Raw genomic sequence first — 57,125 nt, 5'->3', positions numbered from 1 at the left:
AGCTTTGCGAGCTCGACATAGGCGATCAGCTCGTTGAGCACCGTCTTGGTCCCCATCAGGCTGCCGGCGGTGACGGCTTCCGACCACGGCAGTCCCATCAGCCAGCACACCGGCGCCATGACCAGGCCGAGCAGCCGCTGCAGCGAAATGGCGGCGCCACCGACCGCGGGAAGCAGCGACAGGATCGCGTTGGCGAGATGCACCAGCGCGACCAGTACCAGCAGCAGCGCGACGATGTTCATCAAGAGCTCGAGCCCGGCGCTGGTGCCCTTGACGATGGCGTCCATCGTCGAGGAGGCCTGCATCTCGGGATCGCCGAGCGCGCCGCCGGTGAGCTGCTTGCCGGTCTCCGGCACCATGATCAGGCTGACCAGGATCGCCGCCGGTGCGCCGAGCACCGAGGCGATCACGAAATGGGCGGCGGCATCCGGAATCAGCGGAGCAAGGAGCGTCGCGTACAGCACCAGCACGGTGCCAGCGATGCCGGCCATGCCGCCGGTCATGACGAGGAAGAGCTCGCTGCGCGTCATCTGCGCCAGATAGGGACGGATAAACAGCGGCGCCTCAACCATGCCGAGGAAGACGTTCGCCGCGGTCGAAAGGCCCACCGCGCCGCCGACGCCGAGCGTGCGCTCGAGCAGCCAGGCCATGCCGCGCACCAGCGGCGGCAGCACGCGCCAATAGAACAACAGCGTTGTCAGCACGCTCATGACCAGCACGATCGGCAGCGCCTGAAAGGCGAGCACGAAATCGGCGCCGGGCGCCTTGAGGTCGAACGGCAGGGCGCCACCGCCGACATAGCCGAACACGAACGACGTGCCGGAGCGCGAGGCCTGTGAGATCGCGCCGACCGCATCGTTGAAGGCGCCGAAGGCGCGCGCCACCGTCGGCACCTTGAGCAGCACCACCGCCGTCAGCAGCGTCACCACCAGCCCCAGCGCGGCCTGTTTCAGTGAGACCGCGCGCCGGTTTTCGCCGAGCGCCCATGCGATCGCCAGCAGTGCCACGATCCCGAATGCCGATTGCAGCTGAAGCATCACGTCCCCCCGAACCCCGGCGCGATTATGAGCGCAGGGTCCAGCCCCGCGCAATGCCGTGCGGCCATGCGCAGCGCTGCGATTGACAAGCATCTGGCCCTGCGTCACCAGGGCGCCATCATGTCGACCACCGCCCCGATCGGCGCGCGCGATCTGCTCAAGCAAAGCGCGTTCCTGCTGTTCTTGTCGTCACGCAGCCTGTCACGCTTCGCGAGCCAGATTGCCGCCGTGGCGATCGGCTGGCAGATCTACGATCTCACCGGGCGCGCCTTCGATCTGGGGCTGGTCGGGCTGATCCAGTTCCTGCCGACGGCGCTGCTGGTGTTCGTGGCCGGCAGCGCCGCCGATCGATTTCCGCGCAAACGTGTGGTGCAGCTCTGCCAGCTCACGGAGGCGCTCACCGCTCTCTATCTGTGCTGGGGCGCGTATGCAGGCCAGCTCGGTGAATTCCAGCTGTTCGGGGCGACCTTCGTGCTCGGCATCACCGGCGCGTTCGAGAGCCCGGCGACTGCAGCGCTGCTGCCGCTGATCGCCCCGTCGGGCACGCTGCAGCGGGCGAGCGCGCTGTCGAGCGGGGCGGCGCAGCTCGCCACCATTGCGGGTCCCGCGATCGGCGGCTTCGCCTACGCGGTCGCGCCCGGACTGCCGTATGGCATCATGATGCTGTTCTGGCTCGGCGGCATGGTGCTGACCGGACTGATGCAGGTGCCCGACGACGTGCCGGCGGAGCGCGTCGATGGCAGCAAGGACGATCTGTTCGCCGGCGTCCGCTTCATCCGCGCCCATCCGGCGATCCTCGGCACCATCTCGCTCGATCTGTTCGCGGTGCTGCTCGGCGGCGTCACGGCGCTGCTGCCGATCTATGCGCGCGACGTTCTCGACACCGGGCCGTTCGGGCTCGGCGTGCTGCGCGCGGCGCCCGCGGTCGGTGCGCTGGCGATGACCGCGGTGCTGGCGCGCACCACGATCACGCGCCGCGTCGGACTGCGCATGTTCCAGGCGGTGATCGTGTTCGGCGCGGCCACCGTGGTGTTTGCGGTCTCGCACGTGATGTGGGTCTCGGTTGCGGCGCTCGCCATCCTGGGCGCTGCCGATACGATCAGCGTGGTGATCCGCTTCTCGCTGGTGCAATTGGCGACGCCCAACGAGATGCGCGGCCGCGTCGGTGCCGTGAACTTCCTGTTCATCAACGCCTCCAACCAGCTCGGCCAATTCGAGAGCGGCCTGACCGCGGCGCTGTTCGGCGCGATGCCGGCGGCCGTGCTCGGCGGCGTCGGAACGATCGCGATCGCGCTGCTGTGGATGAAGCTGTTTCCGGAACTGCGCAAGGTCGAGCGGCTGGAGTAGGGCGCGCGCTAGACTAACCCGCCGCCCCGAGTGCCGCCGTCCGTCGCGCCGGCGCGAGCAGGTGCCAACCGAGATAGAGTGCAAACGCAGGTGGAATCAGGCCGGCGCCGGGCAGCTGGACGTTGCCGAGCAGCAGCTGCAGCGCCGGCAGCCAGAACACCAGTTGCACCAGCCTGCGGCCGACATCGTCCAGGCCTCCAGCGGCGAGCAGCGCGATGGCGGCGCAGGTCAGCGGCAGCACGTCATACGTGCCCATATAGGGCGACACGCAGATCGTGCTGGCGAACAGGAAGGCCCGCAGCCGTGCCGGATCGGCATCCTTGCGCAGGCGGTACACGACGAACACGCCGATGACCGCCGCCACCGCCGCGATCAGCTGGATCGCGTCGGCGGCGCGATCGCCGAGCAGGCCGCGGAAGCTCATGAACAGCGTGGCGTGATAGGGCACGGCGATGCCAGTGGGATCACGCAGCACTTCGCTGAGCATCGGAGCGGCCTTGGTGACGTAGTCGTGCCAAGCCTGCACGCCCCCGATCGCGACGCTGGCGCCGAACAGCGCTGTCGTCGCCAGCGTCGCCCAGGCGATGACGCGCCAGCGGCCGGAGGCGACCAGCATCACCGGAAGCAACAGGCCGAGCTGCGGCTTGGCGGTGAGCAACCCGATCAGCAGTCCCGCGAGCGCCGGCCGGCGGTCCATCAGCGCGAGGCTTCCGAACAGCGCGGCCGTCGTCAGGAACGAGCTCTGGCCTGACAGCAGGCACATCAGCGCGGCGGGAGACACGGCCACGAGCAGCAGTGCCCGCCGGTCGGCGAAGGCATCGCGGCAGGCCAAGTCAAGCGCGAGCGCGCTGAGAACGGCCCAGGCGGCGAGCGCCGGGAAGTAGTCGAGCAACCCGAACGGCGCCATCACCACCAGCGCATTGGGCGGATTGGGCCAGTTCTGGATCGGATAGTTCGGGCCGAGCATGGCCGCCAACTCGTGGTTGTAGGCCACGAGATCGTAGAAGCGAGTGGGATCGTCGCCGAACGCGGCGCGGCCGAACATCCAGAGGTTCAGAAAGTCGCGGCCGATCACCAGCGTCGTCTTGTCCCGCGGAAACGGCCAGGTCCAATGCGCGGTCGCGACATAGGTCGCCAGCGTCAGCACGAACAGCAGGCCACCCAGGATGAGCAGGCTGCGCAGCATTTCGCTGTCGGCAGGATCAGCCGCCGCCGGCGTCACGACCTCGAGCAGTCGTGCCGGCCCTCTCGTCCGTATGGTGCGTGTCACGGAAGGCGGCATGGAGCTGGCTCGGTTGGCGATCCCCGAACGGTGGCGGGCGAAAATGATGACCCCCGCAAATTATCGGGGCCGCCTTAAGATACCGTTTAATCCTGCCGGGCCATATTACCTAAGGTTGCGCGACGGCTATTCGACCGTTCAGCAGAAGGCAGCGCAGCAGGGGGCTCGTCATGGATGCGGCTATGATCGCCGTGGTCATTCCTGCGTTTCGGGCGGCGGATACCATCCTGCCGGTCATCGCCGCGATCGGGCCGGAGGTCGGCCTGATCGTAGTGGTCGACGATTGCTGTCCCGACGGTACCGCGCTCCTGGTCGCGAATCTTTGCTCGGATCAACGGGTGGTTGTACTGCGACACGATGCCAATCGCGGCGTCGGCGGTGCTTTTCTCACCGGGCTACAATTCGCGATCCGCCGCGGCGCCGAGATCATCGTCAAGATCGACGCCGACGGCCAGATGGATCCGGCGCTGGTGCCGGCGCTGGTCCAGCCGATCGAGAGCGGACAGGCCGACTACGTCAAGGGCGACCGCTTCTTCTTCCTCAACAACGCCGCCGCGATGCCGCCGGTACGCCTGTTTGGCAACCTCGCTTTGTCGTTCATGGCCAAGCTGTCGACCGGCTATTGGACCATCATGGATCCGACCAACGGCTTCTTTGCCGTGCATGCGCGGATCGCCGAGCTGCTCGACGTCGACCGCATCGCCAACCGCTACTTCTTCGAGACCGATCTGCTGTTCCATCTCGGCCTGCTGCGCGCCAAGGTGGTCGAGTTTCCGATGCGCGCCCGCTACGGCGGCGAGATTTCGAACCTGCGTGTCTCCGAGCAGTTCGGACCGTTCCTCGCTGGGCATCTGCGCAATCTGAGCCGCCGCGTGCTCTATCGCTACTTCTTCCGCGACCTGTCGCTGGCTTCGCTGCAGCTGCTTGCCGGCGTGGCGCTGCTCGGCTTCGGTCTGGTGTTCGGCGGATATCACTGGCTGGCGGCGCCGCCGGACCAGCTGGTGCCGACCGGAACCATCATGGTCGCGGCGCTGACCTTGCTGATGGGCTTCCAGCTGCTGCTGTCGTTCCTCAACTACGACATGAGCGCGAGCCCGCGGGAGCCGCTGCATCCCTCGCTGCACAAATGTCGGAAGTTCATTGTCGGCCTGAGCCAGGCGGAGCAGGGCGTCTCGATCGTGCCGCGCGAGGAGCGCGAGCCGTTGCGGCGGCGCACGGCCTGAGCCGCGCGCCGCAATCGATCAGCCGCGGCCGACGAACGGCATCTTGGTCGCCATGACAGTGATGAACAGGACGTTGGCGGACAGCGGCAGGCCGGCCATGTAAGCGACGGCGTCGCCGACCGCCTTCACGTCCATGCGCGGCTCCGGCATCATGCGGCCGTCCGGCTGCAGCACGCCGCCGACCATGCGCTCGGTCATCGGCGTCTCGGCATTGCCGATGTCGATCTGGCCGACGGCGATATCGTAGGCGCGGCCGTCGAGATTCGATGCCCGGGTGAGCCCGGTGATCGCATGCTTGGTGGAAGTGTAGGGCGAGGAGAACGGCCGCGGCGCGTGTGCCGAGATCGAGCCGTTGTTGATGATGCGGCCGCCGCGCGGGTTCTGGTCCTTCATGATGCGGAAGGCGTGCTGCGTGCACAGGAACGGCGCGGTGAGGTTGGTCGCCACCACCGACTGCCATTGCTGCATCGTGAGGTCCTCGAACGGCACCGGCGGCGCGCCCATGCCGGCATTGTTGAACAGCAGGTCGAGCCGGCCGTAGGTCGACTTGACGGTGTCGAACAGTGCCGCGATCGAGGCGGGGTCCATCATGTCGGCTGCGACGGGGAGGCTCATGCCGGCCGGGCCGAGCTTGGCCGTCTCCTCCAGCATCTCCTTGCGGCGTCCGACCAGCACGACCGTGAAGCCTGCATCCATCAGCGCCAGCGATGCGGCGCGGCCGACACCCGTGCCTGCGCCCGTCACCACTGCGATCTTCTTTGCCGCTTCAGCCATGTTTCCTCGCCTTCAGTTTCAAGTGTTTTTGCAGTTTCGAGTTCTGCGTTTCAGTGCTTCGATTCGCTTTGCGTCTTGTAGGGCGGCCGTGGAATGTTGTTGTGCGCGGCACGCAGGGCGGCCGACCAGCGCGAGCGGAGGTCGTGGAAATACGGCTCGCCGGCCTCGATGCGGTGGTTGAGGTCGGCCTCGCAAGCCTCCGCGCGCACCACCAGCACGTCGATCGGCATGCCGACGCCGAGGTTCGAGCGCATCGTCGAATCCATCGAGATCAGACCCGTCTTCAGGGCATCATAGAGCTCGACGTCGTAGTGCATCGCGCGATCGAGCACCGGCTTGCCGTATTTGTGCTCGCCGATCTGCAAATAGGGCGTGTCCGTCGTGCATTCGATGAAGTTGCCGGCGGTGTAGACCATGAACAGCCGCATCCGCGAGCCCTTGATCTGGCCGCCGAACAGGAACGAGACGTCGAACGAGATGTCCTCGGCCTTCAGCGCCGGGCCCTCGGTGGCGTGCACCGTGCGGATCGCCTTGCCGATGCGCTGCGCCGCCTGGAACATGGTCGGCGCGTTCATCAGCGTCTCGACCTCGCCCGTGTCGGGATCTTCCATGCCCTCGGTCAAGGTCGACAGCACAGACTGGCTGATGGCGAGATTGCCGGCGCTGGCGATGGCGAGGATGCGCTCGCCGGGATTGGAGAAGATGTGCAGCTTGCGGAACGTGGAAACGTTGTCGAGACCGGCATTGGTCCTGGTGTCGGCGATCATGACGAGTCCGTCACGCACCAGAATTCCGCAGCAATAGGTCATCGTCGTCCCCTCGAGCCAGAGCGAAAATTACTAGCGAAATTCGGCGGCGCGTCCAACCCCGCTGTGCCGAAGACCCCCGCCGTCGCTACAACAGAGGTCGTCATTCCGGGGCGGCGCGAAGCGACGAGCCCGGAATCCATCTTTCGGCACGTTCTGCGGGGTGATGGATTCCGGGTTCGCGCTTGCGCGCGCCCGGGAATGACATCGAGGGTGGGGTTACGGGCGCGGGCCCGAATTCAGGACTGGCGCTGCGACTGCGATTGCGACTGGCCGCCGCGGCCGACCTGCTCGACCTTGACCTTGACGGTGAGGGTCTCGGCTCCGCCGCCGTAGCGCGTGCCGCGCACCGGCGCCGCGCCGAGATAATCGAGCCCGAGCGCTACCCGCACATGCGCGTCCGTCGTGCAGATGCAGTTGGCGGCGTCGAACCCGACCCAGCCGAGGTCGGGGATGAAGGCTTCAGCCCAGGCATGGCCCGCTTCCTGGTGCACTGCACCATCGGAACGCAGGAAGTGCCCCGACACGAAGCGCGCCGCGATGCCGGCGGCGCGTGCGCAGGCAATGAAGATGTGGGCATAATCCTGGCAGACGCCGCGCCGCAGACCGAACGCCTCCGCGGCCGAGGTGCCGCTGTGGGTCGGACTCTCGTCGAAGGTCATGTGCTCGTAGATCTGAGTCATCAGCGTGTGCAGGAAGCCGAGCACGTCGGTTTCCGACTCCGCGCGCAGGTCGCGCACGATCCCGGCCATCGCCGCGTTGGCGGTCGTGAGCGGGGTCTGGCGCAGGAAGAAACTCGGTGGAAACCGCTCGTCCGCTCCCTTCAGCACGCCGCCGGTGTCGTGCGTCTCGACCAGGCCTTCGGCGGTGATCGTGAGATCCTCGAGCGGCCCATGGGTGATCACATGGGTCACGTTGCCGAACGCGTCCTCGTGCATGTCGAGCCGCGAATCGGTCGAGACGTCGATCTGCCATTCCGCCACATACTGGCCGTCATGGCTGCCGGGCGTCATGCGGATGATCTGGATGACGCCGGTCGCCGCCGGCTCGTAGCGGTAGGTGGTGGAATGGGAGATACGCAGGCGCATGGCGGTCGACCAGTCTTCGTCAGATGTGCTGTCCGCGGTAGCTCGTTTCACCTTCGGCCGAAAGGGCGGGCCGGGCCTTTGGCTGGATCGACGACCGAATCGGGGCTCCGGGCGTGGTCTTGCGGCCACAGTCCGGCGCGCCGCCGTCGTCAGATCAGATATTGCTTGGTGATGATCTCTCCCAGCCGCGAATTGTCGGCGATGAACTCCTGGATGAACTCGTGGACGCCGTGCTGGAAGATGTCGTCCATGTTGGAATGCTCGAGCCGGTTGCGGACGCCGCGCGCGTGCCGCTGCGACGGACCCTGGCGGCCATAGGCGACGCCGATCTGGTCGAGATTGCGGACGAGGTTGCCGTAGCAACTGGCCAGCGAGCGCGGCAGCGTGTCGTTGAGGATGAGGAGATCGGCGATCAGCCAGGGTTTCAGCGTCTCGCGATACACCCAGTGATAGGCCGTCAGCGCCGACACCGAGCGCAGGATCGAGGTCCACTGGTAGTAGTCGAGCGGGCCGCCGACATGCTCCTCCTCGGGCAGCAGCAGGTGATATTTCACGTCGAGAATGCGCGCGGTGTTGTCGGCGCGTTCGAGATGCAGGCCGAGCCGCGAGAACCAATAGGCGTCGTTGCGGAGCATGGTCCGATAGGCCGAGCCGTCGAAGCGCAGCGAGGTCTCCTGCACGAAGCGCAGGAAGCGCGCCAGCTCCTCGCGCGTCTTGGTGCCCTTGCTCCAGACTTCCTGCAACTCGATCCAGGAGCCGTTGAGGGTGTCCCACATCTCCGAGGTCAGCGCCGTCCGCACTGAGCGCGCGTTGAGGCGGGCGGCCTCGATGCAGTTCTTGATCGAGGACGGGTTCGATGGGTTGAAGGAGAGATACTCGATGACGTTCTGCTCGTTGGCCTCGGAATAGTGCTCGTAGAAGCTGGCACTGACGCCGGCAGTCAGCAGCGCCGATTCCCACTCGTTGGTCTTGCCGATATAGGCCGCGGGAAGGGCAGTGACGCGCAACGTCGCGTCGATGGTGCGGGCGAGATACTCGGCGCGCTCCACATAGCGGGCGAGCCAGTACAGGTTTTCGGCGGTGCGCGACAGCATGGGCAATCTACAATGTGCGGAGGAGACGGTGCGCTCCCTCTCCCCGTTCTTCACGGGGAGAGGGCTGGGGTGAGGGGCAGCCGCGCGGGTGGTGCGAGTTGATTGACCTGTACCCCCTCACTCGGATTGCATCTGGCGATGCAATCCGACCTCTCAGCACGAGCGAAGCTCGTCGCGCCCCCGCAAGCGGGGAGGGGTGACCGAGCCGCGAGATATGTGCGTACCCTCTACTCATCCAGCACCCATGTGTCCTTGGTGCCGCCGCCCTGGCTGGAATTCACCACCAGCGAGCCCTCCTTCAGCGCAACGCGGGTGAGGCCGCCGGGGACGATGGTGGTGCGGTCGCGCCCGGTCAGCACGAACGGCCGGAGATCGACATGGCGCGGCGCCAGCCCCGAGGTCACGCAGGTCGGGCAGGTCGACAGCGCCAGCGTCGGCTGGGCGATGAAGCCCTCCGGCTCGCGCTTCAGCTTGTCGCGGAACGCCTCGATGGTCGCCTTCGTCGCCGCCGGGCCGATCAGCATGCCGTAGCCGCCGGAGCCGTGCACCTCCTTGACGACGAGCTCGCCGAGATGGTCGAGCACGTAGGACAGGTCGGCTGGTTCGCGGCAGCGCCAGGTCTGCACGTTCTTCAGGATCGGCTCCTCGCCCAGATAGAACTTCACGACGTCGGGCATGTAGGAGTAGATCGCCTTGTCGTCGGCGATGCCGGTGCCCACAGCGTTGGCGAGCGTGATGTTGCCCGCGACATAGGCCGACATCAGCCCGGGCACGCCGAGCGCCGAATCCGGCCGGAAGGTGAGGGGGTCGAGGAAGTCGTCGTCGACGCGGCGATAGATCACGTCGACCCGCTTCAACCCCTCGGTGGTACGCATGAACACCTCGTCATTCTTGACGATGAGGTCGCGGCCCTCCACCAGCTCGATGCCGAGCTTGTCGGCCAGGAACGAGTGCTCGTAATAGGCGGAATTGTAGATGCCGGGCGTCATCAGCGCGACCGTCGGCTCGGCCGAGGCGCTGAGCGGCGCTACCGAGCGCAAGCACGACAGCAGCTCGTCCGGATAGCGCTCCACCGGCGCGACGCGGTGGCGCGCGAACAGGTCCGGAAACAGCCGCATCATGATCTCGCGGTTTTCCAGCATGTACGACACGCCCGACGGCGTGCGCGCATTGTCCTCGAGCACGATGAAGTCGTTGGCGTCGACGCGGACGATGTCGATGCCGGCGATGTGGACGTAGACGTCGTGCGGCACGTCCTGCCCGTTCATCTCCGGGCGGAACACCGGGTTCTGGAAGATCAGGTCATCCGGCACCACGTTGGCGCGCAGGATGTCGCGGCCGTGATAGATGTCGCGCAGGAACATGTTCAGCGCCTTGACGCGCTGCTTCAGCCCCTTCTCCAGCAAGGTCCATTCCTTGCCCGAGAGGATGCGCGGGATGACGTCGAACGGGATCAGCCGCTCCTGCGCCTCCGCCTCGCCATACACCGCGAAGGTGATGCCGATTCGCCGGAACAGGAGCTCCGCCTCGTGACGGCGATACTCCAGCGCCTCCGGCGGCGTTTCCTTCAGCCACCGCGACAGCTCTTGATAAGCCTGGCGGACGTCGCCGCCCGGCTGGTTCATTTCGTCGAACGCGACTGCCATAGATGCCCGTGTGTCCCAGCCTCGTCATACATTGCATGACTCCTGAGGATGGTAGCAAGGCCCGGGCCAGCGCGATATGCATTCCTCGGCGGCATTTCGCAGGGGTTGCGGAAAGCGTGCCTGAAAAACCGGCTGCATGATGCTCAAATCCACGGCATAAGTTCAGACGTTCCGGATGACATTGGCGCCGCGGCGGGCCAAAAGAGACGGGAGATGCGAGGAGATACCATGAGCGAGATCGTCACCGCGGGGTTGCTGGTCATCGGCGACGAGATCCTGTCCGGCCGGACCAAGGACAAGAACATCGGCTTCATCGCCGAATACCTGACCAATCTCGGCATCGACCTCAAGGAGGTCCGGGTGGTCTCGGACGACGAGCCGGACATCATCGCGGCGCTGGATGCACTGCGGCACCGCTACACCTATGTGTTCACGACAGGCGGCATCGGGCCGACCCATGACGACATCACCGCGGATGCGATCGCCAAGGCGTTCGGCGTCGGCATCGACCATCATCCCGAGGTCGTGGCGCGCTTCCGCGAGCGCTGGAGCGAGCAGGAGCTCAACGAGGCCCGGCTGCGCATGGCGCGCATCCCCGACGGCGCCGAATTGATCCAGAGCGCGACCATCCTGGCGCCGGGCTTCAAGCTCGGCAACGTCATCGTCATGGCCGGGGTGCCCTCGATCATGCAGGCGATGATGGACATCGTAGCGCCGAAGCTGAAATCCGGCGTCCGCATGCTGTCGGAGACCGTGCGTGCCAATTCCCGCGAGGGTGACATCGGCGGACCGCTGCGCGAGATCGCCAAGGCGCACCCGGACACCATCATCGGCAGCTATCCGTTCATCGACGAGGACCAGAAGCCGAACACGCATCTCGTGGTGCGCTCGCGCGACCAGGACAAGCTGTCGGCGGCGATGGCGGCGGTCAAGGAGATGCTCGCCGGGCTGAATGTGACGCGCTAAAGCAGGTTCAGGTTTCGAGAACGCACGGACGAGATGAAATGCCAGACAAGACCTTGAGTGCTGAGGAGCGAGCGGGCCGGGCCTTCCCGGTGTCCTGGGACCAGTTTCATCGCGATTGCCGGGCGCTGACCTGGCGGCTCAACGAGATCGGGCCGTTTCATGCCGTGGTGGCGATCACCCGCGGTGGCTTGGTGCCGGCGGCGATCGTGGCGCGTGAGCTTGGCGTACGCATCATCGATACGATCTGCATTGCAAGCTATGACCACACCAAGCAGGGCGAGCTTCAGGTCCTGAAGGGCATCTCGCCCGACACCGCCAAGCTCGGCGGCGGCACCGGCAAGGGGCTGCTCATCGTCGATGACCTCGTCGACACCGGCAAGACCGGACGCATGGTCCGGGATCTGCTCCCCGATGCGCATTTCGCCACCGTCTACGCCAAGCCGAAGGGCCGGCCGCTGGTCGACACCTTCATCACCGAGGTGTCGCAGGACACCTGGATCTTCTTCCCGTGGGACACGGCTTTGTCCTTCGCGCCGCCGCTGCGCGACGGGGCGGCGTAGTCAACTAGACCGTCATTGCGAGCGAAGCGAAGCAATCCAGGGCTGTCATCGGGACTCTGGATTGCTTCGTCGCTTCGCTCCTCGCAATGACGAGGGGTATGGAGTGCCGCCATGCCGCTGCAGAACCGCGTCACCCCAATGGGCGACATCGTCGTCACGCCGCATCGCGGGACGTTCACCGGCAATCGCGGCATCATCCATGATCCCGCAACCAAGACGCTGCTGACCAAACGCTGGTCGAGCCCTGCCTGGCTGGTCTGCCTGTGCGCGTTCCGCGGCAAGCGCCGCGAGGTCATGGCGCGGCAGAGCTGGACCGAGCTGTTCTTCCTCGACGAGGCCACCGCGCTCGCCGCCGGCCATCGTCCCTGCTTCTACTGCCGCCGCGACGACGCCAACCGGTTTCGCGCCGCGTGGGAGCGAGGCAATGGTGTGAGCGATGTCAGGGCGTCCGAGATCGACAAGGTGCTGCACCGCGAGCGGCTCGATCATCGCCGCAAGCGGCTGCATCCGCTGACCGCGCCGTTTCGAACGCTGCCCGACGGCGCCATGGTTCAGGCTGGCAACGAAAGCTTTCTGATGCTGCAGGGCAGAGCGCTTCCGTGGTCCTTCGCCGGCTATGGGGAGCCGCGCGAGGAATTGACCATACCGCAGCTGCTGACGCCGCCCTCGACACTGCGCGCTCTTCAGGCCGGCTATCAGCCCGTGCTGCACCCGAGTGTGAACGCGTCGTAGGGTAGGCAAAGGCGCGGACGCTCTCTTTTGCCACCCTAAGCCACACACTCCGCTGTCATTCCGGGGCGCGCGATAGCGCGAGCCCGGAATCCATAACCCCGAAAGGTAGTTTGGACTAAGATAAGCGCCACGTCGATCTCGTGCCTCACGACCGATCGTGGCTATGGATTCCGGGCTCGTGCTGCGCACGCCCCGGAATGACGCGGGGAGAGATACCGCTCCCGTCTCGCCGTGGTGTACGTCGCTTGATGGTGGGCACGGCGCGCGACGATGTGCCAAGACCTCCAGGGTGCTTGGCGCCTTTGCCCACCCTAAGCCACACACTCCGCTGTCATTCCGGGGCGCGCGATAGCGCGAGCCCGGAATCCATAACCCCGAAAGGTGGTTTGGACTAAGATAAGCGCCACGTCGATCTCGCGCCTCACAACCGATCGTGGCTATGGATTCCGGGCTCGTGCTGCGCACGCCCCGGAATGACGCGGGGAGAGATACCGCGCCCGTCTCGCCGTGGTGTACGTCGCTCGATGGTGGGCACGGCGCGCTACGGCGTGCCACCAACTCACAACGTGCCCCGCGCCTTTGCCCACCCTACGGCAGCGTCATATGGGCGAGGCGCTGTTGCGCGGCCTCGCGTGTCGGGAGCTCGGCCGGGATGCGCTCCAGCACGCCGTCGCCGAACAGGGTGTAGAGGTCGAGGTCGCGCATGTGGACGTAGCCGATGTGGCAGCGGCAGATGTCGCCGCTGCACGCGCGGGGCTGCAGCACCTGCTCGAAGCCGGGATCGTAGAGATTGCCGATCACGTCGCGGACGAAATGGCAGCGCCGCACCGCGCCGTCGCCATCGACCGTGACCATCTCCTCGCCGGCGCGGCAGGCGCGGCCGCGGCTTTGATAGACCTGCAGATTGAGCTCGAACAGCGGATCGACGGCAAGGATGCGCGCGATGTCTTCGGACGTGTAGTAATTGGCGACTCGCTTGTAGGCATTGACCCACAGATAGGTCGTGGGCGGCAGCGCCGCGCGCAGCGCCTCTATCTCGTCGAGATGCTCGCGCAGGCCGACGATGCCGACGCTGTGGCGGGCGCCGATGCGCTCCAGCGTGCGGCATTGGTCGAGGAAGCTGTCGCGCGCGATCTCGCCGGGATGATAGGTGCACCAGAACGCCGCGCGGTCGAGGTCGCAATCGGCGACCCAGTCGAGATTGCAGGACAGGTTGGTCTGGATCGCGACGCGCGCGACATGGCCGAGACGGCTGAGACGGATCATCGCCGCGCGATAGGGTTTTCGGATCAGCGCCTCGCCCCATGGCGTGAACAGCACCTTGAAGCGATCGGTCGGGCGGGCCTCGATCCAGGCCAGGAAACGCTCCAGTGCGGCATAGTCGCGCGCCAGCGCCTCGCGGCTGTCGTGGCGCTTGGCGAACGGACAATAGGGGCAGCCGTAGTTGCAGCTGGCCAGATGGCCGCGATAGAGAATGGACAGGTTCAGCGCCATCCAAAACTCCCCATGCGCAGATTGACCTCGGCGGTGTAGAGCCACGGGCCGATCACGTCGGCGCGTTCGAGGCCGCTCGGCGTCAGGCGCAGCGTGCCGGAAGCGTTCTCGGCGAGGCCGGCGCCGAGCAGCAGCGTGAGTTGCGGCATGTCGTCGTCCAGCTCGGTTCCGAATGCCAGCCGGTAGCTCGCGCGCGAAACGCCGCTGACCTCGAGCAGGGCACGCAGCACGTGGGCGCGGCGCTGGTCTTCGGCCGACAGCACCACGCCGAAATGCGCCTGGGCAAAGCTGTCCGGCCTGCGCGCGAGATAGGCGGCCAGAATGTCGCGAACCCCGGAGCGACCGACGGCGTATTCGCTGGAATAGTGCATGGCTGATGTCATAGAACGCGCGCCGCAGCCGAGCCCGAGCGTGCCGTCGGTCGCGGCGTCATGGTGAGCCGGGTGCGACGAAGCCTTTCGGAAGCAGCGCATGTTGATCTGTTGATAGCCCTCGGCAAGCAGCTGGTCGCGCCCCGCGCGATAGAGATCTCGGCGGATGTCGACAGCGGGGGTGGTGTCGGCGCCGCGCGACAGCGCGGTGAGCGGGCGGACATAGAGCGGATAGAGAAAGATCTCTTCCGGCTGCCAGGCCAGGGCGGCATCGAGTGTGGCGCTCCAGGACGCCGGCGTCTGGCCGCGCCCGCCATAGATCAGGTCGATGTTGCGCACCGGAAACTGCGCCGCTGTTATCGCGGCGAGCGCCGTCTCGACCACCGCGCGCCGCTGCGGCCTTCCCAGCGCGCGCGCTTCCGCATCGTCGAACGACTGGACGCCGATGCTGATGCGATCAACGCCGAGCGAACGCAGCAGCGCCAGCTTCTCGGCAGTCACCGTTTCGGGCGACACCTCGACCGAGGTCGCGACCGCTTGGGGCGTGAGGCCGAACCGCTCTGCGATGATGGCAAACAGCCGTGCGAGCTCGTCGGTCGACAGATAGCTCGGCGTGCCGCCGCCGATGGCGATGCGGGCGAATTGCGCCGGTCCCAGTGCCCGCGCCGCTGCTGCCGCCTCGTGCGCGATCTGGTCGAGCAGCCGCGCGGCTGCGTCGGCATCCGCATTGACGGTCGTGAACAGATTGCAGAAGCCGCAGCGCATGGCGCAGAACGGGATGTGGACGTAGAGCTCCAGCGCCTGTTTCGGCTCGGCGGACCATATCTCGGACAGTTGCCGCGGCGGCGTCAGCGGCCGATAGGCGGTCTTGTGCGGATAGGCATAGGCATAGCCCTGATAGAACGATCCGGTGAGCCGGCGCGCGAGCTCCGTGGCCGGCGTCTCGTCGGCAGACCTGGCCATGGGCATGCTCATGGCGCGACCTCCGCTGGAACGGATGCGCCCGCCTGCGCGCAGACGAACTCCGCATAGGGTACGTCCCAGACGCTCGGATGCGCGAGCCGGTGACCATGGAATCCGTCCTCGCCATAGGCGGTGCCGTGATCGGCGCAGATGATGGCGAGCAGCGGCGCACGCTGCGTCAGCGCCGCGAACAGCGGCGGCATGTGACGGTCGACATAGGCCAGCGCCGCGGCCATCGAGGCCGGCGTGTCGTGCGTGGCGCCCGGCATGAACAGCCGATTGGGCTGGTGCAGGGCCGAGACGTTGACGAACAGAAACAGCCGCTGCGCCGCCGGCAGCGCGGCGATGCGCGACAGCGCCAGGGCGACCTGGCGCTCGGTCGACTGCGGCGAGGCGACACCGAGCGTCTCGTCCCAATGGCTTTCGGCGAACAGGCCGGGCAGCACGCTGCCAAGCGGCGTCAATTTGTTGAAGAAGCCGACGCCACCGATGCACAGCGTGTGATAGCCGCGGCCGGCCAGGCCGGTGACGATGTCGGGCGCATCGAGCTCGCAGGTCGTCGCCGTGGTGGTGGCGCTGCCGGCAAAGCGCGCCGCGAACAGCCGCGGATGCGGTCCGGGCCGTGCGGGCGTCGGCAGGAAGCCGGCGAAGAAGGCCTGGTGCGCGGCATAGGTGAAGCTCGCCGGCGCATGCCGCTTCTCCCAGCGGCCGCCGGGCAGCAGGCCGGCGAGGTTGGGCGTCTGCCCGGCTTCGAGGGCTGCGACGGCGACGTCGTAGCGCAACGTGTCGAGCGTGATCAGAAGGATGTCGTGGCTGCCGACGAGCGCCTTCGCATCGATATCAGGAGCGCGCGCCGTCATGCGGCGGTCTCCAGCGCGCGAAGCTGCAGGTCGTAGGCGTCGAGCCCGGTGTCCGTCGTGATGCCCTTGAGCAGGTCGCCGAACGCATTCACCTCCAGCACGGCGTGCCGCGCAAAGCCGGTGGCGACGGCGACATCGATGCCCAGTTGCAATGCGCCCGGAAACGCCTCCGCCACGGCGCGGCAGGTCGCATCGAGCGCGACGACAGCCGAGCTGCTCATCCGAGACAGCAGCGCTGTTGCATCGGCGCGCTCGCCGCCGAGATGCAGATTGGTCATCGGATGGCGGCTCTTGCGCAGCACGCGGAACACCGGCTCGCCATTGATGACGAGGACGCGCAGATCGGCGAGGCGGCCGTCGATGCTGGCCTTCGGCACCCATGCCTCGACATGCAGTCCATGCGGCGCCAAGGCATCGACGAGGCGGGCGATCGCGGCCGGCGACGTCTCGCTACGGATCGCGCGCGTGTTGTATAGCCGCACGCCCGCGCCGTCCGCGACGGTCTCGACCGTCGTCACCGCGCGCATGCCGAGCTTCGAGGTCGCGAGCGCCACCGTGCCGGCGGCGGCCGAGCCGTGCTGCAGCTTGAGAAACACGCGCGGCATCCGCGCCGCGCTCATCGCCGCCTGCAGCGCCTCGAACGAGCCGATCGCCGGCAGCGTGGCCGGAACGGAAATCGCGCACGCCGCGAGTCTCACGTGGCAGGCCGTCTTGTCGAACGCATGGGCGATCGCGTCGACATCGGGAACGAGGCGGATGCCGTCATGCGCTGCGGCCCGCCGCGCCACCGCCGCGAGCACCTCCATGAGCCCGAAGAACAGCTGGCGCGGCGGCAGCAGCCGGCCGCGATCATCGAGCTGTTCGGTGATGTCGCGAGCGGAGAGGTGGTGTAACCCGCGCTGCGCGCTCACGGCGATGCCGCGCGACAGCAGGCCAGCGAGCACGTCGGGCGCGCGGCCGGGAGAGTCGATGCGGACGTTGGCATCAGCGGGAATGCGGGACGCCGCGCCGTCGGGATCATCGATCAGCTCACGATAGTCGATCAGCAGCGCGGGTGCGTGTCCGGCGCGGGTGCGGGCCGCCTGATAGGATGCGACCCGTGGATCGCCGGCGCTGCCGATGATGACCGCAGCTCTCTGCTCGGTCTGGGCCTGCCGCGTTTTGCTCTCGGCGATCGGCTCGCTCATTCCGCCACGGCCACATAGCGATTCTCGTCGTTGCTCTCGTCCTGCCAATCGTCTGTATTGACGGCAATGCCGAGCGCGGCGAGCTTGGCCAGGCCGGCCTCCGAGACGAAATGGTGGGCGATGTTGAGATGCTCCAGGCCGCGGATCGCCGGACTGGCCACCAGGGAATCGACGCCGTCATCGCCCAGCGTCCCCATCGACAGATCGAGCCGCTTGATCCGAGACAGGATCGGAGAATGTGCCACGATCGCGGCGAGATCATCGGCCCATTCGCAGTTGCGCAAGGCCAAGGTGACGAGCTTGGGAAAGCGGTTGCCGCTGAGGATCGGGATCAGGTCGGCGGGCATGCTGTCGCCGCCATAGCTGTCGCTGCCGAGCCAGATCTCCAGGTGCTCGAGCTCAGGCAGCTCGGCGGCCGCGATCTCGCGAACGACCGCACCCGACAGGCCGCCGGTTTCGACCTTCAGGATTCGCAGCCTGTCATGCTTGATGCGGCCGAGCTGCAGCGATTGGCCGCCGCGGATGCCGAACTCTTCCAACGCCGGAAAGGCGCCCCAGAACGCCGAGACGTCGGATTGTTCGATCCACGAAATCTCGCTTTCCTCGCTGGAGATGTCGCCGAAGAACAGCGCGCGCAGCCTGGACAGCCGGTCGGCATCGGCCACGATGACGGGCACCGCCTGATCGGAAGAACCGGGCATGCCTTCTTCCGGATCACCCCAGATGCCGATCACCAGCGCCTCGGTGTTCTCGACCCCTTCGGTGCTCATGAACTCGCCCCACAGGTCGGAGAAGGTCGAGAACGGGCCGTCAACGCGCAGTGCGAGGCGAATGGCGGATTGCGTCGGATCGGGCAGGCTGCCGCCCGGCTCGAAATCGACCACGTCGCGACCGTGAAATGTCCAGAGGTTGGCTTCGATGCTCATGCGCGTCGCTCTCATGCAATCACGGTAGGGGCGGCGTCCTGCCCGATGGCGTTACGTCTCCACCATCGGCTGGTAGTCGTCGGGATTGTCATAGCCGGCGGTCCAGGCGATGGCCTGCCGGCAGCTGCGCATGGTCGGCGGCACGCGCAGCATGAACTGACGCTTGGTCGAGGGACAGATCACGCTGACGCAGACCAACGGCTCGTCATTGGGAACGGCAACCCGGAGCAGGCTGCGCGGGCCGCCGCTGTCACGATCGCTGTCCAGCACTTCCGCCTTTGCCCTGCTCATGAACTGCTCGAAGCCGAAACGCTCCATCATGACGCGGCGAAGCTCGGCATTGTGCTGGCCGAGGATCTCCTGGACGTCGAGCGTCTCCGGCCGGAACGCGATGCGCTCGTCGACCGGCACGCCGTACCAGCGGATCGGGACATCGGCCAAATGCGGCGGCATCGCCGTCAGGCCTGAGCCGCCGACATCGATCGAGGCGGTGACCATGAGGCTGGGTGGCACGTTAGTGATCGCGGGGCAGCCTGATATGTCGAGATGCGCGATCTGGCGAATGCTGCCGGGCAGCGCTGGGACCTGCAGGCAGCCGCGCAGCATCAGGGCGCCATGGCGCACGACCAGATCGGCGGGCAAGACCCGGAGCGCCGTGCAGCCGGTGAGATCGAGATAGCCGACGTTCAGGCCATTCGGCAGCGTATCCAGCGCGAGACACGTCCGTGCCGTCAGCCGTGCGACCTTGAGGCCGCGCGGCAGCCGCTTCAAATTGCGGCAGGCGGTGACGTCGAGATGCTGCGTCACCTGCACGTCATCCGGGATCGCTTCGACCGCGGTGTTCGCCAGGATCATGTCGCGGCAACGGATGCGATGGCCGACGGTGGTGAGGTCGGGAGCGTGCGAGGCGTCGAGCCTGCTGACATGGAGATCGTCGCCGGTCTCCGTCGCAACGGCGGTCAATTCGAGCGGCTGCAACAGTTGCTTGAGCAGGCCCTGGCTGAGCTTGAACTCGTAATCCCCGATCAGATCGCGGGCGGATTGGAAGGCCTGCTTGCTGTGATAGTCGGTGGCGTTGATGGCGTGAGCGCGCAGCTCGGCATACAGGGCTTGGGCTGCGGCGTAATCGGTCTGGCGCAGGGCGGTGATTTCCGCGACGCAGGCGTCGAGCCATTGCTCCTGATCGCCCTGACTGCCGGATTCGGCCGCTGCGGCCTTCAACTCGGCGCGAAGCGCGGCTGCGGCATCTGCATCAGTCGTGGCGAGAACCTTGTGGACGACGACCGCCGCCCTGGGCCAGCGTTCGAAAGCGAGCCGGCCGAGCAGGGGGCGGATCTGCTCCAGCTGGGCTTTGGCGCGCGCGGGATCGGCCGCGCAGTAGTTTTCATGGGTCAGCCGTCGATAGACCGCCGAGGCCCATATGGCGCGCTGTTTCGGGTCCTGGCTGGCCTCGGTGAAATCATCGAGCTGGGTGAAGATCTGCTCTGCCAGCTCAGGAGACTGCTGCTGGACTTGCCAGAGGACATTCGCGGCGGTCTCGGCCCAGACCGTGTCCAGCGCTGGCTCGCCGTGACGCTGGGCGAGCGTGCGGATCTGCGCCATGACCTCCACAACGCGGTCGACCGACCGATCCTTGAGGTCATCCGAGAGCGTCCACGCCAGCGCGAGTCTCACGGCCGGCGAGCCATGGGTTTCGGCGCACTCCTGCAACTGCGCAATGAGAGGCGTTCGCTTGGCTTGATCCAGCCAGCGACAGACGCTCCGCGTCCCTGCCGCCCATGCATCCCATAGCCGCTGCTCGCCGGCCTCGTCCGCGAGCAGCCGGAGCCGGGCGAGCAGAGCATCGGCGGTGGGTCTGTCGCTGTAGCTCTTCGCCTGGATCAGGACGAGGACGTCGATGGCCCAATTCAGGCGGGCGTCGGCCGAAACGCAGTGCGCGCGCTCGCGTTCGATCCAGGAGACGGGAGTCTCCGATTGCGAGGCAATCAACCCCACTAAGCTTGGTCCGAGGCCGCTGAGCTCCTGCTCATCGAAGCTGCCCCAGGTGAGATAGTCCTCGGCGATGGCAGCGCGTCCGGCTGCGATCCGTGCGGTCGTACGTTCGTCCCACGTCGTTGTCATCTGCGTGATGCCGCGCGCTAATCGCCGACCACGCGGATCGCGCGCTGGGCATATTCGCGCTGTCGCCAGACACGGTACTGTCCTGACGGCAGCTCGATCGGCCCGTGCTCCTCGTGCACGATGCGGGCGCCGGCGCGGCGGGCATCGAGAAAGAATTCGCCGAGCGTGATCGCGCCCTGGAACAGAAGGGCGCTCTGCGGACGTTCGAGCCGATGGCTGTGTCCGGTCAGCTCGCCATGCGCCAAGATGCCATGCGGGACCGGACTGCGCTGTGCCTGGTCGGGAATCTTGTCGATGCGGCGAATGAGGATGTCGCCCTGCCGCCACAGCGGCCATGGCTCCGTCGTGCCTGGCACAGCCGCGGCCGGACGGACCTCCGGGCGGCGAAACAACTGCAGCAGGGTGGATATGATCGACACGGCGCGGACCTTGAACGTGGCATCGGGGCGGATTGATGGACGCCACTCTCGCGTACCGCGCGACATTCAGCAAGGATCGCCATGACCTGCGGTGTCGATGGGGAGAAAATGGGCCGCAACGTCCTTGGGTTGTAGGGCCTTCCGCTACAGCATCTGCCCACGCAGCGAACGGCACACTCCCGCCATGCCGTCATTCCGGGGCATCGCGAAGCGATGAGCCCGGAATCCATAATCCCGAACGGTGATGGGACGAAGACAAGCGCCTCATCTCAGTTGCGGCCTAACCTGCTGAGTACGTGCTTGGCCGTCCGGAACAGGCGCTCGTCGCGGTTGAATGCCCCGATCAGCTGGACGCCGATCGGCATGTCGTCGCTGCTCGTCAGCAAGGGCAGGCTCAGCGCGGGACAACCGACCAGGCTCCACAGCGAGCAGAAGGCAGGATCGCCGGTCGCCTCCAGGCCCTGCGGCGCGGCGCCCACAGCGGGCAGGGTGATGATCGCATCGGCGACCTGCTCGAACACGCCCGACAGGCCTTCGGCGTAGCGCTCCGCGTCGCGGCGCGCGGCCAGATACTGGACCGCGGTGATGCGGCGGCCTTCGGCGATCAGTTCGGCGAATTGGAGGCTCACCGGTCCGCGGTCAGCGTGGTGGCCGAGATTGTGGGCCATGTCGACCGTCATGATCGCGCGGTGCGCGTCCCAGGCTCCGGCGAAGCCGGCAGGCAGCTCGACCTCCTCGGCGTGGAGCTCCCGCGCGAGCGCTTCGATGGCGCTGCGCGCGTCCGCATCGGCGCGGTCCCACACCGGCGTTCTGACGAAGGCGAGCCGGGGTGGCAGCGGCCAGGCGCTCCGGAGCGCCGCGCCAAAGCCAGGTGCGGCATAAGGTCGGCTGTCGGGGTCGGCAGCGTCCTGTCCGACCAGCACGTCGAGCGCCAGCGCGAGATCGTCGAGCGAGCGCGCGAACGCGCCGACATGGTCGAGCTTGCGCGACAGCAACAGCGCTCCTGCGCGCGAGACCAGGCCGTGGCTCGGCTTGACGCCGTAGACTCCGCAGAACGATGCCGGACGGATCACCGAGCCGTTGGTCTGCGATCCCAACGCCAGCGGCGCGAGGCCGGCGGCGACCGCGGCCGCAGAGCCCGATGATGAGCCGCCCGGCGTGCGCGCGGTGTCATGCGGATTGCGGGTCTTGCCCGGCGCGTAATAGGCGAACTCGGTCGTGATGGTCTTGCCGATCACGACCGCACCGGCCTCGCGCAACCGGCGGACCGCGGCCGCATCAGCGGACGGGCGGTGGCCGGCGAAGATCGGCGAGCCGTATTCGGTGGGATAGTCCGCCGTGTCGAACAGGTCCTTGATGCCGACGGGAACGCCGTGCAGCGGCCCGAGCCGGCCGCCCATGCTCTTCCAGGCGTCGCGGGCGCGCGCCTCGGCCAGCACGACCTCGGGGTCGACATGGGCGAAGGCCTGGATCTCGCCGTCGATCGCCGCGATGCGTGCGATCAGCGCTGCGGCAATCTCCTCGGACGAGAACGTGCCGGCGGCGATGCCTTGCGCGACGGCGGTGGCGGTGAGCTGGCTGGGATCGAGGCCGGACAATCGGTTCATCCTTCAAGGCCGATGATGGGCCGGCCGGCAGTGGCCGCAGCCGGGTCCATCGTCGCGCAACATCGCGGCCTTGATGCCGCAGGCCGAGCCGCGGCGTCAAATCCGTTGTCAGCCGCCATAGAGATATTTCGGCAGCCACAGCGTCAGGCCCGGCCACAGATACATGATGACCATGCAGAGGATCACGATCAGCATGTACGGCATCATGCCGCCGAAGATCTGGTTCAGCGTCACGTGTTTCGGCGCGACGCCCTTCAGATAGAACGCCGACATTGCCACCGGCGGCGACAGGAAGGCGGCCTGCAGGTTCACGAACACCAGGGTGCCCCACAGGATCGGGTCGATGTTGAAGTGCTTGAGCAGCGGCAGGAAGATCGGACAGAAGATCACGATGATCTCGGTCCACTCCAGCGGCCAGCCCAGGATGAAGATGATCGCCTGCGATAGGATCATGAACTGCACCGGCGACAGATCCAGCGACAGCACCCATTTCTCGACCAGGGCCTGGCCGCCGAGGATGGCGAACACGCCGGAGAACAGCGCCGAGCCGACGAACAGCCAGCACACCATGGCGGTTGTTTTGGCGGTGAGGAACACGGCCTCCTTGGTGCGCTGCCAGTTCAGGGTGCGCGCCTGGATCGCCAGCAGGAACGCGCCGGCTGCGCCGACCGCGGCCGATTCCGTGGCGGTCGTGATGCCGAACAGGATCACCGCCAGCACGACCACGGTAAGAATGCCGAGCGGCATGATCGAGGTGGTGAGGAGCTTGATGACCTGGAGCCGCTCGGCATCGAGGCGGAGATAATAGCGGACCTGGAGCGCCAGGCAGGCCAGCGCGATGCCGCCGAACCACCAGTAGAACGCGGCGGGCGGCCCGTTGTCGCTCGGCGCCTCGGGCGTCGCCGGTCCCGACGAGCCGAGCTGCTCCAGCCCCTCGGGCGCCGCTTCGGCGACGCCTTGCGGATGAATCACGACATACCACCACACCAGCGCCAGCGTGGAGCCGACGCACAGGAACGGCACCAGCGTGTAGAGGAAGTTGCTGGCGACCTCCCGATAGCCGAGCGGTCCGTCGTCGGCCTTGATCGCCTTGGCCCGCGCCGGCGAGCCCAGCGCCTTGAGCAGGCCGGAGAACATGTTGGTGCCATAGGCCGCCTGGAACTTGCGCATCCAGTCGGGCACGGGCACCTCGGTCTGCTCCTTCGGCAGCGGCGGCGCGACCTTGGGATTCAGCAGCGCCCAGCCGACGATGTAGATCAGATAGAGCAGCGACAGGAAGAAGCCGGGAAACATCGCCGAGGCGTAGAGCTTCACGACGGACTGGCCGGCGACCGCGGCATAGACGATGATCATCACCGAGGGCGGGATCAGGATGCCGAGCGTGCCGCCGGCCGTGATGACGCCTGCGGCGAGCTTGACGTCGTAGCCGGCGCGCAGCATCGGATTGAAGGCGATGACGCCCATCAGCACGACCACGGCGCCGACGAGGCCGGATGCGATGCCCCAGAAGGTGCAGACGATCAGCGTGGCCACGGCGAGCGACGCGGGCACGCGGCGGAAGGCGAGCTGGATCGAATAGAACATCTTGTCGACCAGGGCGCCGCGCTCCATCACGTAGCCCATCAGCACGAACAGCGGAATCGAGATCAGCACGTCGTTGGTCATGGCGCCATAGGTGCGCTGGACCATCAGCTCGAACACCTTGTTCTCGGTGAACAGGTGAGTGGGATCGTAGAAGGCGATGAAGCCAAACACGATGCCCAGGCCCATCAGCGTGAATGCCGTCGGGAAGCCGAGCATGATGACGACGACGATGAGCCCCAGCATCAGGAGGCCGAGTGCCGGATCGCTCATTTGCTCAGATCTCCACCCATGCCGCGCTGACGGGCGATCTCGTCGATCGCCGCCGCCTTCTCGATGACCGCCTTGCGTTCGGCGTCGTCGACATATTCGCTGTGCTCGAGCTGCTCGCCGACCACGTCCATCTCGGCGACGTCCTTCAGCCGGCTCGGCCATTCGCCGGTCTTCAGGCAGACGGCGGCGCGGACCACCTCGGCAAGGCCCTGCAGCATCACCAGCGCGCCCGCGATCGGAATGATCGTCTTGAAATGATAAACCGGCGGGCCGTCGGCGGTGACGTTGGAATGTTCCGCGATGCGCCAGGAATCGGCGGCGTAGAAATAGCCGGCGTAGATCAGCGCGGCGATGCCCGGCAGGAAGAACACGACATAGAGCACGAGATCGAGCGCAGCCTGGGTGCGTGGCCGCATCGAGGAGTAGAGGAAGTCGCCGCGCACATGGGCATTCTGCGCCAGCGTATAGGCGCCGCCCAGCATGAACAGCGAGCCGTACAGCATGTTCGTCAGGTCGAAGATCCATGCCGTCGGCATGTTCATGATGTAGCGCTTGAACACCTCCGCACACACGACGAGCATCAGGGCGATGATGAGCCAGGCAGCCAGCTTGCCGACCCAGGTGCTGATCCCGTCGATGGTATGCAGGACTTTCTGAGTTTCCATGCCCTCGTCCCCGCTCGGCCGCCGCGTGCGTCGCGGTCTGCCGAAGCCTTCCCAATTCAACTCCGCGCCCGGTCCGCCCCGCATCGGAGCCGTGCTCGCCGGACGTCTAAGATTGATCTCGCGCAGCAGGGCACCGTCCGGCGTTCCGGCCGGACGATGCACTGTGGCTGCAGATCCGCCTCAGAGCTTCTTCGCCGCCGCGTTGGCGCCGAAGTAATGGTCGAAGGCCATGCGCCGGTTGACGACCGTGTCCTGCTCCCAGCGCGCCGCGCGTTCGGCGAAAGCGAGCTGCGACATCAGGATCTTCTTGAAGATCGGATTCTCGGCCGCCTTCTTTTTCGCCACCTCGTCGTAGATCTCGAGCTGTTGCTTGAGGATCGCCTCGGGCGTCTTGTAGAACTTCACGCCGTCCTTCTGCAGCGCGAGATAGTCCTGCGAGTAGCGGTCCACCGCCTTCCAGGACATGTCGGCGCTGGCGGCTTCGACCGCATTGCTGATGATCGCGCGCATCTTCTCCGGCAGCGCGTTGAACTTGTCCTTGTTGAACATGATCTCGAACTGCTCGGCGTTCTGATGGTAGCTCTGCAGCATGCAGACCTTGGATACGTCAGGGAAGCCGAGCAGCTTGTCGGACGAGGCGTTGTTGAACTCGGCTGCGTCGAGCAGGCCGCGGTCCATCGCCGAGACGATTTCGCCGCCGGGCAGCGCGTTGACCGCAGCCCCCATGCCCGTGAACACGTCGATCGAGATGCCGACGGTGCGGTACTTCAGGCCCTTCATGTCGTCGGCCTTGGCGATCGGCTTCTTGAACCAGCCGAGCGGCTGGGTCGGCATCGGCCCGTAGGGGAACGACACGACGTTGGCGCCGATCGACGCGTAGAGCTCCTCGAGCAGTTCCTTGCCGCCACCATATTTGTGCCAGGCGAGCAGCATGTTGGCGTCCATGGCGAAAGCCGGGCCGGATCCCCACAGCGCCAGCGCCGTCTGCTTGCCGTAGTGATAGACCAGCACGCCATGGCCGCCGTCGAGCACGCCCTTGGAGACGCCGTCGAGCAGGCCGAAGGCCGGCACCACGGCGCCGGCGGGCAGCACTTCGATCTTCAGGTCGCCGCCGGTCATGTCGTTGACCTTCTTGGCGAAGTCGAGCGCGTATTCGTGGAAGATGTCCTTGGCCGGCCAGGTGCTCTGCCAGCGCATGTTGATCGGGCCTTGCGCCTTGACGACGGCGGGCGCCGAAACGGTCGCGACGCCCGCGACCGCTGCGCCTGCGAGAAACTTGCGGCGGGTCGCCGCGGACGGACTCGTGGTAGTCATTGAAGCTGCCCCTCCCTGTGCGTTCGTTCTACGTGTTCTTCGACACTTCGCGCGATCACGGCACGTGATGATCATGACCCTGATCGCCGAGACTTATTCCGGACGTGCGCAAATGTCGCGCTCGCCCGCCCCCTTATTCAGGACAGTACGGGCTGGGCTGCGGTCTTTCAACACAGGGGAGTGAGACGAAAGGTCTCGGAGGCTCGGTTGCTTCTTGCTGTCAGGAAGCGTCGCGCGGGTTGTGTAGCAGGGATGCTGCTCTGCGATAGCGTCGCGGAGGGCTCATCATCGCCGAGCCCTCGGCGCATGATGGCATGGTCATGGACATGCCACGTCAGCAGCCGGTGGCGTGACCGGCCGCCGGTCTGGGCGGCACCGTTCAGGCGAACCGTTGCCGTGCCAGCTTGGCGCCGGTGCCCAGCGCCATCAGCTTGGCCTCGGCGACCTCGCGGCGCATCGGGGCCATGCCGCAATTGGTCGTGGCGATGATGTTCTCTTTCGGCACCACCTTCATGACGGCCTCTATGGTCTTGCAGACGTCCTCTGCGGTCTCGATCTCGTCGCTGGCGACGTCGATGACGCCGGCCTGCACGATCTTGTTTTTCAACAACCCGAGCAATTCGATCGGCACCTTCGAATTGCGGCACTCGACGGCGACCTGCTGGATCGAGCTGGCGTCGATGACCGGGAAGGTCTCCTCGTATTGCCGCCACTCGCTGCCGAGCGTCTCCTTCCAGTCGGTGTTGGCCTTGATGCCGTAGCCGTAGCAGATGTGCACGGCGGTCGGGCAGGTCAGGCCTTCCGCGGCCCGCTCCAGCGCCTTGATGCCCCAGTCGCGCACCTCGTCCATGTAGACGTTGAAGGCGGGCTCGTCGAACTGGATCATGTCGATGCCGTCGTCGTGCAGCGCCTTGGCCTCCTGGTTCAATAGCTCGGCGAAGGCGAACGCCATCTTGACGCGGTCGCCGTAGTAGTTGTCGGCGATGGTGTCGATGATCGTCATCGGTCCGGGCAAGGTGAACTTCACGGCGCGCGTCGTGTGCGTGCGCGCGATGCGCGCCTCGTCGCCATGGACGCGGCCCTTGAGCGACAGCGGCGCCACGACCTGCGGCACCATCGCCTTGTAGCGGTCCTTGCGGATGCCCATCTCGACCTTGTGCGCGAAGTCGATGCCCTCGACGCGCTCCAGGAAGCCATGCACGAAGTGCTGCCGCGACTGCTCGCCCTCAGTAAGGATGTCGATGCCCGAATCCTCCTGCAGCTTCAGCGCCAGGATGGTCGCGTCGCGCTTGGCGCGGGCGAGTTCCTCGCCCTTCGACTTCCACGGCGCCCACAGCACGTTCGGCTCGGCCAGCCATTCCGGCTTCGGCAGCGAGCCTGCGATGGTCGATGGAAACAGCATGGTCGGACTCTCCGGCGTATGGGGCGGTCAGGCTTGAGCGCCTGTCTGCCATGGCTTACCCTTCAGGTACAGAAGAACGACGCCGAGCCGGCGTTCCGCAGCGCGGCATAATGGTCCGGGGAAGGACGCAAGACAGGCATGATCGATCTCTATTACGCGCCGACGCCGAACGGCTGGAAGATCTCGATCATGCTCGAGGAGCTCGGGCTGCCCTATACCGTCATTCCCGTCGACATCCGCGCCGGTGACCAGTTCAAGCCGGAGTTCCTCGCGATCAGCCCGAACAACCGCATTCCCGCGATCGTCGACCACGCGCCGGCCGATGGCGGAGCGCCGTTTTCCGTGTTCGAGACCGGCGCGATCCTGATCTATCTCGCCGACAAGAGCGGCCGGTTCCTGACGTCGGACAACAGGGGACGATCGCGCGTAACCCAATGGGTGATGTGGCAGATGGCCGGGCTCGGCCCGATGATGGGTCAGCACGGCCATTTCGCCCTCTATGCCGCCGAGAAGATACCGTACGCGATCCAGCGCTACCGAGACGAGGTCGCGCGGCTGTTCCATGTGCTCGACGCGCAACTCGGCAAGACCGGCGCCTATGTCGCCGGTGACGACTACACCATCGCCGACATCGCCTGCTTTCCTTGGATCATGACCCACAAGGCACAGGGCTTTACGCTCGATGACTATCCGAACATCAAGCGCTGGTACGCAACGCTCCGCGCACGACCCAAGCTGCAGGCGGGACTCGCGATCGACAAATTCGTCAAGGAGCCGTTCAACGATGAGACCCGCCACGTGATGTTCGGCGCGCGAGCGAAGGAAATGACGGGGAGATCTTGAGCGGTTTCACGACGGCGCAAGGATCATGGCGGCAAATGCTTCACACCGCGTGTTGCGGCCCCTGGATTGCTTCGTCGCTCCGCTCCTCGCAATGACGGAAAGAGTTGTGTGCACCGACTCTCTCCGCCGTCATTGCGAGCGAAGCGAAGCAATCCAGGGGCGACACGAACGGTCTCAATAAGTCCGTAGCGCTCTCGGTGACGAACTAGACCTTGAGGAAACACGATGATCGAATTCTTCTTCGACTGCTCCAGCCCCTGGACCTATCTCGCCTTCCACAACATCCAGCCGCTCGCGAAGGAGTTCGGCGTCGAGATCGTCTGGCGGCCCATTCTCGTGGGCGGCATCTTCAACACCATTAATCCGAGCGTCTATGCGCAGCGCGAGAAGCCGGTGCCGGCCAAGGCGGCCTACACGCTGAAGGACCTCGGCGACTGGGCGCGCTCGGCCGGGCTCAGGATCAAGATGCCGCCGACGGTATTCCCGGTGAACAGCGTCAAGGCGATGCGCGGCTGCATCTGGCTGGGGCAGGACATGGTGCCGTTCGCGCGGGCCGTGTTCGAGATCTACTGGGGCGAGGATCAGGACATTTCGCAGGATGCGGTGCTCACCGAAGTGTGCCGTCGCGTCGGCATCGATCCGAAGGCCTTCTTCGACGGCATCGCCCAGCAGGGCATCAAGGATCAGCTGCGTATCAACACCGAGGAGGTGGTCAAGCGCGGCGGCTTCGGCTCGCCGACCATCTTCCTCGACGTGACCGACATGTATTTCGGCAATGACCGCCTGCCGCTGATCCGCGAGGCGCTGGCGCGCGCGAAGGGGCGCGCCTGATGCCGCGTGCGATCGTCTGCCGCGAACTCGGTCCGCCGGAGCGATTGCGGCTCGAAGAGCTGCCGCCGCGTACGCTGGGTGAAGCCGAGGTGCGGGTGAAGATCCGTGCCGCGGGCATCAACTTTCCCGACATTCTGATGGCGGCCGGCGAGTATCAGCTCAAGCCGGAGCTGCCGTTCACGCCCGGGGTGGAGGCGGCGGGGAACGTCATCGAGACCGGCGCCGCCGTGACGGATCGCACGGTCGGTGACAAGGTGATCGTGCGCATGCGCTTCGGCGCCTATGCCGAGGAGGCGGTGGTCGCAAGCAGCCAGCTCACGCCGCTGCCGTCGACCTTCGACTACGCCGAGGGGGCGACCTATCTCGCCGGCCACGGCACCGCGTATCATGCGCTGGTCGATCGCGGCCGGCTCGAGCCGGGTGAGACGTTGCTGGTGCACGGCGCCGGCGGCGGCGTCGGCCTTGCTGCGGTCGAGCTCGGCAAGCTGCTCGGCGCAACCGTGATCGCTGCGGCGTCATCGGAGGAGAAGCTCGCGGTGGCCAAGGCACGTGGCGCCGATCATCTCGTGCTGTATGCGCGCGAGCCGTTCCGGGATGCCGTCAAACGTATTACTGACGGGCGCGGCGTCGATGTGGTGTTCGATCCGGTCGGCGGCGAGGTGTTCGAGAGCAGCGTCCGCTGCATCGCCTGGGGCGCGCGGCTGCTCGTCATCGGCTTCACCGGCGGTATCGGTCTTGCCCGCACCAACCTGATCCTGATGAAAGGCGCCAGCGTGCTCGGCGTGCGCGCGGGCGAGGCCGTGCGAAGGGATCCCGGACTGGGCCAGCGCCGGCTGGCGGCGCTGCTGGAGTTGGCCGAGCAGGGCAAGCTCCGCCCGAACGTCTCCCACCGCGTGCCGTTCGCGGACTATGCCGCAGCGATGCGGCTATTGATTGATCGCAAGGCGATTGGCCGTGTGGCGCTGGTGATGGATTGAGGCACATAGCAGCACCAAACAACCGGTGTCGTCCCGGCCTCCGCGCCGGGACCCATACCGCGTGATCTCTCTTGTGGCACCCTGAACGTCGTTCTTCGCCAAACACCATCCTGTGGCTATGGATCCCGGATCGGCGCGCGCGTGCCGCGCGCTTGTCCGGGACGACAGCGGAATGTGCCGTGCGAGCGCGGCCTAATGACTACTTGTACTCCCGCTCGTCCCACCACGGGAAATAGTCCGGCATGTCGGCCGTCACCGTGTTCTTGAACTGCGCCGGACGCTTCTCCAGGAACGACACCACGCCTTCCTTGACGTCGTCCGAACGCCCTCGCGCGTAGATGCCGCGGCTGTCGACCTTGTGGGCTTCCATCGGATCGTCTGATCCCATCATGCGCCACATCATCTGGCGGATCAGCGCGATCGACACCGGCGCGGTCTTGTCGGCGATCTCGCGTGCGAGCGCGCGGGCGGTCGGCAACAGATCGTCCGGCGGCACGACCTTGCTGACGAGGCGGCCGGCGAGTGCCTCCTGCGCCGGAAACACGCGGCCGGTGTAGCACCATTCCAGCGCCTGCGAGATGCCGACGATGCGCGGCAGGAACCAGCTCGACGCCGCCTCCGGCACGATGCCGCGCTGGGAGAACACGAAGCCGAACCGCGCTGCGTCCGACGCAATGCGAATGTCCATCGCGAGCTGCATGGTCACGCCGATGCCGACGGCCGGACCGTTGACCGCGGCGATCACCGGCTTCAGCGACTTGAAGATGCGCAAGGTGACCTGGCCACCGCCGTCGCGCACCTGCGGATCGGAATAGTCGACGCGACCATCGGCATGCCGCTTGACCGGCCCGCGCTTGGCGTCGCGATCGAAGGTGTCGGCGCCGGAGGAGAGATCGGCGCCGGCGCAGAACGCGCGGCCAGCACCGGTGACGATGATCGCCCTGACGCCGTCATCCTTGTCGGCGCGGTCGAAGGCGTCGATGAGTTCTGTCATCATCGTGCCGGTGAAGGCGTTGAGCTTCTCCGGGCGGTTGAGCGTGATGGTGAGAATCTTGTCGGCGACGTCGTAGAGGATGGTCTGGTAGGCCATGGGGGTCCTTGGGGTTTCCTGATGTTGCGTTCGTTGTGCTTGTTGTTGTCTGCTCATGCCACAAACTCCGCCGTCATTCCGGGATGCGCCCTCTTGGGCGCAGGCCCGGAATCCATAACCACGATCGTGAGTATGGATTCCGGGCTCGTGCTTCGCACGCCCCGGAATGACGACGAGTGAGGTCGGCGATGGAGATACAATAGTTGAGCGCGAGGCCGCGTCAAACAATGACGGCATTCCGTATGGCGGGCAAAAGGCTGCGCTCACCGCCGCTCTCTCGGCGAGCGATGTAGCAGCGATGTGGCCCACCCTCTCTCTCCGTCATTGCGAGCGTAAGCGAAGCAATCCAGAGTCGTGGGCGGGACTCTGGATTGCTTCGCTGCGCTCGCAATGACGCGCGGAGATAGTACGTCCAATAGGCTATGGTTATGAACCCGGCGGCTGCGGCCATGGCCGCTGTTCGCCGCGCAATCCCTCGAAGGTCTTGGCCAGGCCGAGCACGCCGACATCGTCGAAGCGGCGGCCGACGATCTGCAGGCCGATCGGGAAGCCGTCGGAATCGTAGCCGGCATTGACTGATATGGCCGGGTTCTCCGACATATTCCACGGCACGGTGTAGGTGATGTGCTCGAACGGCGCCTGTGGGTCGTTGACGGGCGAGGCGAACTCGGCCGGAAACTTCACGCCAGGCGAGACCGGCGAGATGATGTAGTCGTAGTCGCAGAACAGTTTTGCAGCCGCGGCGCGCAGGGCCATCGTGACGTTAAAGCCCCTGACGACGTCGACGCCGGACAGCGCGGCGCCGCGTTCGGCCCATTGCAGGATGTAGGGCAGGGTCTTCGCGCGCACCTCGGGGGCGAGCCGCGACAGATCATCCCACAGCCGCGCGCGCCAGAAATTGTCGAGGCCGTCGAGCATCTCGCGGGTGAGGAAGCCCTTGACCTCGGTGATGATGGCGCCGGCCTCTTCAAAGGCTTTCGCGGCCGCCAGCGTCGTTGCGCGCACCGGCTCTTCGAGCGCCTGGCCGACGCCGCCGAGATCGAGCATCAGGCCGATGCGCAGCTTGCGCACCGGTTTCTCCGCGACCTTCCAGTGCAGGTCTGACGGCGGCAGCGCGGTGCCGTCGCGGCGGTCGGGTTTCGACAGCACGCTCATCATCAGCGCGGCGTCGTCAACGGTGCGCGTCATCGGACCGGCGACGCGGCCGACATAGGGCGGGTCGATTGGCACGCGGCCGAAGCTCGGCTTCAGTCCGACGAGACCGCACCACGAGGCCGGCAGCCGGATCGAGCCGCCGATGTCGGTGCCGACATGCAATGGACCATAGCCCGCAGCCCCGGCGGCTCCTGCGCCGGCGCTCGACCCGCCGGGATTCATGCTGACATCCCACGGATTGCGCGTCAGCGGGTGGAAGCTCGAGAGGCCCGACGACAGCATGCCGTAATCGGGCATCGTGGTCTTGGCGAAGATGATCGCGCCGGCCTCGCGCAGCCGCGCCACCGGTGGTGCATCGGCAGCGAGCGGCGCGCGCGTGACGCTGGCGGCGCCGAGCGGCATCGGCTGGCCCTTGGTGGCGATGTTGTCCTTCACCGTCGCCGGCACGCCGTCGAGCACGCCCGCCGGCTCGTCGTTGGCCCAGCGCTCGGTCGACGCCTTTGCGGCAGCCCGCGCGGCGTCGACGTCGAGCAGGTACAGCGCTTTGATCTCCGGCTCCCACGCCGCCACATGCGCCAGCACATCGTCCATCACCTCGGACGGCGAGAACTGGCGCGCGCGATAGCCGGCGATCAGGTCGACCGCGGAGAGATCGTGCAGCGAGGTGATGTCGTTCGACACGGGCTTGTGCATGCTGGTCCTCCGTCACCGAAGCTCTTCTCACTTGCCGCCCGCCATCGACGTCGATCAGCGCTAGGCTGCCGGCAGGCGGGTCTCGATGATGCGCGCGAACATGCTGGCGCCGATCGGCAGGATCTTGTCGTCGAGGACGTAGCCGGGATTGTGCACCGGCACCGAGCCGTCATGGCCGACCCAGAAATAGGCGCCTGGGATGGTCTGCAGCATGTCGGCGAAATCCTCGCTGCCCATCTTCGGCGTCGAGCGCGTCAGCACCTTGGACGGCTCCACCACGGTGCGCGCAACGTCCTCGACGACCTTGGACTGCTCCTCCTGGTTCACCAGCACGCTGAACGTGTCGCGGATGTCGACGTCGATCTCGCAGTTGAACGCCGCCGCCATGCCGGCGCAGATCGCGCGCATGCGCTCGCGCACCAGCGCGCGCACGCTATCCGAGAAGGCGCGCACGGTGCCGCACAGCCAGGCATCGCCGGGAATGACGTTGTAGGCCGAGCCGGCATGGATCTGGGTGATCGAGACCACGGCGGCCTGCAGCGGATCGACGTTGCGGCTGACGATGGTCTGGATCGCCTGTGCCACGCTGGTCGCGATCACCACCGCGTCCTTCGAGCGTTCCGGCATCGCGCCATGGGCGCCATAGCCGGAGATTCTGATATCGAAGAAGTCGGCGCCGGCCATCGCCGGACCCGGCAGGATGGCGATCTCGCCGTGCTCGAGGTCGGGCGCATTGTGCAGGCCGTAGAGCTCGTCGCAGGGGAATTTCTGGAACAGCCCGTCCTTGATCATCGCCCGCGCGCCGCCGAGGCCTTCCTCGGCCGGCTGGAAGATGAAATGCACGGTGCCGTCGAAATTGCGCGTCTCGGCGAGATACCGCGCGGTGCCGAGTAGCATGGTGGTGTGGCCGTCATGGCCGCAGCCGTGGAAGCGGCCGGGAATGGTCGAGCGCCACGGCAAGTTGGTGTTTTCCTCCATCGGCAGCGCGTCCATGTCGGCGCGCAGGCCGATCTTCTTGCTGCCTTCACCCTTGCCCTTGAGCACGCCGATCACCCCGGTGCCGCCGAGCCCGCGATGCACCTCGATGCCCCATTGCGTGAGCTTCTCGGCCACGATGCCGGAGGTACGCGTTTCCTCGAAGCCGATCTCGGGATGCGCGTGCAGGTCGCGGCGGATGGCGGTGAGCTCGTCGGCGTAACCTTGGATGCGATCGATGGTGGGCATGGGTCCGTTTCCGTTAAGAGGTTTAAGCTGTGAACGCAGGGCCGTTCGGCTTGAGGCGGATACCCGGGCGCAGGCGGGTCCAGGGCAGGGTGGAGGGATCGGCAGGCATCGCGCCCGGTGCGGCGCAGATCAGGAGTGTCTCGGCGATTGGTTCGAAGTCGGCGCGGAAATGCACCGAGCTCTTGTTGACGAGGATCGCCTGCTCAGTCGGCTCGATGCCGACGAAGCGGTACATCTCCTGGTCGGCGAGCTGAGATTTGTGCGAGGCCACGACGACCCTGACGTCGCCGATGCGCAAGCACGCTGACGGTCCCATCTCCATCTTGCGGCCGCCATAGAACGGACCCGGTGCGACGAAGCGGCCGTCGGAGATCTTCTCGACGATGAAGCTCTCTTCGAACGGCGCATCGCCGGGAATGCCGCTCTTGCCGCCCAACGACAGCGTCACCGTCGCGCCTTCGCCGGCGGAATGGGCCGCGAGCGCCGCCTGCGGATCGTAGATCATACCGATCGCGGCGCGGCTCGCGCGGTTGCGCACCAATGCGCGCAGCATGCCCATGGTATCGGAATCGCCGCCGGCGCCGGGATTGTCCTGGGTGTCGGCGATCACGATCGGGCGCGTCGCAGTCTTGGCCAGTGTCATCGCATGGCGCACACCTTCGTCCGGCGTGTAGATGCGGCCGTCGAAATCATGCTCGTGGCCCGTCACGACGGCCGCGATCGCATCCGCTGCAGCATCCGCATCCGCCTGCGTACGGCCATAGGCGAACACGCTAGGACTGCAATGCGCGAAGTCGGCCGCGGGAAAACCCGGTGCGAACGATAGCGTCGGCACGGACTCGCTCTGTAACGCAGCGAGCCTCTCGTAGATGCCTTTGGTCGGCTGGTCGTTGGTGCATTGCCAACTGATGGGGATCAGGAACGGCAGCTGCCGGAAGGCTTTCGCCAGCGGCTCTGTCGCTCCCAGCAGCAGCGCCAGATGCGCGGCGCATGCGCGGCCGGTGTCGGCCATGTCGGTGTGCGGATATTTGCGATAGGCGATCAGCGCGTCGGCATGCGCCATCATCTCGGGCGTGACGTTGGCGTGCAGATCGAGGCTCGCGACCAGCGGCACGTTCGGGCCGATCACCTGGCGTACGCGGGCGAGAATCTCGCCTTCGCCATCGTCGAGATGCTCGGTCACCATCGCGCCGTGCAGGTCGAGATAGACGCCGTCGAGCGGGCCGGCGTCCCTGATGCGGTCAACCATCACGCTTGTGATGCGCTCGAACGCATCCCTGGTGACATGCGCCGACGGGCTTGCCGCGCAGGCGATGCTGGGAACGATGTCCCAGCCGTTGGCTTCTGCGACTGCGATGAAGCCGGCCTGGCCGGCATTGATGCCGCGCATCGTCGTCATCACGCTCGCCGCATCGGCGATCGAGGCGCGGCCGCCGCCATGCATGAAGTCGTCGTAGTCAGCTTTCGTCGGTGCGAATGTATTGGTCTCGTGCAGGAAGCCGCCAATCGCGACGCGCGTCATCACTCCGCCTCGGGCCGTTGACTTTGCATGACGTTAGACCGGCCCTTGCTGCGCAAGCAAGCGAAGGAGCGATGCCGTTTTGCATGCGGGCCAAGATGACGGCGCGCCGGTCTGGTCCAGCTATCACCCCGCGTCATTCCGGGGCATCGCGCAGCGATGAGCCCGGAATCCATAACCACAGGTGGCTGTTGGAGAGGCACGCGCGTCGACCAGCCGAAATCTCCACATCGGCCTGTGGGTATGGATTCCGGGCTCGTGCTGCGCACGCCCCGGAATGACGGCGGTGGGTGCGGCGGTTACGCCACCGCGTCCGACACCGGCCGAAAATTCGCAAAGTCCCAGTTCCGCCCGGGTGCGGCTTCGAGCAGGGACTTGGTGTAGGCCTCCTTCGGATGGGTCAGGATCTCGCCGGCTGGACCCTGCTCGACGATGCGGCCCTTCTGCATCACGACGACGTCGTCGCAGATCTGCGCGGCCACGCGCAGGTCGTGGGTGATGAACAGGATGGCGATACCGAGCCGGCGCTGGATCTCGTCGAGCAGCTCCAGCACCTGCGCCTGCACGGAGACGTCGAGCGCGGAGACGGCCTCGTCGGCCACCAGCACATCGGGATCGAGCGCGAGAGCGCGGGCGATTGCGATGCGCTGGCGCTGGCCGCCGGAGAACTGGTGCGGATAGCGGCCGATCGCATCCGCCGGCAGGCCGACCAGCTCGAGCAACTCGCGCGCCCGCGCCATCGCCTTGGCGTGCGACGTGCCATAGTTGACCGGTCCCTCGGCGATGCTCTCGCCGACGGTCAGTCGCGGATTGAGCGAGCGATAGGGGTCCTGGAACACGATCTGGATGCGCTTGCGGTGCGGCTGCAGCAGGCGGCGGGTGAGGATCGAAATCTCGTGACCCGCGAGGCGGACACCGCCGGAGGTCGGGTCGATCAGGCGGACGATGCAGCGCGCCACGGTGGACTTGCCGGAGCCGCTTTCGCCGACGATGCCGAGCGTGCGGCCCTTGCGCAGCGTGAGCGTCACGTTCTGCGCGGCAACGACCTCGCGCGCCTTTCCGAGGAACGAGCGCTCGCGATAGACCTTGCCGAGATCGTTGGCCTCCAGCACCACCGGCTCCTGGGTCTCGGGCCGCGGCGGGCGCGGAATGAGGCTCGGCACCGAGGCAAGCAGGTTGCGCGTGTAGTCCATCTCCGGCGTGCGCAGGATCTTGTCGAGCGCACCGGTTTCGACCAGGCGGCCCTGCCGCATCACCGAGACGCGGTCGGCGATCTCGGCGACGACGCCCATGTCGTGGGTGATGAACAGCACGGCGGTGCCGTGGTCGCGCTGCAGCTCGCGGATCAGCGAGAGGATCTGCTTCTGCGTGGTGACGTCGAGCGCCGTGGTCGGCTCGTCGGCGATCAAAAGCTTCGGCTCGAGCACCAGCGCCATCGCGATCATGATGCGCTGGCGCTGGCCGCCGGACAGGCGGTGCGGGTAGGAGCCGAAGATGCGCTCGACGTCGGGCAGGTGGACCTGCTCCATCATGTCGAGGATGCGCTTGCGCCGCGCCCGCGCGTCGAGCGATGTGTGTGCGCGCAAAACCTCGTCGATCTGGCGGCCGACCGGCACGACCGGATTGAGCGCGGTCATCGGCTCCTGGAAGATCATCGCCATCCGCGTGGCGCGCAATTCACGCAGGCGGCGATCGCTGGCGGTCAGCAGCTCCTCGCCGACCAGCTTGACGCTGCCGCTGACCGGATGCAGCGCGTTCTTGGGCAACAGGCCCATCGTCGTCAGCGAGGTCACCGACTTGCCGGAGCCGCTTTCGCCGACGACGCAGAGCGTCTCGCCTTTCTGGACCTTGATCGATACGCCATCGATGATGCGCGGACCGTTCGGGTTCTTCGTCTTGCCGACGGTGACGACGAGATTGTCGATGTCGAGGATGGTGTCGGTCATTGGGTCAGGTCTCCGCCGTCATTGCGAGGAGCGAAGCGACGAAGCAATCCAGAGTCGCGGGCGTGGCCCTGGATTGCTTCGCTTCGCTCGCAATGACGAAAAGTGAGATGATCATCTGGGCTAAGCGGTGCCGTCACTTGCCGGCCTCGCGCTGCTTCATGCGCGGGTCGAGCGCGTCGCGGGCGGCGTCGCCGATCAGGTTGATCGACAGGATGGCGATCGACAGCAACAGGCCCGGCCAGAAGATAAGCTGCGGCTTGATCTGGAAGTAGGAGCGGCCCTCGGCCATGATGTTGCCCCAGGTCGGCGTCTCCGGGCTGATGCCGGCGCCGAGGAAGGACAGGATCGCCTCGGTGAGAATCGCCGCCGCGCAGATGTAGGTGCCTTGGACGATCAGCGGCGCGATCGTGTTCGGCATCAGGTGCCGCCACATGATCTTGGGCATCGAGGTGCCCAGTGAAATCGCGGCTTCGACATACGGCTCCTCGCGCGCGGTGAGCACCACCGAGCGAACCAGGCGGGCGACGCGCGGGATCTCGACGATGGTGATCGCGATCATGACCGTGCCGACGCTGGCTCCCGACAGTGACACCACGGCGATGGCGAGCAGGATGCTCGGGATCGCCATCAGGCCGTCCATCACCCGCATCAGGATGGCGTCGACCCAGCGGAAGAAGCCGGAGACGAGGCCGATCACCAGCCCGATCGCGATCGAGATGATCGCCGCGCCGACCCCGACCAGCAGCGAGATCCGGCCGCCATAGATCGTGCGCGACAACAGGTCACGGCCATAGGCGTCGGTGCCTAGCAGGAACTGCGCGCTCGAAGGCTTCAGCCGCTGCGAGGGCGCCAGCAGCACCGGATCATGCGGCGCCAGTAGCGGCGCCAGGACCGAGACGATCACGATCAGCGACAGGCACACGGTGGCCACCGCAATGATCGGCGTCGAGGTCAGGAAGCCGAACCGAGGCCCCAGTCGCGTGGTGACTGGAATCGACGGCTCGGGAGTGGTGACGATTGCCATCGGATTTGGGCCTCAGTAGCGGATGCGGGGATCGAGGATCGTATAGGCGAGGTCGATCAGCAGATTGACCGCGAGATAGATGAACGAGGTCAGCAGGATCATGCCCTGGATGACCGGATAGTCGCGCGCCAGCACGGCGTCGACCGTCAGTCGGCCGATGCCGGGCAGGTTGAACACGCTCTCGGTGACCACGACGCCGGAGATGAGAAGCGCGAAGCCGGAGCCGATCACGGTGATCACCGGCACCGCAGCATTGCGCAGCGCATGGCGCAGCAGCACTGCGATCTCGCTGACGCCCTTGGCGCGGGCGGTGCGCACGAAATCCTCGCCGAGCACGTCGAGCATGGCGGCGCGCGTCATGCGCGCGATCAGCGCGACGTAGATGAAGGACAGCGCGCAGGTCGGCAGGATGATGCGCTCGAAGAACGGGCCGAAGCCGACGCTCAGGCTCTTGAAGCCCTGCACCGGCACCCAGCGCAAATTGATCGCGAATACCTGGATCAGGATGTAGCCGATCACGAACACCGGCACCGAGAAGCCGAGCACCGAAAGCGCCATCACGAAGCGGTCGATCCAGGTGCCGTGCTTCCAGGCCGCAATGACGCCGAGCGGAACGGCGACGAGAATCGACAGGATGATGGTCGAAAGCGCCACCGATATCGACGGCTCGATGCGCTGGCCGATCATCTGCAGCACCGGCACCTTGGAGATCAGCGACACGCCGAGATCGCCATGCAGGAGCTGATTGATCCAGGTGAAGAACTGGATGTAGAGCGGCTCGTTCAGGCCGAGCGTGGTGCGGATGCGTTCGAGCTGTTCGGGCGTCGCGTTGTCGCCGGCGAGAATCGCCGCGGGATCGCCGGGTGTGAGCCGCAGCAGCAGGAAGACGAACAGCGCCACGACGCCCATCACGGGGATGGATGCGAGAATGCGGCGGAGCAGGTAACCGATCATCTTGATAGAACCGTCTTCATGGGGCTTGGGTCGCGCACGTGGTGTCGTGAGGGAGCTTGCATGTCATCGTTGTCATTCGCTTTCAAGATCATCGGCGCTTTCAAGATCACCGGCGCATGCTCGCCGGCTGTTGCACATCGACGATGCGACCGCCGCCGCCGCGTCGATCCATCGCATTTGCGTACAATGTCGCGGCAACTTTGCAGCGAACTTTCACGCCGCGACTTTGCAAGCCGCATGCCATCATGCGCGCGCTGGAGAGTGGTGTCCACTTGCTCCGCAGGTCCCAGAAAATGAAACCGTGCTGCTGCGCAACAGCGCGTTTGAGCGCGTTGCCGTAGGGTGGGCAAAGCAGCCGCCGCCGGCGGCAGCGTGCCCACCGTCCCGCGGCACAAACTGCTTGGAGATGGTGGGCACGGCGCAACAGCGATCTCGCTTGTATGAAGCGGCACGACCGCGCCTTTGCCCACTTTACGCCCATACAGCAAGGACTGGCCTATGTGAGCGTTGCGAGCAGCCCGGCCATGAGGCGACCGCGTTCGACGAGGCTGTCGATCTCGATATGCTCGTTCAGCGTGTGCATGTCGGTGCCACGCACGCCCAGGCCGTCGAGTGTCGGGATGCCCAGCGCGCCAGTGAAGTTGCCGTCGGAGCCGCCGCCGGCCGATCCGTGCGGCAGCGACATGCCCAGTTGCTCGGCGATGCCGCGCGCCGTCTCGTAGAGCGCCATGGTTCCGGAATCCGGCTCCCACACCGGCCGCGTCACGCCGCGCGTGACGTTGAACGTCACGTCATCAGCGGTGCCGGACAGCGCCAGCATCCGCTCGACGCCGCGATCGAGATCGGCCTGGCGCTTGGCCATGCTCAGCGCCTCGCCGGTGCAGGTGGTGGCGACGCAATTGACCCATTGGCCGCCGTGAACGATGCCGACCGAGAACGTGCAGTCCTCCGTCGTCATGCCGTCGATCGCGAGGATCTGCCGCGCCATTTCCCGGATTGCGGAACGCCCGGACGCCAGACGCGCGCCGGCATGGCTCGGCCGGCCGATCGCTTCGAGATTGAAGCGGGCGATCGCGTAGCGTCCCGTCACCACGCCGTTGTCGGGCCGGCCGGGCTCGGGCACCAGCACGTATTTGTTGCGCTGCGCCTCGGCTTCGATGATGTCGCGGGTCGACGGCGTGCCGACCTCCTCGTCGGGCGTGAACAGCACCGTGATCGGCAACGGTGTCGTGACGGAGGCCTTGATCAGCTGGCGAATGGCCTCCAGCGTGAGATAGTTGCCGCCCTTCATGTCGCAGATGCCGGGCCCATAACATTTGTTACCCTCGCGGCGCCAGGGCAGCTTGGCCAGGGTGCCGACCGGGTGCACCGTATCCATGTGGCCGGCGATCAGGATGCCGGGCTCGCCCTGCTTCGGATGCGGGAAGCGGGCACGCACGCCGCCGGCGAATCCTTGCCGGCCGGCGATGCGCTCGATCGTCGCACCCATGATCGCCATGTCGCGTGCGGCGAGGTCGAGCATGCGCTCGACCGAGGCGGCGTCCCACGTCGGACTTTCGCATTCCACCCAGCCGCGCAATCCCTGCAGCATGGTCTCGGCATCGAACGGGAGATTGGCAGGATTCATGTTGCTCTCTTCTCTGTTCAAGGAATTGTCACGATCGGATCGCACGAGACGGAGTCGCACGGGTTTTGTAAAGCGAAAGCTATGCAGTCGTTAACGGCGTCCTCCGCGACTGGCGCCATGCGCCGAATGCGGATTGACGTGCACGACCACCGATGCAAGTGTCGAAAGCTCACGACTGAGCGCCTGTTAGTTCGCACAAGGATTGACCGGCTCGCACAACGAATGATCGGGTTCTGATCAGTTTGGCGTCAACACAATTCCTTCAGGAGACCTCGTAAATGTTCCGCACCCCGCGCTGGAAACGCCTGACGCTCGCCACGAGCCTTGCCGTCTCCATGCTGTCGCTTTCGACGGCGCTGAGCACGCAAGCCATCGCTGCCGGCAAGAAGACGATCACGGCGGTGATGCATTCCGACCTGCGCGTGATCGACCCGGGCTTCACCACGGCCTACATCACCCGCGACCACGGCTATATGGTCTACGACACGCTGCTGTCGACCGATTCGAACTTCAAGATTCAGCCGCAGATGGCGGACTGGAAGGTCTCCGACGACAAGCTGACCTATACCTTCACCTTGCGCGACGGTCTCAAGTGGCATGACGGTGCACCGGTCACTGCGGAAGATTGCGTCGCCTCGCTGAGGCGCTGGGGCCGCAATGACGGCATGGGCCAGAAGCTGATGGACTTCACGGCCAGCCTGGAGGCTGCTGATGCCAAGACCATCGTGCTCAAGTTGAAGGAACCCTACGGCCTCGTGCTGGAGTCGATCGGCAAGCCGTCGTCGCTGGTGCCGTTCATGATGCCGAAGCGTCTCGCCGAGACGCCGCAGGGCCAGCAGATTGCGGAGCAGATCGGCTCCGGCCCGTTCAAGTTCGTCAAGGCGGAATTCCAGCCGGGCGTGAAGGCGGTGTACGAGAAGAACACCGACTACGTGCCGCGCAAGGAGCCGGCGAGCTGGGTTGCGGGTGGCAAGGTCGTGAAGGTCGACCGCGTCGAGTGGATCACGATGCCGGATCCGCAGACGGCCGTGAACGCGCTGCAGGCCGGCGACATCGATTTCATGGAGAATCTTCCCTACGACATGCTGCCGGTGCTGGAGACGAACTCCGACCTCAAGATCGACGTGCTGAACAAGTTCGGCTACCAGACGCTCGGCCGCATGAACTTCCTGAATCCGCCGTTCGACAATGTGAAGGTACGCCGCGCAGCTTTCCTGGCGCTGAACCAGAAGGATGTGCTCGACGCGCTGGTCGGCAATCCCAAGTACCAGAAGGTGTGCGGCGCGGTGTTCGTGTGCGGCACGCCGCTGGAGACCGATGTCGGTGCGGAGACCCTGATCAAGGGCAACGGCATGGCGGAGGCCAAGAAGGCGCTCGCCGAGTCCGGTTATGACGGCACGCCGATCGCGATCATGGCGCCGGGCGACGTCACCACGCTGAAGGCGCAGCCCGTCGTTGCGGCGCAATTGTTGCGCGAGGCCGGCTTCAAGGTCGACCTGCAGGCGACGGATTGGCAGACCGTGGTGACGCGGCGCGCGAGCCAGAAGCCGGTGAAGGAGGGCGGCTGGAACATGTTCTTCACCAACTGGGTCGGCGCCGACGTAGCCAACCCGGTGGTGAACGTGTCCATCGGCGGCCGCGGCACCAAGGGCGGCTGGTTCGGCTGGGCCGAGGATGCCGAGATCGAGAAGCTGCGCGACGCCTATGCGCGCTCGGCCTCGGCGGAGGAGCAGAAGAAGATCGCCACCGAGATCCAGAAGCAGAACTACGAGAAGGTGATCTACGTTCCGCTCGGCCAGTATCTGCTGCCGAGCGGCTGGCGCAAGTCGCTGACCGGCGTGCTCGACGGCCCGGCGACGCCGATCTTCTGGAACATCGACAAGAGCGAGTAACGCGCGCGGGTGCGACGCGGCTATTGCAACCATGCGGCGGAGGCAACTCCGCCGCATTTTCATGTCTGCCAGGCCCGAGCTTTCGCATCCCGTCGGTTCCGGATTCCGGAATTCGACACCACGGCTGAACAGCAAGCGGTAACCGGGTCTATGTTCGGTTCAGACCGGAGCGCAAGCGCGACAATGCGGATCAGCAAAGTCGATTGACGCGCCCGGGAACTGTTGCAACTCTTCGCTTGCGGAAGAACGCTGAGCCGATGCCCGCGGAACGCCGGGTCCGACGCTCGGCTGATCCCGTGTCTCGACGCGTCTCGAGACGGTTGTTCACCCCCGTCAGGTCAAGAGAGATCGCATGTCACTTCATCCGCGCCGGGCTCATACCGCGCTCGCATCCCTGCTGGTTGCGTCCACCGTTCTGTTGCTACCAAGTTTCATGTCCCAGGCGCTCGCGGCCGGCAAAAAGACCATCTCGGCCGTGATGCATTCCGACCTGCGCGTGATCGATCCGGGCTTCACGACGGCCTACATCACCCGCGACCACGGCTACATGGTCTACGACACGCTGCTGGCGACGGACTCGAACTTCAAGATCCAGCCGCAGATGGCGGATTGGAAGGTCTCCGACGACAAGCTGACCTACACTTTCACGCTGCGCGATGGTCTGAAATGGCATGACGGTGCACCGGTCACTGCGGAAGACTGTGTCGCCTCGCTGAAGCGCTGGGGCCGCAACGACGGCATGGGCCAGAAGCTGATGGACTTCACGGCAAGCCTGGAGGCGCCGGACGCCAAGACCATCGTACTGAAACTGAAGGAGCCCTACGGCCTGGTGCTGGAGTCGATCGGCAAGCCGTCGTCGCTGGTGCCGTTCATGATGCCGAAGCGGCTCGCCGAGACGCCGCAGGGCCAGCAGATTCCGGAGCAGATCGGCTCGGGTCCGTTCAAGTTCGTCAAGGCGGAATTCCAGCCTGGCGTGAAGGCGGTGTACGAGAAGAACACCGACTACGTGCCGCGCAAGGAGCCGGCGAGCTGGACCTCCGGCGGCAAGGTCGTGAAGGTCGACCGCGTCGAGTGGATCACGATGGCGGATGCGCAGACCGCGGTGAACGCTGTGCAGTCCGGCGACATCGACTTCATGGAGGCGCCTTCCTATGAGCTGCTGCCGGTGCTGGAAGCGAACCCCGAGCTCCAGATCGACGTGCTGAACAAGCTCGGCTACCAGACGCTCGGCCGCATGAACTTCCTCAACCCGCCATTCGACAATGTGAAGGTGCGCCGCGCGGCGTTCCTGGCGATGAACCAGAAGGACGTGCTCGACGCGCTGGTCGGCAACCCCAAGTATCAGAAGATCTGCGGCGCGGTGTTCGTCTGCGGCACGCCGCTGGAGACCGATGTCGGCGCTGAGACCCTGATCAAGGGCAACGGCATGGCGGAGGCGAAGAAGGCGCTCGCCGAGTCCGGTTATGACGGCACGCCGATCGCGATCATGGCGCCGGGCGACGTGGTCGCGCTCAAGGCGCAGCCGATCGTGGCCGCGCAGCTGTTGCGCGAGGCCGGCTTCAAGGTCGACCTGCAGGCGACGGACTGGCAGACCGTGGTGACGCGGCGTGCGAGCCAGAAGCCGGTGAAGGAGGGCGGCTGGAACATGTTCTTCACCAACTGGGTCGGTGCCGACGTCGCCAATCCCGTCGCCAACGTCTCGGTCGGCGGGCGCGGCACCAAGGGCGGCTGGTTCGGCTGGGCCGAGGATGCCGACATCGAGAAGCTGCGCGACGCCTATGCGCGCTCGTCCTCGCCGGAGGAGCAGAAGAAGATCGCAACCGAGATCCAGAAGCTGAACTATGAGCGGGTGATCTATATTCCGCTCGGCCAGTATCTGGGGCCGAGCGTGTGGCGCAAGTCGCTGAGCGGCGTCTTGGACGGCCCGGCAACGCCGATCTTCTGGAACATCGACAAGAAGGAATAGCACCCGCGGTCAGGCAAAAAGAGAGCGCGGCGAAAGCAACTTCGCCGCGCTCTTGTTTTGATAGAGTCCTGCTGAATGACTGGGGATCAGCAGTGCGGATCGCGGACGGCTTCCGGGCCCTCGACCAGCAGAGGCGGGGCGGGGTTGTCACGCGTCGGCATCCTTCCGCTGCGGATCGGTGCGGCGGGACTGGGGTGACCACGCTGCTGGTCTGCGGCATCGCTTGGCATCATCATGCTCCTTGTCCGCCTCGATAACGGACCGCGGCCATGCGAGTTCCTCGCAGTGGGACGACGACGAAGGCTCCGAGCGAAGCCGAGGGGCGGGACGCTCAGGTCGCGCGCGACAGGCAGCGCGGGATTGCGAGCAAAGCGATTGACGCGCATGGGAACTGCTGCAAGTCTCGCTCGCGCTAGCGCCGGGTTTTTCGAAAGCATCACGACAAGAGAGATCGCATGTCACATTGTCAGCGCCGACCGTCCTCCGCGCTCGTCTCCTGGCTCGTCGCCTCGGTCATGGCGGTGTCGTCAGCGGTCCTTGCGCCCGCAGCGCTCGCCGCCGGCAAGAAGACGATCACGGCGGTGATGCATTCCGATCTGCGCGTGATCGATCCGGTGTTCACGCCGGCCTACATCACGCGCGACCACGGCTACATGGTCTATGACACGCTGCTGGGCACCGACGCCAATTTCCAGGTGCAGCCGCAGATGGCGCAGTGGAAGGTCTCCGACGACAAGCTCACCTATACTTTCACGCTGCGCGATGGATTGAAATGGCATGACGGCACTGCTGTGACGGCGGAGGATTGTGTCGCGTCGCTCAAGCGCTGGAGCACGAACGACAGCATGGGCCAGAAGCTGATCGAGGCGACCGCCTCGCTGGAGGCGACCGACCCCAAGACGATCACGCTGAAGCTGAAGGAGCCCTACGGTCTCGTCCTGGAGTCGATCGGCAAGCCGTCTTCCTACGTGCCGTTCATGATGCCGAAGCGGCTCGCCGAGACACCGGCAAACCAGCAGATCTCCGAGCAGATCGGCTCGGGTCCCTTCAAGTTCGTGAAGGCGGAGTTCCAGCCCGGTGTGAAGGCGGTCTACGAGAAGAACACCGACTACGTGCCGCGCAAGGAACCGCCGAGCTGGACCGCGGGCGGCAAGGTGGTGAAGGTCGACCGGGTGGAGTGGATCTCGATGCCGGACGCACAGACCGCGGTCAACGCGCTGCAGGCCGGTGACATCGACTTCATGGAATTTCCGCCGATGGATCTGGAGCCCGTGCTGGCTGCCAATCCCGATCTCACCATGAACGTGCTCAACAAGTTCGGCTACCAGACGCTCGGCCGCATGAACTTCCTGTTTCCGCCATTCGACAATGTGAAGCTGCGTCGCGCCGCGTTCCTGGCGCTCAATCAGAAGGACGTGCTCGACGCGCTGGTCGGCAATCCGAAATTCTATCGCGTCTGCGGCGCCGTGTTCGGCTGTGGCACGCCGCTGGAAAGCGACGTGGGCTCGGAGACGCTGGTGAAGGGAAACGGGGTCGAGCAGGCCAAGAAGCTGCTCGCCGAGGCCGGCTATGACGGCACGCCGGTGGTGATCCTGGCGCCCGGCGATGCGATCACCTTGAAGGCTCAGCCGGTGGTCGCGGCGCAGCTGCTGCGCGCTGCCGGCTTCAAGGTCGATCTGCAGACCACCGACTGGCAGACCGTGGTGACGCGGCGCGCCAGCCAGAAGCCGCCGAAGGAGGGCGGCTGGAACATGTTCTTCACCAATTCGGTGATCGCCGATTCCGGCAATCCGATCGGCAGCACCTTCGTCGGTGCGCGCGGTCAGAAGAGCCCATTCGGCTGGCCCAACGACCCGAAGATGGAAGAGCTGCGGGATGCCTTCGCCCGCGCCACCAGCGCCGCCGATCAGAAGAAGATCGCAGCCGACATCCAGCAGGAGGTCTATGAGCAGGTGATCTATGTCCCGCTCGGGCAATGGTTCGCGCCGAGCGCCTGGCGCAAATCGATCAGCGGCGTGCTGGAAGGGCAGGCGGTCCCGGTGTTCTGGAACGTCGAGAAGAGCGAGTAGCCGAGAGCAAGCAGCGTGTAGCCCGCAGGAGCGTAAGCGACATGCGGGTCACGGTGCGTGAGACCCGGGATGTCGCTGCGCTCATCGGGGCTACGCCCTGATGAGTTCGCCGATCGATGATGGGCACACTGCCGCTGCATTGCCCAGCCCACCGCACGACTGGCCCGCGCCCTGGCAAACGCCTGCAGCGAAGAGCACCAATCATCAAACGCTGTGCCACTCATCCGTGTAACCACGCGCCAAAGTTGTAACGTATAGTTAACTCTTGATTAGATCGAGTTGCCTTAGATTCGCGTTCCATCAGCGGAGCGCATACACCAGATGGCGCGATTCTTCAGATCGGATTGCGGCTATGGGCTGGCGGCAACATCTATTGTCCTTGGGGCGGTGCTAGCGCAGACGACGCCTGTCCTTGCCGTGGACTGGACAGGCCTGGTGTCGACCGACTGGTTCAACGTCGGCAACTGGACGGGCATCGTTCCGGACAACACGGCCAGCACGAGGATCGACACCATCACACCCGACCCGACGTTGGTCGGGGCGCCCGGCGCGAAGGCGGCCGATGTGAGGATCGGCGTGTCCGCAACCGGCGCGTTGATGCTCCAGAACGGTGGCAGCCTCAGCAATACCCTCGGCATCATCGGCGACAATGCGGGCTCGATTGGCACCGCGACAGTGGATGGCGCGGGTTCAAGCTGGGCCAACAGCGTCGATTTGCTTGTCGGGAGCGCCGGCAATGGCACGCTGATCATTCGCAATGGCGGCGCCGTGAACAACGACTACGGTTATGTCGGCGTCGACAATGGTGCGACCGGCGTTGCGACTGTGGATGGTGCCCATTCGACCTGGATCAACACCTCCGATTTGCTCGTCGGCTCCAGCGGGAACGGCACGCTGGCCATCCGCAATGGCGGCGCAGTGAGCAATGAATACGGCTTTGTCGGCTATGATAGCGGCGCGACCGGCGTCGTGACGGTGGCCGGCGCCGGGTCGACGTGGACCAATCGGTCGGAGTTGTATATCGGCTCAGCCGGCAACGGATCTCTGAACATCCAAAACGGCGGTACCGTAACCAGCGGTACGGGTTTCGCCGCCCTCAATCCAGGCTCGACTGGCGCCGTGACGGTGAGTGGCGCTGGCTCGCGCTGGACGACTGCCGGCGATCTGTATTTCGGCAGCGGCGGCGGCGCAACGCTGGCGATCCTGAACGGCGGTGGCGTGAGCATTGGCGGCGGCAGCTATCTTGGCGTCGCATCAGGCGCAGTCGGCAGCGCGACCATAGACGGCACCGGCTCGCACTGGATCAGCAGCGGCAGTCTCGGCGTCGGTAGCCAAGGCAGCGGCACGGTGATCATCCTCAACGGCGCAACGGTGAGCAACGTTTTCGGCTCGCTCGCCCTCCAGGCCGGCTCGACCGGCATTGTGACGGTGGATGGGACCGGCTCGACCTGGACCAATAGCGCGGATCTCCACGTCGGCTATGGCGGCAGCGGAGCGTTGACCATCAGCAACGGCGGCAGCGTTTCTGCGTCGACCATGTTCATCGCCTACCAGCCCGGCTCGAGCGGTGAGCTGAATATCGGTGCAGCCGTGGGTCAGGCGGCCACAGCGCCAGGAACGCTCAGCGCGGCTTCGGTCAACCTGGGCAGCGGCAATGGCGAGATCGTGTTCAACCATTCCGGCACGAACTACACTTTCGCCCCCGTCATCACCGGTAGCGGCGCAGGCACACGAACGGTGCGCGTTGAGGCCGGCAAGACGATCCTGAGCGCGGCCAGCACCTACACGGGATCCACCATCGTCAATGGCGGAACACTGTCTGTGAACGGCTCGATCGCCAGTTCGGCTGTCACGGTGAATGCTGGCGGCACGCTTGGCGGCAACGGCATGGTCGGCAACACCACCATCAATGGCGGCAAGCTCGCTCCCGGCAATTCCATCGGCGTGCTGACCGTGAACGGCAGTCTGTCCTTCACCACGGCGGCGTCCTACATGCTTGAGATATCGCCGGCAAGCGCCGACCGCGTCAATGTGACCGGAGCGGCGACACTGGCGGGCGCCACGGTGAATGCGTCGTTTGCGGCCGGAAGCTACGTCGCCAAGCGGTACACCATCGTTAATGCCAGTGGCGGAATCAGCGGCACGTTCGGGGCGGTCGTGAACAGCAATCTGCCGTCGGGATTCAAGTCCCTGAGCTACGACACCAAAAATGCCTATCTCGATCTGGCGCTGGCCTTCATGCCACCGGCCAAGACTGGCCTCACCATCAATCAGACCAACGTCGCCAACGCGCTGACCAATTCCTTCGACAGCCATGGCGGCATTCCGCTGGTCTATGGCGGGATGACCGCGCCGACGCTGACACAAGCCTCCGGCGAGATTGCAACCGCGGTGCGGCCGACCATGGTGCGCGCGATCACGCAGTTCACGATCGCGATGACCGATGTTGCCACCGCCGGCCGCAGCCGCGACCAAACGACGGCAATGGGGGCGGCCGATGAGACCGATCTCGCGAACGCCTATGCCAGCGTTCCGCTCCGCGGCACGGTGGGGCAACCCTTCGGCCCAAGTGCCAGATCTGTTGCCAGATCTGCTGCCAGGTCTGTGCCGCATGCAGAGCGGTTCGAAGCGCGCTGGCGAACTTGGGCCGCTGGCTTCGGCGGTGGCCAGACCACCGACGGCAATGCGGTGGTCGGATCCAGCGCCGCCAGCAGCCGCATGTTTGGCGGCGCGGCGGGGGCCGATCATTGGCTGTCCCCGTCGACAGTCGCCGGCTTTGCGCTGGCGGGCGGGGGCACCAGTTTCAGTGTCGCCGCGGGCGGCAGCGGACGCAGCGACATCTTCCAGGCCGGCGCATACGTCAACCATACGACAGGCTCGGCCTATGTCAGCGCGGCCGCAGCCTATGGCTGGCATGACGTCACGACGGATCGCACGCTCACCATCTCGGGCATCGACCAGATGCGTGCTCACTTCAGCGCCAGCAGTTTCGCGGGCCGTCTCGAAGGCGGCAGCCGCTTTGCGACACCCTGGTTCGAAGCCATCGGCCTGACGCCCTACGCCGCCGCACAGGTGACGACCACGCGCCTTCCCGCCTACGCCGAAACCGTGACCGCCGGCGGCAACACCTTCGCACTGTCCTATCTCGCGAAAACCATGGCGGCGCCGCGGACCGAACTCGGCGTGCGCAGCGATGCGTCTTTCGCGGTGAGCGATGCGCTGCTCACCTTGCGTGGTCGCGCCGCCTGGGCGCGCGACTTCACTCCCTACACCGCCGCTTCGGCCAGCTTCCAGGCCTTGCCCGACGCAGGCTTCGTGGTGAACGGCGCGGCAGGGGCGCGTGATGCGGCACTGACGACAGTGTCTGCCGAAATGAACTGGCGGAAGGGCGTCGCACTCGCCACGACGTTCGAGGGCGAGTTTTCCGCCGTGACCCGCTCTTACACCGGCAAGAGCGTTGCGAGTTACCGCTGGTGAACGGAGCGGTCCGGGCGCATTGCGCGCTTAGTGCCCGATCTCGTCGAGCGCCGCCAGCACCTCGGTGGAGGCGATCTCGACCTTGCCGATCTCGTTCAGCGCCTCTTCGATGCGGCCGGAGCTGAACAGACGCGCTGCTTCCTTGCCGTGGCGGTGCACGGCCTCGTGAGGCCGTTCGAGGCGGCGGAATGCGGAATCGCCGGCGAAGCGCTGGCCGGCCTCGCCGTAGTACCATTTGCCGAGCCGGCAGGTGTGGTGGTCGCTGAGCTCGTCGGCTTTCAGCTGCAGCCTGCCCACGGACATGTCGACCAGCCGCTTCTTCCAGATGACATGATCGGCCTTGGCCAGCCGGATCACCTGGTTGTCGAGCGAGAGCTTGGAAACCTCGGCCAGCATCTTGCCGACCTTCGAATCCGTCCGGCTCATCGTGTCGGCCAGCGACATCACTTCGTTCGCGTTGGCCATCGCCAGGTCGGCGATGATCGTGATGCCCTGCGCCACCTCGTCGGTCGCTGCGGTCTGCTCGGCGAGGATGCTTGAAATCTCGTCCATCTTGGCGCTGACCACGGTCGTGCGTGTTCCCGCCTGGTCGATGGTCTGGGCCAGATCGGTCATCTCGGACATGCCGACCTCGACGGCCTTGGCGCCGCCGGCCATCGCCTCGACGATGCCGTTCATCTCGCCCTGCAGCCGCTCGATGCGGCCCTTGATGTCCTCGGTCGCCTTCGTGGTCTGCTGCGACAAGCTCTTCACCTCGGACGCAACGACGGCGAAGCCCTTGCCGAACTCGCCGGCGCGCGCCGCCTCGATGGTCGCATTCAGCGCCAGCAGGTTGGTCTGGTTGGCGATGGCGTCGATGGTGCTGACGATCGATCCGATCTCCGCCGAAGCCGCGCTGAGGTCGGTGATCTTGGCCGAGGTGTCACGCACCGAGCTCGCAATGCCGTTCATGGTCTGCAGCGTACGCCGCACCGCCGTCACGCTGGTCTCGACCGCCTGGCGGGTTGCCGCGGCCTCGCTTGCCGCCGCGGTCGACGTTGCGCTGATGGTCTGGACCGAGGCCTGCATTTGCACCGAGGCGGAGGCGAGGCTCTGGCAGCGTTCGGACTGATTGTTGGAGGCGCCGATCAGGCGCGCCGCGCTGATCGAGGCTTCGTTGCTGTTGATGCAGAGGTCGACGACCGCATCGAGCTCTGTGGACGCGCGCGCCGCCAGCGTGGTGCCGAGGCGATGGATGGCCGCGATGAGCTCGGGCTTGACCGGCGCGCGCAGCGCCGCTGCATTGACGTCCGCGACATCACGATCGAGCTTGCCGTCGGCCCAGTCCGTGAGACAGCGCGCAAGCGCCTCCTGAAATGCGTCATGCGCCGCGGTGTCGAACTGGGGAGCGGCCTGCGGTTCATGGGTTTTGCGGCTACGGAATCCCAGCATCTGTCCTCTCAAGCCAAGCACGGCGACCACGATGCCGCGACGGGTTCCAACGTCGGTTCCCGATTCAACTTGCTTGCGTTTTGGTTACCAAATGGTTTCGGGCTGCAACTGATGGTTGGTCAGCCCTTCGGAAACTGGCGCAAAACCCGTCGCGAATACCGCTTGACGATTGTGTAAGCCATGACTTACGGTAAGTTATGGCTTACCAAGAAGCTTTAGCAGTGCTCGCAGACCCCACGAGGCGGCAGGTGTTCGAGCGCCTGCGCGGCGGCCCGCGGCCGGTGAATGCGATCGCGGCCGGCCTGCCGGTCTCGCGCCCAGCGGTGTCGCAGCATCTCAAGGTGCTGAAGGACGCCGGCCTGGTCGAGGAACGCAGCGAAGGCGTCCGCCGCATCTACTCGCTACGCCCCGAGGGTCTGGTCGAGCTGCGCGACTGGCTGGACAGCTTCTGGGACGACGCGCTGCTCGCCTTCAAGATCGAGGTGGAGCGTTCGCACCGGCAGATGAAGAGGAAAACCGATGAGTGAGCCCGTGGTGATCGCGCCGGTCCGGAAGCAGGTTCATGTCCGGGTGCCGATCGATCATGCGTTCGCGGTCTTCACCAGCGGTCTGACGCAGTGGTGGCCGCACACGCACGGGGTCGGCCGCAAGCCGATCAAGACGGTGCTGTTGGAGCCCAGGCTCGGCGGGCGCTGGTTCGAGATCGCCGAGGATGGCACGGAAACCCCGGTCGCGACCATCGTCGTTTGGGAGCCTCCGCATCGCTTCGTCCTGCTGTGGCAGGTGAATGCACAGTGGCAGCCGGACGCGACGATGCGTTCGGAGGTCGACGTGCGCTTCTTCGCGGATGGCGACGCGGCGACCCGCGTCGAGCTGCTGCACCACAAGTTCGAGACGATGGGCGGCAAGGCGGGCGCGTCGATGCGCCGGGACGTCGACGGCGGCTGGCCCGGCCTGCTGCAGCGCTTCGTGGCCGAGGCGCAAGGCAGCACCGCGTCGTGAAGTCGTCACCAGAGGAGGAGATCGTGATGTCCGAGTTCGTCGTTCATTCCGTGCCGGGAAGCCCGTTCGGCCGCAGCGTGCTGATTGCGCTGGAGGAGAAGGGCGCGTCGTATCGTCTTGCCGCCATGGCGCCGGGAGAGGCGAAGAACCCGGCACATCTCGCGCGGCATCCCTTCGGGCGCGTGCCGGCGCTCGAGCACGAGGGCTTCATGCTCTACGAGACGCAGGCGATCGTGCGCTACCTCGATCGTCTTCTGCCCGAACCGCTGTTGACGCCTGACGACGTGAAGCGGGCAGCGCGCATGGATCAGGTGATGAACATCAGCGACTGGTACCTGTTTCAGGGCGTGTGCAACGTCATCGTCTTCCAACGGATCGTCGGTCCGCAGTTTTTCGGCACGACTCCCGACGAGGCGGTGATCGAGCGGGCGATGCCGCAGGCGAGAACGGTAGTCGCGGAGCTGTCGCAGCTGCTCGGCGAGCAGCCGTTCATGGCCGGCGATCAGTTGTCGCTCGCGGACCTGCAGGCCGCGCCGCAGGCGAGCTTCCTGGCGCTGACGCCGGAATGGGCGACGCTGACGGCCGCTCATCCCAATCTCGTCGCCTGGATCGAACGGCTGGAAGCGCGTCCGAGCTTCCAGGCGACCACGATGGATCAGCTCGTGGCGCGCGCGCAGGCGGCGTAGGCGCGCGCCTACCAGCCGAGCGGCCGGCCGTCCCGGAAGAAGCCGCCGGTCGGGCCGTCATCGCCGAGCAGCGCGGCCCAGACCACGCTGGCGGCCCCGTCGGCGACGGGGCGCGCGCCCATCGCCGCGCCACCCTCGAAGGTCGCGGTGAAGCCGGGACAGACCGCGTTGATGCGGAGCCCGGGGTTCTCCCGGGCGAGCTTCACCGTCAGCGCATTGAGCGCAGCCTTGGCAACGCCGTAGGAGGCCGGCATCGGCGCCGACGTGGCAAGCCCGAACTCAGGGTCGCCATGCGATCCGGCGCCACTGGAAACGTTGACGAGGCGGCCATGCGCGCTGTTGCGCAACAGCGGCAGGAAGATCTGGGCGACGGACCACGCCCCGAACAGCGTGCTCTCGAAATTGGCGCGGACTTCGCCGAGATCGGCGGTCGACGCGGTCTCGTCATAGCTGCCGAGCGTGGCGGCATTGTTGATCAGCACGTCGAGCCGGCCAAACCTCTCGTCCAGCAGCGCCGCCAGCTTCGCCGCCGCGTCGGGCTCGGTGATGTCCATGCCGTGACCTTCCGCACTCACTCCCGCCGCGCTCAGTTCATCCGCCCGCGCCTGCGCGTCGGCAACTTTGCGCGCGGTCAGCACGATGTGATAGCCGCGCTGGCCCAGCTGCCGCGCCGCCTCGAAGCCGATGCCGGTGGCGCGCCCGGCGCCGGTGATGAGTGCAATGGAAAGAGATGCATCCACGTTTCGCCTCCAGCTCGATGTGGGATGACGTCCACGTAAGAACGGCGCGCCGACGCCTTTAGATCTGGATCGCTCGAGCCGCTTGGAGACTCCGAGCGGGCCGACAGGCGACAAGGAACGAGGCCATGAACGTGACCGTGGCGGCGCCGGCAGTTCTGCGCCATCATTCGCCAATGAACGCGCAAAAGGGGAAGTTCTGGTGCGGATTGATATTCGACCTGCCGATGTCACGGACGCCGAGGCGATCCAGCAGATCTACGCGCCGATCGTTGAGAACACCGCAATCTCGTTCGAATACGTGCCTCCCTCCGTTGCAGAGATGGCCGAGCGCATTACATCGACTTCGCGGACTCATCCGTATCTTGTCGCGGTCGATGGCAGCGGTGTTTGCGGTTACGTCTACGCAAGCGCTCACCGCGAGCGCGCAGCTTACCGGCATTCCGTCGACACCACGGTCTATATTGCCGCGCAAGCGCGAGGTAGGGGTGTCGGTCGGGCTCTTTACTCGGAGCTGCTGCCCGAGCTCCAGCGGCGCGGCTATCACATGGCTTTTGCCGGCATCGCGCTGCCGAACCCGGCAAGCATCGCACTCCACGAGTCCGTCGGCTTTGCGCCGCTCGGCATCTACCGCGAGGTCGGCTTCAAATTCGATCGCTGGCACGATGTCGGCTGGTGGCAACGCCCTCTGGTGAGCGATGACTGCTTTGCGTCATGATGGGCTCGCGGGAGGCGATGGTGAAAGGAGAGGGGCCCGAGACGGGCTCACGAGCCTGGTGCGGACGGTGGGACTCGAACCCACATGACGTTGCCGTCGAGGGATTTTAAGTCCTCTTGTCCAGTGCTAAATGCCTTTGAAACATAAGGAAAATAGGTTGCTCAAACTTTGTGTGCTATTTCCCGTGCTAAAAATGGCTGATTTTCCGCGTTCCTGCATACAGGAGGGCGGCCAATTCGCGATTTGAGCTGAAGGGATTGGCAGACGGCTTGACCAGACGCCCACTGGGACCTGATCGTTGGTAGCGTCGTTCGCAGGAACGCAATGCCGAGACCTGTTGCCCTGATTCGGCAGAGTAGGGAAAGCTCCTTAACGCCACCTTTGCAAGGCCGGGTCTTGGAGAGCTTAGGCGGCAATAAGCCACATATCCTTGATCAACGATGGCGGAGGCGGTTGGCCATTCGCTGCGGGGCCAGCCATTTCCTGTATTGTTGGTCTCCAAGCTCTCGAAGAACCTGAGAAATATTAGCGAGGGTCTCCTTCACCTCAATCAACTGAAGCCGGGTGGAGGCCGCCCCCACGAAGTCTTCGGGCCGCATGCCAACAACAACAGCAAACCCTTCTGCGCGTCCCGGGAACAGGCACCAGAGGACGTTCCTGTACGGGTCGGAGGAATCGCCCGTGCCGTTTCCCCGAAAATCAAAGATGACTGGTACCAAGCTATCCAGCCACATCTTGGGAAGGTACTCGTCAGGGTGTGGCAGTAGAAAATACCCTGGTTTGCCTGCGGACGTGAACCTGTCTCTACCCTTGAGAAAACGCGGATAGTCCCGTTGAAGGCGAGTGCCATCCACGATCCACAGCATGTTCTTGTAGAACCGTTCGCGTGCAGCTCGTTCTTGCGGATCGAGGTGTGAGTGCTGAAATTCAAGCACAAGGCCATGGTTGGTGCGGACATCCGCGATGTGCCGCTCTCCTGTTTCGTCGTGCTGGACGCATTCTTGGTATTCGGCCGGGAATTGGTTCTTCCATGCGCGATGCCACTCGGTTTCCGGCTCCGCCCAGGAGTCGCAGTCCCGAATGCCGCGATGCGCCCAGTGCGGGACTCTGTGGGTGCCGCACTTTGCGATAACCTCACCCCGACAAGAGGGGCATACTCCGCGTCCGCCAGCGAAGGCTTCGACACGTTCACCGGTTGCAAGGGCAAATTTCATTGCATTCAACGGATTATTGCAGCTTCCCAAGCCCGGAGCTTCGCGGTCTCCTCGGCATGGCGCTTTCTGTTCGGGTCTTCGGCGGTGGCCACAGGTGTGATCGACTCCGCAATGTATTGCTCAGGTAATCCATACTCGGTCGCACCGGCCTGCACATAGGCCTTGTACCAGGAGTAGGGCACAAGCCCCTCTCTTATAGCCTGAGGATCAGCTACGTAGGTCTGGACCGTCAACTGGTCACCATTCGAAAGAATGACAGATACCTCCAAGTCGTCATATCCACTCCCAAGCCCTTCAAACCCATCGAGATCG

General features: G+C 65.7%; 47 protein-coding genes (2 of these 47 only partly in view). 16 read left to right on the top strand and 31 right to left on the bottom strand.

Translation table 11 applies throughout. The annotated features are described in order from the left end of the window. Positions 1–1,037 carry the 5' portion of a NupC/NupG family nucleoside CNT transporter gene (locus ACQR1I_RS11995; RefSeq protein WP_434864799.1) on the bottom strand. 214 nt of this gene lie to the left of the window's left edge, so only the first 1,037 of its 1,251 coding nucleotides appear in the window; its start codon is at positions 1,035–1,037; its stop codon lies beyond the left edge, outside the window. 120 nt (positions 1,038–1,157) lie between these two features. Between ACQR1I_RS11995 and ACQR1I_RS11990 the strand changes: the two genes are divergently transcribed. Beyond that, positions 1,158–2,384, top strand: a complete 1,227-nt coding sequence (locus tag ACQR1I_RS11990) for an MFS transporter (RefSeq protein ID WP_434864798.1) — start codon at positions 1,158–1,160, stop codon at positions 2,382–2,384. Positions 2,385–2,397: 13 nt separating this feature from the next. Here the strand turns inward: ACQR1I_RS11990 and ACQR1I_RS11985 are convergent, their stop codons facing one another. Further along, a complete protein-coding gene (locus tag ACQR1I_RS11985) occupies positions 2,398–3,666 on the bottom strand; it encodes a glycosyltransferase family 87 protein (RefSeq protein WP_434864797.1) in 1,269 nt (422 codons plus the stop codon). A 170-nt stretch (positions 3,667–3,836) separates the two neighbouring features. On the opposite strand from ACQR1I_RS11985, the gene ACQR1I_RS11980 reads away from it, so the two are divergent. After that, positions 3,837–4,889 carry a glycosyltransferase family 2 protein gene (locus tag ACQR1I_RS11980; RefSeq protein WP_434864796.1) on the top strand — a complete coding sequence of 351 codons (1,053 nt, stop codon included), beginning with the start codon at positions 3,837–3,839 and terminating at the stop codon, positions 4,887–4,889. An 18-nt stretch (positions 4,890–4,907) separates the two neighbouring features. Here the strand turns inward: ACQR1I_RS11980 and ACQR1I_RS11975 are convergent, their stop codons facing one another. From ACQR1I_RS11975 to ACQR1I_RS11955, 5 genes are all read right to left on the bottom strand, one after another. Beyond that, positions 4,908–5,663: an SDR family oxidoreductase gene (locus ACQR1I_RS11975; protein ID WP_434864795.1), complete on the bottom strand. Its 756-nt coding sequence runs from the start codon at positions 5,661–5,663 to the stop codon at positions 4,908–4,910. A 50-nt stretch (positions 5,664–5,713) separates the two neighbouring features. Further along, entirely contained in the window at positions 5,714–6,472 is a 759-nt protein-coding gene (locus ACQR1I_RS11970; protein ID WP_434864794.1) for a peptidase, read from the bottom strand. Positions 6,473–6,708: 236 nt separating this feature from the next. Then, complete coding sequence (locus ACQR1I_RS11965; protein ID WP_434864793.1) at positions 6,709–7,557, bottom strand: transglutaminase family protein; 849 nt, start codon at positions 7,555–7,557, stop codon at positions 6,709–6,711. 149 nt (positions 7,558–7,706) lie between these two features. Beyond that, positions 7,707–8,651 carry an alpha-E domain-containing protein gene (locus ACQR1I_RS11960; protein ID WP_434864792.1) on the bottom strand — a complete coding sequence of 315 codons (945 nt, stop codon included), beginning with the start codon at positions 8,649–8,651 and terminating at the stop codon, positions 7,707–7,709. Positions 8,652–8,878: 227 nt separating this feature from the next. After that, a complete protein-coding gene (locus ACQR1I_RS11955) occupies positions 8,879–10,297 on the bottom strand; it encodes a circularly permuted type 2 ATP-grasp protein (protein WP_434864791.1) in 1,419 nt (472 codons plus the stop codon). Positions 10,298–10,525: 228 nt separating this feature from the next. Between ACQR1I_RS11955 and ACQR1I_RS11950 the strand changes: the two genes are divergently transcribed. The 3 genes from ACQR1I_RS11950 to ACQR1I_RS11940 all read left to right on the top strand — a co-directional run bounded on the left by ACQR1I_RS11950 (position 10,526) and on the right by ACQR1I_RS11940 (position 12,555). Then, positions 10,526–11,263: a competence/damage-inducible protein A gene (locus ACQR1I_RS11950; protein WP_434864790.1), complete on the top strand. Its 738-nt coding sequence runs from the start codon at positions 10,526–10,528 to the stop codon at positions 11,261–11,263. A gap of 38 nt (positions 11,264–11,301) precedes the next feature. After that, complete coding sequence (gpt, locus tag ACQR1I_RS11945) at positions 11,302–11,823, top strand: xanthine phosphoribosyltransferase (RefSeq protein WP_434864789.1); 522 nt, start codon at positions 11,302–11,304, stop codon at positions 11,821–11,823. A 111-nt stretch (positions 11,824–11,934) separates the two neighbouring features. Next, a complete protein-coding gene (locus ACQR1I_RS11940) occupies positions 11,935–12,555 on the top strand; it encodes a hypothetical protein (protein ID WP_434864788.1) in 621 nt (206 codons plus the stop codon). A gap of 588 nt (positions 12,556–13,143) precedes the next feature. Here the strand turns inward: ACQR1I_RS11940 and ACQR1I_RS11935 are convergent. The 12 genes from ACQR1I_RS11935 to ACQR1I_RS11880 form a co-directional block, all read right to left on the bottom strand. Further along, positions 13,144–14,049: an STM4011 family radical SAM protein gene (locus ACQR1I_RS11935; RefSeq protein ID WP_434864787.1), complete on the bottom strand. Its 906-nt coding sequence runs from the start codon at positions 14,047–14,049 to the stop codon at positions 13,144–13,146. Beyond that, positions 14,040–15,395 (bottom strand): STM4012 family radical SAM protein, encoded by a 1,356-nt coding sequence (locus tag ACQR1I_RS11930; RefSeq protein WP_434864786.1) that lies wholly within the window; start codon positions 15,393–15,395, stop codon positions 14,040–14,042. Before ACQR1I_RS11930 ends, ACQR1I_RS11935 begins: the two co-directional genes overlap by 10 nt. Then, positions 15,392–16,243 (bottom strand): STM4013/SEN3800 family hydrolase, encoded by an 852-nt coding sequence (locus ACQR1I_RS11925; protein ID WP_434864785.1) that lies wholly within the window; start codon positions 16,241–16,243, stop codon positions 15,392–15,394. Before ACQR1I_RS11925 ends, ACQR1I_RS11930 begins: the two co-directional genes overlap by 4 nt. After that, positions 16,240–17,430, bottom strand: coding sequence for an STM4014 family protein (locus ACQR1I_RS11920; protein ID WP_434864784.1), 1,191 nt, complete (start codon positions 17,428–17,430; stop codon positions 16,240–16,242). Before ACQR1I_RS11920 ends, ACQR1I_RS11925 begins: the two co-directional genes overlap by 4 nt. Beyond that, on the bottom strand, positions 17,427–18,356 hold the full coding sequence (locus ACQR1I_RS11915; protein ID WP_434864783.1) for an STM4015 family protein: 930 nt from the start codon (positions 18,354–18,356) through the stop codon (positions 17,427–17,429). The genes ACQR1I_RS11920 and ACQR1I_RS11915 overlap by 4 nt, the downstream gene beginning before the upstream one ends. Before the next feature lie 51 nt (positions 18,357–18,407). Further along, complete coding sequence (locus tag ACQR1I_RS11910; protein WP_434864782.1) at positions 18,408–20,477, bottom strand: DUF6745 domain-containing protein; 2,070 nt, start codon at positions 20,475–20,477, stop codon at positions 18,408–18,410. Between the two features lie 17 nt (positions 20,478–20,494). After that, on the bottom strand, positions 20,495–20,896 hold the full coding sequence (locus tag ACQR1I_RS11905) for a hypothetical protein (protein WP_434864781.1): 402 nt from the start codon (positions 20,894–20,896) through the stop codon (positions 20,495–20,497). Positions 20,897–21,165: 269 nt separating this feature from the next. Then, positions 21,166–22,503 carry an amidase gene (locus tag ACQR1I_RS11900; protein WP_434864780.1) on the bottom strand — a complete coding sequence of 446 codons (1,338 nt, stop codon included), beginning with the start codon at positions 22,501–22,503 and terminating at the stop codon, positions 21,166–21,168. A gap of 108 nt (positions 22,504–22,611) precedes the next feature. Continuing rightward, positions 22,612–24,357: a TRAP transporter large permease gene (locus tag ACQR1I_RS11895; RefSeq protein ID WP_434864779.1), complete on the bottom strand. Its 1,746-nt coding sequence runs from the start codon at positions 24,355–24,357 to the stop codon at positions 22,612–22,614. Then, positions 24,354–25,022 carry a TRAP transporter small permease subunit gene (locus tag ACQR1I_RS11890; RefSeq protein ID WP_434864778.1) on the bottom strand — a complete coding sequence of 223 codons (669 nt, stop codon included), beginning with the start codon at positions 25,020–25,022 and terminating at the stop codon, positions 24,354–24,356. Before ACQR1I_RS11890 ends, ACQR1I_RS11895 begins: the two co-directional genes overlap by 4 nt. 180 nt (positions 25,023–25,202) lie before the next feature. Continuing rightward, a complete protein-coding gene (locus ACQR1I_RS11885; protein WP_434864777.1) occupies positions 25,203–26,336 on the bottom strand; it encodes a TRAP transporter substrate-binding protein in 1,134 nt (377 codons plus the stop codon). A gap of 379 nt (positions 26,337–26,715) precedes the next feature. Further along, positions 26,716–27,738: a methionine synthase gene (locus ACQR1I_RS11880; RefSeq protein WP_434864776.1), complete on the bottom strand. Its 1,023-nt coding sequence runs from the start codon at positions 27,736–27,738 to the stop codon at positions 26,716–26,718. A gap of 138 nt (positions 27,739–27,876) precedes the next feature. Between ACQR1I_RS11880 and ACQR1I_RS11875 the strand changes: the two genes are divergently transcribed. From ACQR1I_RS11875 to ACQR1I_RS11865, 3 genes are all read left to right on the top strand, one after another. Next, the gene (locus ACQR1I_RS11875; RefSeq protein WP_434864775.1) at positions 27,877–28,581 is read left to right on the top strand and encodes a glutathione binding-like protein; all 705 of its coding nucleotides are present in this window, start codon (positions 27,877–27,879) and stop codon (positions 28,579–28,581) included. A gap of 225 nt (positions 28,582–28,806) precedes the next feature. After that, positions 28,807–29,412: a 2-hydroxychromene-2-carboxylate isomerase gene (locus ACQR1I_RS11870; protein WP_434864774.1), complete on the top strand. Its 606-nt coding sequence runs from the start codon at positions 28,807–28,809 to the stop codon at positions 29,410–29,412. Next, complete coding sequence (locus ACQR1I_RS11865; protein ID WP_434864773.1) at positions 29,412–30,389, top strand: NADPH:quinone oxidoreductase family protein; 978 nt, start codon at positions 29,412–29,414, stop codon at positions 30,387–30,389. The genes ACQR1I_RS11870 and ACQR1I_RS11865 overlap by 1 nt, the downstream gene beginning before the upstream one ends. Before the next feature lie 199 nt (positions 30,390–30,588). Here ACQR1I_RS11865 and ACQR1I_RS11860 read toward each other — a convergent pair whose 3' ends face one another. The 8 genes from ACQR1I_RS11860 to ACQR1I_RS11825 all read right to left on the bottom strand — a co-directional run bounded on the left by ACQR1I_RS11860 (position 30,589) and on the right by ACQR1I_RS11825 (position 41,621). Next, entirely contained in the window at positions 30,589–31,479 is an 891-nt protein-coding gene (locus tag ACQR1I_RS11860) for a crotonase/enoyl-CoA hydratase family protein (protein WP_434864772.1), read from the bottom strand. A 426-nt stretch (positions 31,480–31,905) separates the two neighbouring features. Beyond that, a complete protein-coding gene (locus ACQR1I_RS11855; protein ID WP_434864771.1) occupies positions 31,906–33,327 on the bottom strand; it encodes an amidase in 1,422 nt (473 codons plus the stop codon). Positions 33,328–33,387: 60 nt separating this feature from the next. After that, the gene (locus ACQR1I_RS11850; protein WP_434864770.1) at positions 33,388–34,551 is read right to left on the bottom strand and encodes a M20 aminoacylase family protein; all 1,164 of its coding nucleotides are present in this window, start codon (positions 34,549–34,551) and stop codon (positions 33,388–33,390) included. Positions 34,552–34,573: 22 nt separating this feature from the next. Then, on the bottom strand, positions 34,574–36,073 hold the full coding sequence (locus tag ACQR1I_RS11845; RefSeq protein ID WP_434864769.1) for a M81 family metallopeptidase: 1,500 nt from the start codon (positions 36,071–36,073) through the stop codon (positions 34,574–34,576). Positions 36,074–36,369: 296 nt separating this feature from the next. Then, on the bottom strand, positions 36,370–38,016 hold the full coding sequence (locus ACQR1I_RS11840; RefSeq protein ID WP_434864768.1) for an ABC transporter ATP-binding protein: 1,647 nt from the start codon (positions 38,014–38,016) through the stop codon (positions 36,370–36,372). Positions 38,017–38,149: 133 nt separating this feature from the next. Then, the gene (locus ACQR1I_RS11835; RefSeq protein WP_434864767.1) at positions 38,150–39,040 is read right to left on the bottom strand and encodes an ABC transporter permease; all 891 of its coding nucleotides are present in this window, start codon (positions 39,038–39,040) and stop codon (positions 38,150–38,152) included. A 12-nt stretch (positions 39,041–39,052) separates the two neighbouring features. Then, positions 39,053–39,994 carry an ABC transporter permease gene (locus ACQR1I_RS11830; protein ID WP_434864766.1) on the bottom strand — a complete coding sequence of 314 codons (942 nt, stop codon included), beginning with the start codon at positions 39,992–39,994 and terminating at the stop codon, positions 39,053–39,055. 496 nt (positions 39,995–40,490) lie between these two features. Then, positions 40,491–41,621: a M20/M25/M40 family metallo-hydrolase gene (locus ACQR1I_RS11825; RefSeq protein WP_434864765.1), complete on the bottom strand. Its 1,131-nt coding sequence runs from the start codon at positions 41,619–41,621 to the stop codon at positions 40,491–40,493. A gap of 278 nt (positions 41,622–41,899) precedes the next feature. On the opposite strand from ACQR1I_RS11825, the gene ACQR1I_RS11820 reads away from it, so the two are divergent. The 4 genes from ACQR1I_RS11820 to ACQR1I_RS11805 all read left to right on the top strand — a co-directional run bounded on the left by ACQR1I_RS11820 (position 41,900) and on the right by ACQR1I_RS11805 (position 51,025). Continuing rightward, positions 41,900–43,513: an ABC transporter substrate-binding protein gene (locus ACQR1I_RS11820; protein ID WP_434864764.1), complete on the top strand. Its 1,614-nt coding sequence runs from the start codon at positions 41,900–41,902 to the stop codon at positions 43,511–43,513. Positions 43,514–43,865: 352 nt separating this feature from the next. Continuing rightward, complete coding sequence (locus tag ACQR1I_RS11815; RefSeq protein ID WP_434864763.1) at positions 43,866–45,479, top strand: ABC transporter substrate-binding protein; 1,614 nt, start codon at positions 43,866–43,868, stop codon at positions 45,477–45,479. Positions 45,480–45,934: 455 nt separating this feature from the next. Next, the gene (locus ACQR1I_RS11810; protein ID WP_434864762.1) at positions 45,935–47,548 is read left to right on the top strand and encodes an ABC transporter substrate-binding protein; all 1,614 of its coding nucleotides are present in this window, start codon (positions 45,935–45,937) and stop codon (positions 47,546–47,548) included. Between the two features lie 435 nt (positions 47,549–47,983). Beyond that, positions 47,984–51,025: an autotransporter outer membrane beta-barrel domain-containing protein gene (locus ACQR1I_RS11805; protein WP_434888730.1), complete on the top strand. Its 3,042-nt coding sequence runs from the start codon at positions 47,984–47,986 to the stop codon at positions 51,023–51,025. A gap of 27 nt (positions 51,026–51,052) precedes the next feature. Here ACQR1I_RS11805 and ACQR1I_RS11800 read toward each other — a convergent pair whose 3' ends face one another. After that, positions 51,053–52,456 carry a methyl-accepting chemotaxis protein gene (locus tag ACQR1I_RS11800; RefSeq protein ID WP_434864760.1) on the bottom strand — a complete coding sequence of 468 codons (1,404 nt, stop codon included), beginning with the start codon at positions 52,454–52,456 and terminating at the stop codon, positions 51,053–51,055. 197 nt (positions 52,457–52,653) lie between these two features. Between ACQR1I_RS11800 and ACQR1I_RS11795 the strand changes: the two genes are divergently transcribed. The 3 genes from ACQR1I_RS11795 to ACQR1I_RS11785 are packed head-to-tail and all read left to right on the top strand — an operon-like array spanning position 52,654 to position 54,144. Continuing rightward, positions 52,654–52,983, top strand: coding sequence for an ArsR/SmtB family transcription factor (locus ACQR1I_RS11795; RefSeq protein WP_434864759.1), 330 nt, complete (start codon positions 52,654–52,656; stop codon positions 52,981–52,983). Beyond that, on the top strand, positions 52,976–53,458 hold the full coding sequence (locus ACQR1I_RS11790) for an SRPBCC family protein (protein ID WP_434864758.1): 483 nt from the start codon (positions 52,976–52,978) through the stop codon (positions 53,456–53,458). The genes ACQR1I_RS11795 and ACQR1I_RS11790 overlap by 8 nt, the downstream gene beginning before the upstream one ends. A gap of 26 nt (positions 53,459–53,484) precedes the next feature. Next, positions 53,485–54,144, top strand: a complete 660-nt coding sequence (locus ACQR1I_RS11785; protein WP_434864757.1) for a glutathione S-transferase family protein — start codon at positions 53,485–53,487, stop codon at positions 54,142–54,144. An 8-nt stretch (positions 54,145–54,152) separates the two neighbouring features. Here the strand turns inward: ACQR1I_RS11785 and ACQR1I_RS11780 are convergent, their stop codons facing one another. After that, entirely contained in the window at positions 54,153–54,884 is a 732-nt protein-coding gene (locus ACQR1I_RS11780) for an SDR family NAD(P)-dependent oxidoreductase (RefSeq protein WP_434864756.1), read from the bottom strand. Between the two features lie 82 nt (positions 54,885–54,966). Between ACQR1I_RS11780 and ACQR1I_RS11775 the strand changes: the two genes are divergently transcribed. After that, a complete protein-coding gene (locus ACQR1I_RS11775) occupies positions 54,967–55,599 on the top strand; it encodes an arsinothricin resistance N-acetyltransferase ArsN1 family B (protein WP_434864755.1) in 633 nt (210 codons plus the stop codon). A 434-nt stretch (positions 55,600–56,033) separates the two neighbouring features. On the opposite strand, the gene ACQR1I_RS11770 is transcribed toward ACQR1I_RS11775, so the two are convergent. Both ACQR1I_RS11770 and ACQR1I_RS11765 read right to left on the bottom strand, forming a co-directional pair. Then, on the bottom strand, positions 56,034–56,813 hold the full coding sequence (locus tag ACQR1I_RS11770; RefSeq protein WP_434864754.1) for a competence protein CoiA: 780 nt from the start codon (positions 56,811–56,813) through the stop codon (positions 56,034–56,036). A 5-nt stretch (positions 56,814–56,818) separates the two neighbouring features. Further along, positions 56,819–57,125, bottom strand: partial view of a gamma-glutamylcyclotransferase family protein gene (locus ACQR1I_RS11765; RefSeq protein WP_434864753.1) — the 3' portion only. Its footprint extends 221 nt past the window's final position; 307 of the gene's 528 nt are visible here — the last part of the coding sequence; the start codon falls outside the window, past its right edge; its stop codon occupies positions 56,819–56,821.

It is taken from the genome of Bradyrhizobium sp. HKCCYLS2038, from assembly GCF_051167655.1.
Classification (GTDB): domain Bacteria; phylum Pseudomonadota; class Alphaproteobacteria; order Rhizobiales; family Xanthobacteraceae; genus Bradyrhizobium.
This window is presented reverse-complemented; position numbering and strand designations above follow the sequence as displayed.

Excerpts from the sequence above, each read along its gene's own strand:
- ACQR1I_RS11990 (WP_434864798.1), top strand. The coding sequence starts at position 1,158 with ATGTCGACCACCGCCCCGATCGGCGCGCGCGATCTGCTCAAGCAAAGC.
- ACQR1I_RS11910 (WP_434864782.1), bottom strand. The coding sequence starts at position 20,477 with ATGACAACGACGTGGGACGAACGTACGACCGCACGGATCGCAGCCGGA.
- ACQR1I_RS11860 (WP_434864772.1), bottom strand. The coding sequence starts at position 31,479 with ATGGCCTACCAGACCATCCTCTACGACGTCGCCGACAAGATTCTCACC.
- ACQR1I_RS11850 (WP_434864770.1), bottom strand. The coding sequence starts at position 34,551 with ATGCCCACCATCGATCGCATCCAAGGTTACGCCGACGAGCTCACCGCC.
- ACQR1I_RS11960 (WP_434864792.1), bottom strand. The coding sequence starts at position 8,651 with ATGCTGTCGCGCACCGCCGAAAACCTGTACTGGCTCGCCCGCTATGTG.
- ACQR1I_RS11870 (WP_434864774.1), top strand. The coding sequence starts at position 28,807 with ATGATCGAATTCTTCTTCGACTGCTCCAGCCCCTGGACCTATCTCGCC.
- ACQR1I_RS11795 (WP_434864759.1), top strand. The coding sequence starts at position 52,654 with ATGGCTTACCAAGAAGCTTTAGCAGTGCTCGCAGACCCCACGAGGCGG.
- ACQR1I_RS11920 (WP_434864784.1), bottom strand. The coding sequence starts at position 17,430 with ATGAGCGAGCCGATCGCCGAGAGCAAAACGCGGCAGGCCCAGACCGAG.
- ACQR1I_RS11880 (WP_434864776.1), bottom strand. The coding sequence starts at position 27,738 with ATGCTGTTTCCATCGACCATCGCAGGCTCGCTGCCGAAGCCGGAATGG.
- ACQR1I_RS11965 (WP_434864793.1), bottom strand. The coding sequence starts at position 7,557 with ATGCGCCTGCGTATCTCCCATTCCACCACCTACCGCTACGAGCCGGCG.
- ACQR1I_RS11935 (WP_434864787.1), bottom strand. The coding sequence starts at position 14,049 with ATGGCGCTGAACCTGTCCATTCTCTATCGCGGCCATCTGGCCAGCTGC.
- ACQR1I_RS11820 (WP_434864764.1), top strand. The coding sequence starts at position 41,900 with ATGTTCCGCACCCCGCGCTGGAAACGCCTGACGCTCGCCACGAGCCTT.
- ACQR1I_RS11985 (WP_434864797.1), bottom strand. The coding sequence starts at position 3,666 with ATGCCGCCTTCCGTGACACGCACCATACGGACGAGAGGGCCGGCACGA.
- ACQR1I_RS11855 (WP_434864771.1), bottom strand. The coding sequence starts at position 33,327 with ATGCACAAGCCCGTGTCGAACGACATCACCTCGCTGCACGATCTCTCC.
- ACQR1I_RS11815 (WP_434864763.1), top strand. The coding sequence starts at position 43,866 with ATGTCACTTCATCCGCGCCGGGCTCATACCGCGCTCGCATCCCTGCTG.
- ACQR1I_RS11975 (WP_434864795.1), bottom strand. The coding sequence starts at position 5,663 with ATGGCTGAAGCGGCAAAGAAGATCGCAGTGGTGACGGGCGCAGGCACG.
- ACQR1I_RS11980 (WP_434864796.1), top strand. The coding sequence starts at position 3,837 with ATGGATGCGGCTATGATCGCCGTGGTCATTCCTGCGTTTCGGGCGGCG.
- ACQR1I_RS11845 (WP_434864769.1), bottom strand. The coding sequence starts at position 36,073 with ATGACGCGCGTCGCGATTGGCGGCTTCCTGCACGAGACCAATACATTC.
- ACQR1I_RS11895 (WP_434864779.1), bottom strand. The coding sequence starts at position 24,357 with ATGAGCGATCCGGCACTCGGCCTCCTGATGCTGGGGCTCATCGTCGTC.
- ACQR1I_RS11970 (WP_434864794.1), bottom strand. The coding sequence starts at position 6,472 with ATGACCTATTGCTGCGGAATTCTGGTGCGTGACGGACTCGTCATGATC.
- ACQR1I_RS11830 (WP_434864766.1), bottom strand. The coding sequence starts at position 39,994 with ATGATCGGTTACCTGCTCCGCCGCATTCTCGCATCCATCCCCGTGATG.
- ACQR1I_RS11790 (WP_434864758.1), top strand. The coding sequence starts at position 52,976 with ATGAGTGAGCCCGTGGTGATCGCGCCGGTCCGGAAGCAGGTTCATGTC.
- ACQR1I_RS11875 (WP_434864775.1), top strand. The coding sequence starts at position 27,877 with ATGATCGATCTCTATTACGCGCCGACGCCGAACGGCTGGAAGATCTCG.
- ACQR1I_RS11885 (WP_434864777.1), bottom strand. The coding sequence starts at position 26,336 with ATGACTACCACGAGTCCGTCCGCGGCGACCCGCCGCAAGTTTCTCGCA.
- ACQR1I_RS11940 (WP_434864788.1), top strand. The coding sequence starts at position 11,935 with ATGCCGCTGCAGAACCGCGTCACCCCAATGGGCGACATCGTCGTCACG.
- ACQR1I_RS11915 (WP_434864783.1), bottom strand. The coding sequence starts at position 18,356 with ATGAGCATCGAAGCCAACCTCTGGACATTTCACGGTCGCGACGTGGTC.
- ACQR1I_RS11930 (WP_434864786.1), bottom strand. The coding sequence starts at position 15,395 with ATGAGCATGCCCATGGCCAGGTCTGCCGACGAGACGCCGGCCACGGAG.
- ACQR1I_RS11770 (WP_434864754.1), bottom strand. The coding sequence starts at position 56,813 with ATGAAATTTGCCCTTGCAACCGGTGAACGTGTCGAAGCCTTCGCTGGC.
- ACQR1I_RS11955 (WP_434864791.1), bottom strand. The coding sequence starts at position 10,297 with ATGGCAGTCGCGTTCGACGAAATGAACCAGCCGGGCGGCGACGTCCGC.
- ACQR1I_RS11835 (WP_434864767.1), bottom strand. The coding sequence starts at position 39,040 with ATGGCAATCGTCACCACTCCCGAGCCGTCGATTCCAGTCACCACGCGA.
- ACQR1I_RS11950 (WP_434864790.1), top strand. The coding sequence starts at position 10,526 with ATGAGCGAGATCGTCACCGCGGGGTTGCTGGTCATCGGCGACGAGATC.
- ACQR1I_RS11785 (WP_434864757.1), top strand. The coding sequence starts at position 53,485 with ATGTCCGAGTTCGTCGTTCATTCCGTGCCGGGAAGCCCGTTCGGCCGC.
- ACQR1I_RS11825 (WP_434864765.1), bottom strand. The coding sequence starts at position 41,621 with ATGAATCCTGCCAATCTCCCGTTCGATGCCGAGACCATGCTGCAGGGA.
- ACQR1I_RS11900 (WP_434864780.1), bottom strand. The coding sequence starts at position 22,503 with ATGAACCGATTGTCCGGCCTCGATCCCAGCCAGCTCACCGCCACCGCC.
- ACQR1I_RS11925 (WP_434864785.1), bottom strand. The coding sequence starts at position 16,243 with ATGACGGCGCGCGCTCCTGATATCGATGCGAAGGCGCTCGTCGGCAGC.
- ACQR1I_RS11890 (WP_434864778.1), bottom strand. The coding sequence starts at position 25,022 with ATGGAAACTCAGAAAGTCCTGCATACCATCGACGGGATCAGCACCTGG.
- ACQR1I_RS11865 (WP_434864773.1), top strand. The coding sequence starts at position 29,412 with ATGCCGCGTGCGATCGTCTGCCGCGAACTCGGTCCGCCGGAGCGATTG.
- ACQR1I_RS11800 (WP_434864760.1), bottom strand. The coding sequence starts at position 52,456 with ATGCTGGGATTCCGTAGCCGCAAAACCCATGAACCGCAGGCCGCTCCC.
- ACQR1I_RS11810 (WP_434864762.1), top strand. The coding sequence starts at position 45,935 with ATGTCACATTGTCAGCGCCGACCGTCCTCCGCGCTCGTCTCCTGGCTC.
- gpt (WP_434864789.1), top strand. The coding sequence starts at position 11,302 with ATGCCAGACAAGACCTTGAGTGCTGAGGAGCGAGCGGGCCGGGCCTTC.
- ACQR1I_RS11840 (WP_434864768.1), bottom strand. The coding sequence starts at position 38,016 with ATGACCGACACCATCCTCGACATCGACAATCTCGTCGTCACCGTCGGC.